This is a genomic window from Caldovatus sediminis (genome assembly GCF_014644455.1).
In the GTDB taxonomy this organism is placed as follows: domain Bacteria; phylum Pseudomonadota; class Alphaproteobacteria; order Acetobacterales; family Acetobacteraceae; genus Caldovatus; species Caldovatus sediminis.
The window spans coordinates 1-46,016 of record NZ_BMKS01000022.1 but is presented as its reverse complement, the minus strand read 5'-3'; the positions used below and the strand labels follow the sequence as shown (position 1 = coordinate 46,016).

At 72.5% G+C, this 46,016-nt stretch carries 51 protein-coding genes and 1 tRNA gene; 37 read left to right on the top strand and 15 right to left on the bottom strand.

Features of this window, described 5'->3' with window-relative positions:
- Positions 1-193: 193 nt before the first annotated feature.
- A tRNA-Gly gene (locus IEX99_RS20930) sits at positions 194-268 on the top strand.
- Positions 269-566: 298 nt separating this feature from the next.
- On the opposite strand, the gene IEX99_RS20925 is transcribed toward IEX99_RS20930, so the two are convergent.
- The 6 genes from IEX99_RS20925 to IEX99_RS20900 are packed head-to-tail and all read right to left on the bottom strand — an operon-like array spanning position 567 to position 10,057.
- Entirely contained in the window at positions 567-1,271 is a 705-nt protein-coding gene (locus IEX99_RS20925) for a DNA-processing protein DprA (RefSeq protein ID WP_188903931.1), read from the bottom strand.
- A 49-nt stretch (positions 1,272-1,320) separates the two neighbouring features.
- Positions 1,321-2,184, bottom strand: a complete 864-nt coding sequence (locus IEX99_RS20920; RefSeq protein ID WP_188903929.1) for a hypothetical protein — start codon at positions 2,182-2,184, stop codon at positions 1,321-1,323.
- A 13-nt stretch (positions 2,185-2,197) separates the two neighbouring features.
- Positions 2,198-3,601: a COG3904 family protein gene (locus IEX99_RS20915; RefSeq protein WP_188903927.1), complete on the bottom strand. Its 1,404-nt coding sequence runs from the start codon at positions 3,599-3,601 to the stop codon at positions 2,198-2,200.
- A gap of 58 nt (positions 3,602-3,659) precedes the next feature.
- Positions 3,660-6,554 (bottom strand): site-specific DNA-methyltransferase, encoded by a 2,895-nt coding sequence (locus tag IEX99_RS20910; RefSeq protein ID WP_188903925.1) that lies wholly within the window; start codon positions 6,552-6,554, stop codon positions 3,660-3,662.
- 14 nt (positions 6,555-6,568) lie between these two features.
- Positions 6,569-9,607: a BPTD_3080 family restriction endonuclease gene (locus IEX99_RS20905; RefSeq protein WP_188903923.1), complete on the bottom strand. Its 3,039-nt coding sequence runs from the start codon at positions 9,605-9,607 to the stop codon at positions 6,569-6,571.
- Between the two features lie 57 nt (positions 9,608-9,664).
- Positions 9,665-10,057, bottom strand: a complete 393-nt coding sequence (locus IEX99_RS20900) for a hypothetical protein (protein WP_188903921.1) — start codon at positions 10,055-10,057, stop codon at positions 9,665-9,667.
- Positions 10,058-10,302: 245 nt separating this feature from the next.
- Here IEX99_RS20900 and IEX99_RS20895 point away from each other — a divergent pair, with 245 nt between their 5' ends.
- Entirely contained in the window at positions 10,303-11,484 is a 1,182-nt protein-coding gene (locus IEX99_RS20895; RefSeq protein ID WP_188903919.1) for an IS110 family RNA-guided transposase, read from the top strand.
- An 8-nt stretch (positions 11,485-11,492) separates the two neighbouring features.
- Here IEX99_RS20895 and IEX99_RS20890 read toward each other — a convergent pair whose 3' ends face one another.
- From IEX99_RS20890 to IEX99_RS20880, 3 genes are all read right to left on the bottom strand, one after another.
- On the bottom strand, positions 11,493-12,842 hold the full coding sequence (locus IEX99_RS20890) for a recombinase family protein (RefSeq protein ID WP_188903917.1): 1,350 nt from the start codon (positions 12,840-12,842) through the stop codon (positions 11,493-11,495).
- Positions 12,839-13,357, bottom strand: a complete 519-nt coding sequence (locus tag IEX99_RS20885; protein WP_188903915.1) for a DUF2924 domain-containing protein — start codon at positions 13,355-13,357, stop codon at positions 12,839-12,841. The genes IEX99_RS20890 and IEX99_RS20885 overlap by 4 nt, the downstream gene beginning before the upstream one ends.
- Positions 13,358-13,650: 293 nt before the next feature.
- Positions 13,651-14,310 carry a LexA family transcriptional regulator gene (locus tag IEX99_RS20880; protein WP_188903913.1) on the bottom strand — a complete coding sequence of 220 codons (660 nt, stop codon included), beginning with the start codon at positions 14,308-14,310 and terminating at the stop codon, positions 13,651-13,653.
- 218 nt (positions 14,311-14,528) lie between these two features.
- Here IEX99_RS20880 and IEX99_RS20875 point away from each other — a divergent pair, with 218 nt between their 5' ends.
- The 15 genes from IEX99_RS20875 to IEX99_RS20805 all read left to right on the top strand — a co-directional run bounded on the left by IEX99_RS20875 (position 14,529) and on the right by IEX99_RS20805 (position 27,865).
- The gene (locus IEX99_RS20875) at positions 14,529-14,798 is read left to right on the top strand and encodes a hydantoinase/oxoprolinase family protein (protein ID WP_188903911.1); all 270 of its coding nucleotides are present in this window, start codon (positions 14,529-14,531) and stop codon (positions 14,796-14,798) included.
- Positions 14,799-14,862: 64 nt separating this feature from the next.
- On the top strand, positions 14,863-15,294 hold the full coding sequence (locus IEX99_RS20870) for a hypothetical protein (protein ID WP_188903909.1): 432 nt from the start codon (positions 14,863-14,865) through the stop codon (positions 15,292-15,294).
- Complete coding sequence (locus IEX99_RS20865) at positions 15,294-15,836, top strand: hypothetical protein (protein WP_188903907.1); 543 nt, start codon at positions 15,294-15,296, stop codon at positions 15,834-15,836. Before IEX99_RS20870 ends, IEX99_RS20865 begins: the two co-directional genes overlap by 1 nt.
- Positions 15,836-16,675, top strand: coding sequence for an ATP-binding protein (locus tag IEX99_RS20860; RefSeq protein WP_188903905.1), 840 nt, complete (start codon positions 15,836-15,838; stop codon positions 16,673-16,675). The genes IEX99_RS20865 and IEX99_RS20860 overlap by 1 nt, the downstream gene beginning before the upstream one ends.
- Before the next feature lie 17 nt (positions 16,676-16,692).
- Positions 16,693-17,424, top strand: coding sequence for a hypothetical protein (locus IEX99_RS20855; protein WP_188903903.1), 732 nt, complete (start codon positions 16,693-16,695; stop codon positions 17,422-17,424).
- Between the two features lie 7 nt (positions 17,425-17,431).
- Positions 17,432-17,887 (top strand): DUF6511 domain-containing protein, encoded by a 456-nt coding sequence (locus IEX99_RS20850; protein WP_229678192.1) that lies wholly within the window; start codon positions 17,432-17,434, stop codon positions 17,885-17,887.
- A 9-nt stretch (positions 17,888-17,896) separates the two neighbouring features.
- Positions 17,897-18,670 (top strand): hypothetical protein, encoded by a 774-nt coding sequence (locus IEX99_RS20845; RefSeq protein ID WP_188903901.1) that lies wholly within the window; start codon positions 17,897-17,899, stop codon positions 18,668-18,670.
- Positions 18,667-19,950 carry an ATP-dependent DNA helicase gene (locus IEX99_RS20840; protein WP_188903899.1) on the top strand — a complete coding sequence of 428 codons (1,284 nt, stop codon included), beginning with the start codon at positions 18,667-18,669 and terminating at the stop codon, positions 19,948-19,950. Before IEX99_RS20845 ends, IEX99_RS20840 begins: the two co-directional genes overlap by 4 nt.
- Entirely contained in the window at positions 19,943-22,870 is a 2,928-nt protein-coding gene (locus IEX99_RS20835) for a DUF7146 domain-containing protein (RefSeq protein WP_188903897.1), read from the top strand. Before IEX99_RS20840 ends, IEX99_RS20835 begins: the two co-directional genes overlap by 8 nt.
- A 127-nt stretch (positions 22,871-22,997) precedes the next feature.
- Positions 22,998-23,552, top strand: coding sequence for a crossover junction endodeoxyribonuclease RuvC (locus tag IEX99_RS20830; RefSeq protein WP_188903895.1), 555 nt, complete (start codon positions 22,998-23,000; stop codon positions 23,550-23,552).
- 5 nt (positions 23,553-23,557) lie between these two features.
- Positions 23,558-23,785 (top strand): hypothetical protein, encoded by a 228-nt coding sequence (locus IEX99_RS20825; protein ID WP_188903893.1) that lies wholly within the window; start codon positions 23,558-23,560, stop codon positions 23,783-23,785.
- Entirely contained in the window at positions 23,775-24,386 is a 612-nt protein-coding gene (locus IEX99_RS20820) for a hypothetical protein (RefSeq protein WP_188903891.1), read from the top strand. The genes IEX99_RS20825 and IEX99_RS20820 overlap by 11 nt, the downstream gene beginning before the upstream one ends.
- Before the next feature lie 263 nt (positions 24,387-24,649).
- Complete coding sequence (locus IEX99_RS20815; protein WP_188903889.1) at positions 24,650-26,119, top strand: DNA methyltransferase; 1,470 nt, start codon at positions 24,650-24,652, stop codon at positions 26,117-26,119.
- The gene (locus IEX99_RS20810; protein ID WP_188903887.1) at positions 26,109-27,377 is read left to right on the top strand and encodes a site-specific DNA-methyltransferase; all 1,269 of its coding nucleotides are present in this window, start codon (positions 26,109-26,111) and stop codon (positions 27,375-27,377) included. The genes IEX99_RS20815 and IEX99_RS20810 overlap by 11 nt, the downstream gene beginning before the upstream one ends.
- Positions 27,378-27,436: 59 nt before the next feature.
- Entirely contained in the window at positions 27,437-27,865 is a 429-nt protein-coding gene (locus IEX99_RS20805; protein ID WP_188903885.1) for a DUF1810 domain-containing protein, read from the top strand.
- Positions 27,866-27,928: 63 nt separating this feature from the next.
- Here the strand turns inward: IEX99_RS20805 and IEX99_RS22610 are convergent, their stop codons facing one another.
- Together IEX99_RS22610 and IEX99_RS20795 are read right to left on the bottom strand one after the other, a co-directional pair.
- Positions 27,929-28,720: a DUF3489 domain-containing protein gene (locus IEX99_RS22610; protein ID WP_229678191.1), complete on the bottom strand. Its 792-nt coding sequence runs from the start codon at positions 28,718-28,720 to the stop codon at positions 27,929-27,931.
- Positions 28,721-28,817: 97 nt separating this feature from the next.
- Positions 28,818-29,054 carry a hypothetical protein gene (locus tag IEX99_RS20795; RefSeq protein WP_229678190.1) on the bottom strand — a complete coding sequence of 79 codons (237 nt, stop codon included), beginning with the start codon at positions 29,052-29,054 and terminating at the stop codon, positions 28,818-28,820.
- 122 nt (positions 29,055-29,176) lie between these two features.
- Between IEX99_RS20795 and IEX99_RS20790 the strand changes: the two genes are divergently transcribed.
- The 15 genes from IEX99_RS20790 (at position 29,177) to IEX99_RS20720 (ending at position 40,787) form a co-directional block, all read left to right on the top strand.
- Positions 29,177-29,767, top strand: coding sequence for an elements of external origin (locus tag IEX99_RS20790; protein WP_188903883.1), 591 nt, complete (start codon positions 29,177-29,179; stop codon positions 29,765-29,767).
- The gene (locus IEX99_RS20785) at positions 29,767-31,740 is read left to right on the top strand and encodes a phage terminase large subunit family protein (RefSeq protein ID WP_188903881.1); all 1,974 of its coding nucleotides are present in this window, start codon (positions 29,767-29,769) and stop codon (positions 31,738-31,740) included. The genes IEX99_RS20790 and IEX99_RS20785 overlap by 1 nt, the downstream gene beginning before the upstream one ends.
- A gap of 14 nt (positions 31,741-31,754) precedes the next feature.
- Positions 31,755-32,108 carry a hypothetical protein gene (locus tag IEX99_RS20780; RefSeq protein WP_188903879.1) on the top strand — a complete coding sequence of 118 codons (354 nt, stop codon included), beginning with the start codon at positions 31,755-31,757 and terminating at the stop codon, positions 32,106-32,108.
- A complete protein-coding gene (locus tag IEX99_RS20775; protein ID WP_188903877.1) occupies positions 32,105-32,713 on the top strand; it encodes a hypothetical protein in 609 nt (202 codons plus the stop codon). Before IEX99_RS20780 ends, IEX99_RS20775 begins: the two co-directional genes overlap by 4 nt.
- Positions 32,713-32,949: a phage head-tail joining protein gene (locus tag IEX99_RS20770; protein ID WP_188903876.1), complete on the top strand. Its 237-nt coding sequence runs from the start codon at positions 32,713-32,715 to the stop codon at positions 32,947-32,949. Before IEX99_RS20775 ends, IEX99_RS20770 begins: the two co-directional genes overlap by 1 nt.
- Positions 32,946-34,427, top strand: a complete 1,482-nt coding sequence (locus IEX99_RS20765) for a phage portal protein (protein ID WP_188903874.1) — start codon at positions 32,946-32,948, stop codon at positions 34,425-34,427. Before IEX99_RS20770 ends, IEX99_RS20765 begins: the two co-directional genes overlap by 4 nt.
- A 2-nt stretch (positions 34,428-34,429) precedes the next feature.
- A complete protein-coding gene (locus IEX99_RS20760) occupies positions 34,430-36,565 on the top strand; it encodes a prohead protease/major capsid protein fusion protein (RefSeq protein ID WP_188903872.1) in 2,136 nt (711 codons plus the stop codon).
- A 114-nt stretch (positions 36,566-36,679) separates the two neighbouring features.
- Positions 36,680-37,030 (top strand): DUF2190 family protein, encoded by a 351-nt coding sequence (locus IEX99_RS20755; protein ID WP_188903870.1) that lies wholly within the window; start codon positions 36,680-36,682, stop codon positions 37,028-37,030.
- Positions 37,030-37,428, top strand: coding sequence for a M15 family metallopeptidase (locus tag IEX99_RS20750; protein WP_188903868.1), 399 nt, complete (start codon positions 37,030-37,032; stop codon positions 37,426-37,428). Before IEX99_RS20755 ends, IEX99_RS20750 begins: the two co-directional genes overlap by 1 nt.
- Entirely contained in the window at positions 37,425-37,817 is a 393-nt protein-coding gene (locus IEX99_RS20745) for a hypothetical protein (protein ID WP_188903866.1), read from the top strand. Before IEX99_RS20750 ends, IEX99_RS20745 begins: the two co-directional genes overlap by 4 nt.
- A 162-nt stretch (positions 37,818-37,979) precedes the next feature.
- Entirely contained in the window at positions 37,980-38,288 is a 309-nt protein-coding gene (locus tag IEX99_RS20740; protein WP_188903864.1) for a head-tail joining protein, read from the top strand.
- Between the two features lie 10 nt (positions 38,289-38,298).
- On the top strand, positions 38,299-38,619 hold the full coding sequence (locus tag IEX99_RS20735; protein WP_188903862.1) for a phage holin family protein: 321 nt from the start codon (positions 38,299-38,301) through the stop codon (positions 38,617-38,619).
- A complete protein-coding gene (locus tag IEX99_RS20730) occupies positions 38,616-39,356 on the top strand; it encodes a DUF6441 family protein (RefSeq protein WP_188903860.1) in 741 nt (246 codons plus the stop codon). Before IEX99_RS20735 ends, IEX99_RS20730 begins: the two co-directional genes overlap by 4 nt.
- Positions 39,357-39,358: 2 nt before the next feature.
- Positions 39,359-39,799 (top strand): hypothetical protein, encoded by a 441-nt coding sequence (locus tag IEX99_RS20725; protein ID WP_229678193.1) that lies wholly within the window; start codon positions 39,359-39,361, stop codon positions 39,797-39,799.
- 31 nt (positions 39,800-39,830) lie between these two features.
- Positions 39,831-40,787, top strand: a complete 957-nt coding sequence (locus IEX99_RS20720; RefSeq protein WP_188903857.1) for a phage tail tube protein — start codon at positions 39,831-39,833, stop codon at positions 40,785-40,787.
- A gap of 58 nt (positions 40,788-40,845) precedes the next feature.
- Here the strand turns inward: IEX99_RS20720 and IEX99_RS20715 are convergent, their stop codons facing one another.
- On the bottom strand, positions 40,846-41,130 hold the full coding sequence (locus tag IEX99_RS20715; protein ID WP_188903855.1) for a hypothetical protein: 285 nt from the start codon (positions 41,128-41,130) through the stop codon (positions 40,846-40,848).
- A gap of 18 nt (positions 41,131-41,148) precedes the next feature.
- Positions 41,149-41,568, bottom strand: a complete 420-nt coding sequence (locus tag IEX99_RS20710; protein WP_188903853.1) for a GIY-YIG nuclease family protein — start codon at positions 41,566-41,568, stop codon at positions 41,149-41,151.
- 119 nt (positions 41,569-41,687) lie between these two features.
- On the opposite strand from IEX99_RS20710, the gene IEX99_RS20705 reads away from it, so the two are divergent.
- The 4 genes from IEX99_RS20705 to IEX99_RS20685 all read left to right on the top strand — a co-directional run bounded on the left by IEX99_RS20705 (position 41,688) and on the right by IEX99_RS20685 (position 44,381).
- Entirely contained in the window at positions 41,688-42,788 is a 1,101-nt protein-coding gene (locus IEX99_RS20705; protein WP_188903851.1) for a helix-turn-helix domain-containing protein, read from the top strand.
- Positions 42,769-43,275 (top strand): PIN domain-containing protein, encoded by a 507-nt coding sequence (locus tag IEX99_RS20700; RefSeq protein WP_188903849.1) that lies wholly within the window; start codon positions 42,769-42,771, stop codon positions 43,273-43,275. The genes IEX99_RS20705 and IEX99_RS20700 overlap by 20 nt, the downstream gene beginning before the upstream one ends.
- Positions 43,276-43,686: 411 nt before the next feature.
- The gene (locus tag IEX99_RS20690) at positions 43,687-44,064 is read left to right on the top strand and encodes a hypothetical protein (protein WP_188903847.1); all 378 of its coding nucleotides are present in this window, start codon (positions 43,687-43,689) and stop codon (positions 44,062-44,064) included.
- 164 nt (positions 44,065-44,228) lie between these two features.
- Positions 44,229-44,381: a hypothetical protein gene (locus tag IEX99_RS20685; RefSeq protein WP_176559885.1), complete on the top strand. Its 153-nt coding sequence runs from the start codon at positions 44,229-44,231 to the stop codon at positions 44,379-44,381.
- Here IEX99_RS20685 and IEX99_RS20680 read toward each other — a convergent pair.
- On the bottom strand, positions 44,378-44,980 hold the full coding sequence (locus tag IEX99_RS20680) for a PIN domain-containing protein (RefSeq protein WP_229678189.1): 603 nt from the start codon (positions 44,978-44,980) through the stop codon (positions 44,378-44,380). The genes IEX99_RS20685 and IEX99_RS20680 overlap by 4 nt on opposite strands.
- A 3-nt stretch (positions 44,981-44,983) precedes the next feature.
- Complete coding sequence (locus IEX99_RS20675; protein ID WP_188903845.1) at positions 44,984-45,439, bottom strand: helix-turn-helix domain-containing protein; 456 nt, start codon at positions 45,437-45,439, stop codon at positions 44,984-44,986.
- A gap of 90 nt (positions 45,440-45,529) precedes the next feature.
- Here IEX99_RS20675 and IEX99_RS20670 point away from each other — a divergent pair.
- On the top strand, positions 45,530-46,016 hold a 487-nt coding region (locus IEX99_RS20670; RefSeq protein WP_229678188.1), incomplete at its 3' end, for a tape measure protein.

Sequence of the window (46,016 nt, the reverse complement as noted above, 5' to 3'; positions counted from 1 at the left end):
TCTCGCCTTCTTCGTCCTCGCCGCCGCCACCGTCCTCCTCAGGCAATTGGCAAAGCCGTTATGAAGCCGGCTCTTAAGGTTTGAAGCCTCCGGCAAGCCCGCCGCGGTTCAAACCCGGCGCGGCTCATGGTCACCGGGGCACATGGCTTGCGTTCGAGGGCAACACATGCCAAAACCTGCCGTGCCGTGGAGCGCGGGCGTAGCTCAGGGGTAGAGCACAACCTTGCCAAGGTTGGGGTCGAGGGTTCGATTCCCTTCGCCCGCTCCAGTCGCCGCTTCCCTCAACTCTCTCCGCCAGGGTTGCCGCCGCGCTGAGGCGCAGGTTTGGCCGAGGTTGGCGCGGCGGGGTTGATGGTTCGAAGCCGAACCGACCGGCGTTTTAGCGCCGGAGAGAGCCAAAACTCTCCGAACCTTGAGGGTAGGCCGATTTTTTCCAACAACCATCAGGTGATTGATATAGGTGGAATTTTTGGCGCCCTGATCCTGCAACGGTTCGCCAAGCCTTCGCCCGTCCGGACGCAACCAACAGCGAATGGACCGCTCATCACCCCCAGGCCGCCAGGCGTTCAGAACAGGACCGATTGCACAGGCGTCTGCCGGGCCGCGATCTCCCGGAGAGAGGCGACATTCGCGCGTCCGGTCTCCCGGCTTCGTCGCAGCCGCATGGCGCCTCGGGCCAGCAGCTGTGCATTACCGGGCGCGACCTCTTCGATGTTCTCATAGTCGGCGACGAAAAGCGGCTTGCCGACCTGGAGCGTCCGCAGCCCGGCGGCCAGGGTGCCCCCCGTCTCGCCTGCCTCGACGACGATCATCGCCCGGCTCAGCGCGATGATCACAGCGTTGCGCTCCATCGCCCGATAGGCTTGCCAAGTGGCCGCTGGCGGGAACTGGCTGATCACCAGCACGCGGCTCCAGTCCCAGACAGGCCGGAGATCCTGCCGGATCCGGAAGCGGTCGATCCCCTCCGCCAGCACCAGGATCGTCGCTCCGCCCTGGGCGAGCGCTGTCCGATGGGCTGCCAGATCAACCCCGGCGGCGTTGCCAGAGATCACGGTGAACCCGGCCTGAACCGCCTGTTCCGCACAGTCGACGGTCACCGCGATCCCCTTCTCGCTCGCCTTCCGGGACCCGCAGAAGCCGAGCCCCGGCGTGTCGAGAAGGGCAAGATTGCCGAGCGCGGAGAGGATCGGGGCCTTCCCGCCCCGGCTCATGCCGAGGGGATAGCCCGGCCGACCTGGCTCCAATCGCGCGGCCGATGGCATATCGGGCATCGCGCCGGTTCTCCCTGTCCTGGCATGCCTTCTACCAGTCTCCCCGACGTCATGCATTATCGGTGTCGCGCCAGGTCTTCACGGCGCAGAGGCCGTAGATCTCGCCTGCCCCGGCTGCTCGCAGGACCGACGCCACGAACTGGATGCTGATGCCGGACTGGTATTTGTCGTCGATCAGGATCACCGCCAGGCGTTCCGAGAGCGGAGGGTCGAAGCCGAGGCCGGATTGCTCCCAGGCGGCCCACTTCTCCTCGAGGCGCGCCGCCTTGACCGTGCCCTTGGGGGCGGCGAAGCGGAAGCGCGGGGTGAGATCCTCGATGCCCAGAGCGGCGGCGATACGCCCGGCGAGCAGGGATGGCAGGTCATGCGCCTTGCCCGGGCGTGGCGGCACCGCAGCGATCAGCCTCGCCTCGCGATAGCCGGGCACCGCGCGGATCGTGGCGATGAACGCCGCCTGAAGCTGGCTGATCGCCTCCTCGTCCGGGCCAGCCTTGGCGCGTGCTTCCAGCGCGCCGAGCGGGGTATGCCCGGCCGGCTGTCCGTCCGGCCCCTTCTCCAGATTGATGCCGAGGGCGAGGGACATGTCGAGGCAATCCCGGAGGAAGACGCGGGTACCCTGCTGCTTCACCCACGTCTCGATCCGTGCGTATTCCTCCTCGGTCTGGATGGACCGCCAGTAGCCCGGCCGATTCGGGTTCTGGAAGAGACGCAGGCCGAGATCACTCTCGAATATCCGCCCGATGGTCTCGCAGAACGGCACGTTCAGCGTGCCTGCGTAGGGCGGCTGGCTGCGCTTCGGTTCATGCGCATGGGTCGTACGGAAGCAGATGCGCCGAGGATGGTTGTCGGCCAGCAAGGCTACGACGCGTTGCTGCGTGATCGGAGGAGGGATCGCCTGGTCGAAATCTGTCATCCGCGCCACATCCTCACCAGCGCCTTCTCTCCACGGCGACGCCGCTGAAGGTGAGTTGTTCGATGCAGTCAGCGCTTCCGAAACGGCCGCACGCGATGCCGGACTTCACAAGTCGCAGCGCCGGCCGCGGTCCAGCAATCACCCGCCATTCCCGCGCATTCTCGAAAAAGACCCGCTGATGGCCGCTGGGTGTCGAGAGGAAAACGCCGATGGTGCAGCCCGATGTGCCACAGAACGGCATGCCGGCGCCTCGGCTGGCTTCGCAGGCGAAGGACCTGTAGTCGATGATGTAGTCGGCTTCGCCATCGCCGTTCAGATCCAGAGCCGTCTCGAAGCCCTGCCGACGGACCGGGCGTCCGCCTTCGCGCACGCAGGCTGTCATCGCATCCAGAACTTCGCGCCGGTAGGCGGGCTGCAGGAAGCTGTTCCAACCCCGTCGATATTCCGGATCTTCCCGACGCCGCTGATCGGATGGGGTCAGACGACGCTGCGCCTCCTGGCATGCTTCGAGAAACGCTGGGTCATCCGCCGGGCATGGGGGCGGTCTCGGCAGGCTGCGATTGCGGGCCCAGAACAACGCGCCGTCCCGCCGCAGCCCTTCAAGACGGACGAACCACGCCTCATAGGCGTCGCGATCGCGAAGCCCGTCGCGGAACGCCTGAGGTTCATGCGCGACAAGGCGTGCCGGCGTGTTCTCGCCCTCGGCATCATCACCGCGCGGGGCTGGCGCCGATTGTCTTGGAGCAGGCGTCTCTGCCCGAGGCGTCCGGGCGGGAGGTGGCGGGATCATGGCCGCAGGAGGAGCCGGCGACGGGGCCCGTGGACGCGGCGAGACTGCTGATGCCATGGCTTCCAGCGAGACGACACCCATGCTGCGAAGTTCGGCTGCGGACAGCCAAGCCATGTCACCCGGTCTCGTCCGGACCGTGCGGCCGATAATGGCATCGGGTACGCCGAACCGCGCCAGTTCTCTGGCCAGCGCCGTCGTCATCGCCAACGTGCCGCTTGTCTCCTCCCCGGCGATATGGGCGCTGTGCACGCCGATCCGCGCCGTATCGGACGCGATCCGCTCCGTGGCTGCGGCAAGGATCAGGAAGCAGGCCGATGCACACAGGCCGTGAGGCGGCACGCCGACCGTCATCCGCCAGCGCGCCACCATGTCGGCGATCTCGGCGGCGCCGACCAGATTGCCCCCCGGACTGTCGATCATTACGACCACCTCCCGCCCGGGCCGAGAACGGACCATGGCGCGGAAGCGTTCCGGGTCCTGGCGCTGGATCGGTCCGCTGAGCAGCAGAATCGAGATCTCCTCGCCCGGCGTTTCAGGAAGGAACGCCATGTCGAGCGCCCGCGCGCCGGACGCGATGCACGCCATGAGGGTTGCTGCGACGGCGCCCGCGAGGATCCTGCACCTCATCGCCCCTACCTCATCGGCTGGCGCCGCCGGCGCGGCTGTCCAGGGCGCACCGCCATGATCACCCCACCCCGAACACCCGCATCGCCTCATCCCCGTAGTGGTTGATCACCTTCACCGCGATGCGGCCGGACTTCGGCGGCGGGAAGGGGCGGCTTTCGCTGGCGCGGAGGGTGGACCAGGCGGCCTCGTCCACCTCGGCCTTCAGCGCCGCCTTCAGCTTCTCGAACGGGTCCTTGCCGCCGAGGAAATAGGCCTGGCGGACGAAGAAGCTGTCCCCGTCATAGTCGGTGTCCACGAACCAGCAGGCGACATCCTCCTCCAGATTCCGGGAGGAGCGCACCTCGCCCGTCGTCGGGTCGAAGATGTCCACGCCCTTGAGGCGCACCACGCAGGCGCCGTCCGGCCTCCGCTCCAGCGCGATGTCGGGCTCGCCGAACACCACGAAGAGGTTGCCGCCGCCGGCCTTGTAGGCCTCGGCCGCGTGCAGCTCCTGGCTCATGCGCGCCTTGAGCACGGTCAGGCGGCCGAGATTCATCGTCGTCTCGCCCACCTGCGGGTCGAAGGCGAAGCCGCAGACCACCAAGGCATCGGCCCAGTCGCGGCATTCGCGCGCGGCCTCGCGCACCAGATCGGCGCCCACCGTGCCGTATTCGGGGCCGATGACGATGGCCGCGCGGCGCGGCTGGTCGCCTTCCATCCAGGTCGCCTCGGCCGCCACATGGCCCTTGCCGGGCCAGGGGCGGATGGTGGCGAACATCAGCCGCTCGTTCTTCTTCGTGTTCTGCACCCCGGCCTTGGCGAGGTTGTCGAGCACGGCGGTGACGAAATCCTCCGCCCCCGCCGGGGCGGCGCGCAGGCGGCGGCGGGGCGGCGGGGCCTCGCCGGCCTCGGCGGCCAGCGCCTCGACCACCGCCGCCTCCTCCTCGTCGGCGGGCAGGACGCGGTGGGGGGAGAGGCTTTCGACCGTGAAGGGGCCGGTGACGCGCAGCGCATTGCGCTTCGTGTAGGGGCGGTCGTGCAGCAGCTCGACCTCGGCGTTGCGGGCGATGGAGGCGTCCATCTCCGCCTGGCGCTCGCGCTTCGCCTGCCAGAAGGCGGCGTGGGACGCGCGGGCGGCCTCGGGCGCGCCCTCGGGCAGGCTGCGCGGCACCTGCCATTCCTCATGGGCCGTGCCGAGGGCGGCGTTCAGCGCGGCGCGGGCGGCGTCGAGCGCGGGCTGCCATCTGGCGTGGATGACGTCGATCTCGGCGTTGTTGGCCACCACCGAGGAGGTGATGCGCGCCGCGCGCTCCAGCACAAAGCCCTGGCGGATGTCGCCGGCGAAGGGGCCTGGCTCCGGGGGCCGGCCGGTAAGATCGGCCTCCTTCGCCGCGCCTTCGCGGCTGTCGCGCAGCAGGAAGGCCGCGTGGCGCGCCGCCATCAGCCGGGTGCGGGCCAGCGCCAGCGCGACGCGGGAGGTGTCGATGGTGATCCAGCGCCGGCCCCAGGCCTCTGCCACCGCCGCGGTGGTGCCGGAGCCGCAGGTCGGGTCCAGCACCAGATCGCCGGGGTCAGTGGTCATCAGCACGCAGCGCTTCACCACCTCCTCGTTGGTCTGCACCACGTAGATCGGCCGGCTGGCCCCGCCGAGCCCGTCCCACCAGTTGGAGAGGGTCTTGAAGGCGAAGTCGTCGAGGTAGCGCTTGAAGCCGGGGGCGGACGTGGTTCCGGTCAGTCGGCCGGCCATCACCACCCGCTGCATCGGCGCCACCTCGCCCTCCGCCGCGCGGCTCGGGTGCCGCCAGCATTGGCCGCGGGGCGGCGGCACGAGCACGCCGCGATAGGGCACCGGGTCCATCTGGTTCGGGCGCTCGCCGCCATTGGTGATCGGCCAGGAGCGGAAGAGCCGCGCGCCCGGCCAGTCGCGGAAGAGCCGCTGCGGGCGCAGGCGGTAGTCGGTCGGCGTGCCGTCGGGCGCGGCGAGATCGGCGAGCTTCACCTCCTGCCCGTCCGGCAGTTCGACAAGGGTGAACTCGTCCAGCGTCTCGGCATCCAGTTCGCGGGGTTCGAAGAGCGGGCGGAACTTCAGCCGCCCCTCGGTGCGCGGCGTGCGCCCGTACCAGAGGATGTAGTCGTTGACCGGATCGATCAGCGTGCTGCGCTGGCTGCCCTTCTTCTTGACCAGCAGCGTCACCACCGCGCAGTCCGGGCCGAACACCTCGTCCAGCAGCGCGCGCATGCGGTGCGCGTTCTCCTCGCCGATCTGCACGAAGATGCTGCCCGACTCCGCCAGCAGTTCCCGGGCGACGACGAGCCTGTCGCGCCAGAAGGCGAGGTAGCTGTGGATGCCGTCCCTCCAGGTGTCGCGGAAGGCCTTGATCTGCTCGGGCTCGCGGCTGAGATCGCGCGCCGTCTCGCCCACCGTGCGGCTGCGCGTGGTGGGCTGCCAGTTGCTGGCGAAGCTGATGCCGAAGGGCGGGTCCAGGTAGATCATCTGTACCTGGCCGCGCAGCCCCTCCTTCTCGGCCAGGCTGTTCATCACCAGCAGGCTGTCGCCCAGGATCATGCGGTTCGACCAGTTCTCCGCATGGCGGTAGAACTCGAGCCGCGTCTCGGGGTCGGCGATGCGGTCGAAGCCGCCGAACAGGTCGGCCTGCGGCTCCGCCCCCTCGCGGCTGACGCGCAGCAGGTCGCGGATCAGCGCCTCGGGCAGCACCTTCTCCTGGATGTAGATCGGCACCGTCGGCACGGCCAGCGGCTCGGCATCCAGCGCGTCCTTGCCGCGCCAGACGAGCTGCGGGTCGAGATCGGGGTTGCGCGGGTAGAGCATCGGCTTCGCCCGCGCCTCCTCCTCGGCCATCAGCGCCGAGGTCTCGGCGGTGGGGATGTTGCGGCGGGTGACGTCGGCGGGGTGGCGCAGCGTCTCCACCTCAGTCGCGGCCTCGGGCTTCGGGGTCTTCTTCGCGGGGGGCATCGGCGGGTCCGGTCTCAGGCGGTCAGCGCGAAGGGCGCGGGGCGGGGCGGGCGGCGGGCGAGACGGGCGCGGATCGCCTCCGCCACATCATGCGGGCCATCGAGCCGCAGGAAATCCCAGCGGCCGTAGCGGCCGGCGGCGTTCACTGCCGGCACCCAGAGGCGGGCCATGGTGTCGTGCTTGGCGTCGTCCTGCGCGTCGCGCGCGCCCTTCACCTCCAGCACCAGGTGCAGCGGATCCTCGGGCCCGGCGCCATCGTCCAGCACGGCGATGAAGTCGGGGCGGTAGAGGTGGTCGGCTCCGCCATGCTCGTAGGGGATCTCGAAGCCGAGGCGGTCGTTCTTCGCGTAGCGCAGCACCTCGGGCATGGCTTCCAGCGCCTGGGCGGCCGCCGCCTCCCAGTCGCTGTCGCAGACGACGAGGTTGATCTGGCATTTCGCCGGATCGGTCTGCCAGAAACTGGTCTTGGTGGTGGTGAAGGCGAGGTGGCGCGTGCTGCCCGTCTCGTTGTAGGGGTCCATGATCGGGCGGAGGCTCGCGGTCGCGTCCTGCTGCTCGATGCAGGCGCGGTAGATGCGCTCCGCCGCCTTGTCGCCGACGTCGCGCCAGAGCAGGTAGGCGGGGAAGGTGCCGCCCGCGCAGGCGAGGCATTCCTCCATCCAGCGCCGGGTGATGGCGAGCAGCGAGGGGAAGAGCCAGGGCTTGCGGTTGCCCTCCGCGTCCTTGAACCAGCGTTCCAGCGTGTAGCCGGCCAGGTGGAAGGCGATGGCGGCCGGGCGCGTGGCCTTCAGCTCCTCGAGCGAAAGGCGGATGTTCTCGCCGACGAAGGGGGCGTTGATGGCGTCCGGCGGCGCCATGTCGGGCGTCAGCGTCAGCCGGCTTTCCGGCGTGAAGGTGGCGCGCAGGCGCCCCGGCGGCAGCACGACGCGGTAGCCGAGCACGCGGGGGAAGCGGATCTCCTGCGCCTCGCGCTCCGGCAGCACGGCGTGCACGCGGGTGGTGGGCTTGGGCGGGCGGTAGTCGGCCGCCGAGTTGGCCGGGACGAAGGTGAAGGGAATGCCGAGGACATCGGCGTATTCCGCGTCGAACATCGGGTTGCCGGCCTCGTCCGTGCGCACCGGGTCGTAGGAGACCCGGCGCAGCGCGCGGCCAATCACCTGTTCGCAGAGAAGCTGCGTGCCGAAGGCGCGCACGCCGAGCACATGGGTGACGGTGCGCGCATCCCAGCCTTCGGTCAGCATGGAGACGGAGACGACGCAGCGGATCTGCTCGCCGAGCCGGCCCTGCTGGCCGACGGTGTTCATCACCTCGCGCAGCAGGTCTGCATCCGAGAGCGACTCGGCTTCGGCGTGGCGGCCGCGGGCGCGCAGTTCCCGCTTGAAGGCCTCGATCTCGGGCGCGGCGAGCTTGCGGAAGGCGTCGGAAAGCGCCTCGCCGCTCTCCAGCTCCTCGCTGTCGATCAGGATGGTGCGGGCGCGGTCGGCCATGCGACGCTGGCCGGCCCCCCCATCCTCGACATTCGAGAGCAGCGGCAGCTTGCCGGGTACCAGCACCGTCCGCTCGGTCCCGTCGGGCAGGCGTTCCGTGCGCTCGTAGCCGGCGATCCAGTCGTAGACGAGCTTGGAGGTCGCGGTGTTGTTGCAGACCACGATGAAGACCGGGGGCGTCGGACCGCCCTTGCCCTGCCAGTTGGCGAAGACCTTGGCGTAGTGGCCGTAGAGCGCCTGGAGCGCGCCGACGAGCTGGCTCGGCAGATCCTCGGGGTCGAGCGCCTTGGCCTGCTTGCCGCGGCCTGCCTTGGGCAGCCGGTCGCGGATATGGCGGTAGACATGGCGGTAGATCGGCTCGTCCGCGCCGGGCACGTCCTGCACCGGCACGCGCGGCACCTTCACGATGCCGCATTCGATGGCGTCGATCAGCGAGAAGTCGGAGACCACCCAGGGGAAGAGCATTCCTTCCGGGTAGCCCGAGCCGCGCAAGAAGAAGGGCGTGGCCGAGAGGTCGTAGACGGTGACCGGGTGCTTGACCGCTCGCTGCAGCGCCTCGATGCCGCTGATCCAGAGACGCGCGGCGGCGTTGTTCTTCTTCGCCTCGGCCTTGCCTTCCGCGTCCAGCTTGTCGTCGCCGCCGGGCTTCTCGCGGTAGCAGTGGTGCGCCTCGTCGTTCAGCACCAGGATGCGCTTGCGGCCGAGCAAGGGGCCGCAGACGCGCTGGATCATCTGGCCCTCGGTCTCCAGCGTCTCCACAGGGCCGTCGCGGCCGCCGAGGATGGCCTTGGCGAGCTTCGGCGCCTCCATCGTCTCGCGCCTTTGGAAGGCGTGGTAGTTGGTGATGACGAGGCGTGCACGCTGGAGATCGTCCCGCATCTCGCGCGGGACGAGATCCATCGCCGCATAAACGTTGTGCGGATCGGAGGGGTGCAGCACGCGCAGCCGGTCGCGGACGGTCAGGCCCGGGGCGACGACCAGGAAGGCATCGGTGAAGCGGGTGGAGTTGCGGGCGCGGGCGGCGTTCAGCGTGTGCCAGGCGATCAGCATTGCCATCACCGTCGTCTTGCCGGCGCCGGTGGCGAGCTTGAAGGCAATGCGCAGCAGGTCGGGGTTCGCTTCGGCGCTGAGCACGCGCAGCCGGTCGAGCTCCTGCTTCGGGGCGACCTCCGTCAGCCAGATGGCGGTCTCGACCGCCTCGACCTGGCAGAAAAACAGGCGGCGTTGCCGCGCAGGGTCGCGCCAGTGCTGCAGCAGGCGGGCGGTGACGGGGGTGACGGTGGCGCGCAGCCCAGAATCGCCGAGGGCGCGCCAGGCACCGACCTTGGCGCGGATCTCGTTAACGTAGTCGTTGGGCTTGCGCTGGCCGAGATTGTCCTCGAGGGCGAGGCTGCCCTGGTCCTTCACCTTGTGCTTGGGCGGCGGGACCGGGACCACGAACTCGCTGCGGCGGCGGCCCTCGGCGGGGAAGCCCGTGGGGATGCCGTTCTCGTCGAGCACCCAGTGGCGGGTCGGCTCGGCGAAGGGGCTGTTGAGAATCGGGTTGTCGATGACGGCGGGTGGCACATGAAAATGCTGCCACGATTGTCGCCGGCGTGCACGCCCCGAAGCGGGACCGGGAGATCAGCCCTGCCCGAGGGATGTGCGCTGCTCCTGCCACGCGGTGGGAAGCCCGGCCAGCAGGGGGGCGAGGGCGGCGCCCTCCGGCTGCCGCCCGTCAAGGATCGCTTCGACCAGATCGGGCGCGAGGAGGGTCAGGCGCAGCAGACAGCCGAGATATCCCCGCTCGATGCGCTCCCCCTCCGCCATCTCGCTGATCGAGGCGTAGCGCCCCTGGTCGAGCAGCTTCTGGTACCGGAATGCCCTGGCCAGCGCCTTCACCAGCGCCGGGTCGGCGCGGGTGGGGATGGCGGTCTCGGCGCCGGCCGGGGGGACAGGCTGGACCACGGTCTTGCGGCCCGGCCGCCGCCGGATCTTCAGCGGCACTCGCACGGTGATGCTGGTGGCGCCGGTCATGCCGCCCTACCCTTTGTCTGCTGCTTCGGCAGTGCCTGACGCCGTGATCCTGGCATGCCAGGATCACGGCGCGGCGGCGGCGCCGGGATGGTTGTCATGCTGGCTGCCTTGCATGGCTCGGAGGGCAGATCCCCCGGCGCCGCCATACCGCCTCGACCGCTGATTGGGCTCTGCGATCCATCGCTGTGTAGGGCGACGACGGCGCGGGCGGGATGCCGGACTACCCTCGAACTCGAGGAGGCGTCATGCGGAGGATCAGCGTCGGCATCGACATCGCCAAGGACATCCACTGGGCCTGCGCCACCGACGCCGACGGCGCGGTGCTGCTCGACCGCAGGCTCGACAACACGCCGGAGGCCATCGCGGCCCTCGCCGGGGACCTGGCCGCGCTCGGGGGCGAGATCCGCATCGGCCTCGACGTGCTGGGCGGCATCGCCGGCCTCCTCGAGGCCATGTTGGCTGACCGGGGCTTCCAGCTCGTCCACGTTCCCGGCCTCGCCGTCAACCGCGCCCGCCAGGGCATGGTGGGAGGCGAGAACAAGTCGGACCCGCGCGACGCGCGGGCCATCGCCGAGCAGGTCCGCACCCGCGCCGACCTGCGGCCGATCGAGCCCGCCACCGAGCTCGACCTGGAGATCCGGTTGCTGGTCGGTCGCCGCCGCGACCTGGTCGCCGGGCAAACCCAGCGCATCAGCCGCCTGCGCGACCTGCTCGCCGGCATCTTCCCAGGCCTCGAGCGCGGCCTGGATCTCACCACCAAGGGGCCACTGCACCTGCTGACGAAGTTCGTCACCCCCGGCGAGCTGCGCGCCGCCGGCAGGAAGCGCTTGGTCCGTCACCTCCAGGCCGCCGGCAGTCTCCCTAACATCGAGAGCCTCGCCGACCGGGCCCTTGCCGCCGCGGCCGAGCAGACCATCGCCGTGCCGGCCGAGCGCATGACCGCCCGCCTCATCCGCGAACTGGCCTCCGAGGCGCTGGCGACCCGCACCCGCCTCCTCGAACTCGACCGCGAACTTGAGGCACTGCTCCAGCGCCACCCTGACGCGGCCCTCATCCGCAGCCTGCCCGACATGGGGGCCGTGCTGACCACCGAGTTCATCGCCGAGGCGGGCAACCTGTCGCGCTTCCGCTCGGCCGATGCCCTCGCCTCCGCCGCGGGCATGGCGCCCGTCCTCCGACAATCCGGCCGCGCCCGCTTCCTCCGCAGGCCCGCCGGCGGCAACAAGAGCCTCAAGCGGATCTTCTACCAGTCGGCCTTCTGCTCGCTCGGCCACGACGACAGCCGCGCCTTCTACAGCCGCAAGCGACGCGAGGGAAAACAGCACCACCAGGCCGTCATCGCCCTCGCCCGACGCCGCGTGGACGTGCTCTGGGCCATCCTCCACTCGAGGAAACCCTTCCAGACCGCCTTCAAAACAGCCGCTTGACGGGCGCATTAGGCTGCCCTCCGCGTGGCCGGCGCCATGGCACCGAGGTCGTGCACCAGCCCGGCCAGCCCCTCGACGCGCAGGCGGATGTCGGCATCGTCCGGCCCTATCACCACCCGCTCGACCAGCGCGTGCACGATCCGCGCCTGCTCGGCGGGGAACAGCTCGTCCCAGAGCGGATCGAGCCGATACAGCGCGTCGCGCACGTCCCGCTCGGTGAGGTCTGGCGCCTCCCGCCGCGCCGCGAGCCAGGTGCCGACCACGATCTCGGGCTGCCGCAGCAGCGCACGGACCTGGGCGATCACCGCACCCTCGATCTCCGCCGCCGGGACGCGCCGGACAATGCCGCTGTCGCCATTGGCGTCGCCCTTCAGCACGCGCTGCGCGACGTAGTAGCGGTAGTGCCGCCCCTTCTTCACGCAATGCGTCGGCGACAGCGCGCGGCCATCGACGCCATAGATCAGCCCCTTCAGCAGCGCGGGCGCGAGCTGCCGGTTCTGCGCGGCGCGCTTGCGCGGGCTGACCTGCAGGATGGCATGCGCACGGTCCCAGAGATCGCGGGGCACGACGGCTTGGTGCTCGCCGCGGTAGATGTTCCCCCTGTGCGTGACCTCGCCGTTGTAGGTCCGCAGGTTCAGGATCTTGTAGACATCCCCCTTGTCGAGCGGCCGACCCGACTTGGCGGTCACACCCTCGGCCTGCAGGCGGCGGACGGTCTCGACACCCGAACCGGTCTCGACGAACAGCTCGAAAACCCGCCGGACCCGCGCCGCCTCGGCCTCGTTCACCACCAGCTTGCGGTTGGCGACGTCGTAACCGAGCGGCACCTTCCCGCCCATCCACATGCCGCGCGCCTTCGACGCCGCGAACTTGTCGCGGATCCGCTCGCCGATCACCTCGCGCTCGAACTGCGCGAAGCTCAGCAGGATGTTCAGCGTCAGCCGCCCCATGCTGGTCGTCGTGTTGAAGCTCTGCGTCACCGAGACGAAGGTCACCCGGTGCGCCTCGAACGTCTCGACCAGCTTGGCGAAATCCATCAGCGACCGGCTGAGCCTGTCGATCTTGTAGACCACGATGACGTCGATCAGGCCCGCCTCGATATCGGCCAGGAGCCGCTTCAGTGCGGGCCGCTCCAGCGTGCCACCGGAGAATCCGCCGTCGTCGTAGCGGTCGCGCACCAGCCCCCAGCGCTCGGCGCGCTGGCTGGCGACGTACGCCTCGCAGGCCTCGCGCTGGGCGTCGAGGGTGTTGAACTCCTTGTCCAAACCTTCGTCCGTGCTCTTGCGGGTGTAGACCGCGCAGCGGAGCTTCTTCGTGGTGGCCAGCATCACCGCGCCGGCGGCGGCGCGCGTCCTCATGCCGAGGTTCCAGGCTGCCGCAGCCCGAAGAACACCCAGCCATTCCAGCGCGTGCCGGTGATGTGCCGAGCGATGGCGGAAAGCGACTGATAGGGTCGGCCCTCGTACTCGAAGTCGTCCGCGCGCACGGTGACAACATGCTGCACGCCGTCATACTCGCGCAGCAGCCGCGTCCCCGGCAGCGGCCTGCTGTCGGCGCGGACCCGGCGCAGCACCACGTTGCCGCCGTCGAGCTGCTCGCCGAGTGCCTCGAGCCGGGCCCGCGTCCCCGGCTTCAGCCCGCCATAGGCCAGTTCCTGCATGCGGTAGGCCAGCCGGCTGACCAAGTAGGGCCGATTGAACGGCGGCGGCTCCTTGCCGAAGAGGACCCGCCACTGCTCCTTCAGCTCCGCCGCCGTCGCGGTCTGCAGCGCTGCGAGGCGCGGCAGGACCTGGGCGGGCGGGATCTTCGGGACGGTGGGCGCGGGCGGCGGCGCGTCCTGCCGCTTGGCCACCCTGGTCGATCGTCGGGTCATGCGACTCCCTCTCTCCTGGGGTTCGCATGACGGCGCTGGCGGGCGGTGGAGTGTAGGCGAACGTCTTCCGACCCCCGGGCCTCCTCCGCGTCGCGGGCGAGATCCTCGGCAGCGCGGCTCCGCAGCCGCAGCAGGCCCGCGGCGAGGATGGCGCAGACCTCGCGGAGGTGGGGTGGGAGATGGGAGTTGGCGGGGGAGGACGATGGTCTCGGCACGCGCCGCTGATGGCAGACGCGCCGCACCATCCGCAATGCACTGAATTGCGCCCGCGAGGTGGTCCCGCGGCGGCCCGGCTACATCCCGATCTGGCGCCCGAGCCAGATGACCCGGCCGACCACGGCGATGCCCTCGGGCGGCAGGTCGGCGAAGGTCGGGTAGTGCTCCTTGTTGTCGGAGATGATGGTGACGCGGCCCGTGGTGGGGTGCACCACCACGCGCTTGACCTGCAGGCCGCCGTCCGTCCTCAGCACGTAGATGCCGTCCTTGCGGCCGGGGCGGGTCTGCGAGAGGTCGACCAGCACGTTGTCGCCCTGGCGCAGGGTGGGCTCCATCGAGTCGCCGTCCACCGCGATCACCGCGAGCTGCGACAGGTCGGCCCGCGTCACCCGGCGCAGCCAGTCTGCCCGGAAGGCGACCCGGTGGATCGGCGCCCCGTCCTCCGCCTCCAGCCCCGGCCCGGCCGAGGCGGCCGCGTCGTAGACGGGGAGCATGGCGAAGCGGTCGCCGCCGATCTGCACCAGCTCCGGCCCGGCGGTCCTGCCACGGCCGGCGGGAGGCGCGCCGTCCGATTCGAGGTAGGCGAGGATCAGCGGCACCTCGTGGGCGCGCAGCGCGCGCTTGCCGGTCAGCAGCCGGCTGACCTGGCTGTTGTCCACCCCGAGCGCGGCGGCGAGGCCCTTCTGCGTCTTGCCCGGCCGCGTCAGCCCCTCCCGGATCTCCTCGATCGTCAGCACGGCGCCGTCGCCCGATTCGTTCGCCGATTCGCGGCGGGGCTCGCCGGTGGCTGGGTCATGGTCGTGTCTCCGAGGGAACCGTCGCGAGCCTCTCTAGACGACGGATCCCCCGGCGCCAAGCGTCCGCATTGCGTGATCCGCAACACGACGATCTGATTCGCAATCTCCCGAAGATAGTGCATTGCGCCGGTGATGCGGCGCGGCCTACCCATCCGGCCATGCCGCTCGTCGACCCCGCCGCCACCGTCCTCGCCCGCTTCGGCGGCTCGGGCCCGCTCGCGCGCCGCCTCGGCCTCGACCGCAGCGCCGTCCACCGCTGGGCGCTGCCGAAGGCCCGCGGCGGCAGCGACGGGCTGATCCCCGCCCGCCACCACCGCCGCGTCCTGGAGCTCGCCGCCGCGGAGGGCATCGCGCTCACCGCCGCCGACCTGGTCGGCGCGCCGCCCGCGGCCGACGCACCGCCCGAGCCCGGGGCCGACGACGGATAGCCGTCGCTTCCCTCTCTCCTCTCCCGACAACCCGCCGTCATCGCCCGTCCCGGAGCATCGCCCCGTGCTGTCCGCTCGTCCGCCGATTCCCGAAGTCGATCTCGCCGCCGCGGTCATCCACCGCGCCATCGAGGACGCCCTCACCCCCGACGACCGCCTCGCCCGCCCGCGCGTCATCGCGACGCCCACCGGGCCGCACCGCGGCTTCACGGTCGGGCTCAAGCCGCGCGAGCGCGAGGAGGCGGTGCGCTTCCTGCTGGACACGGCGCCGGGCTGGGCGGGCGCGCGGGAGGCCTGGTGCGACGCCGCGGGCGTCGACCCGGACGCGATCCGCCGGCACGTGCTGCGCCACATCGCGCCGGGCTCCATCCCGGCCGACATCCGCCGGGCGCTTCGCCTTCCGGTGCTCGCGACCGCCGTCGCGGCGGAACCCCGGAGCCTCCCCGCCGTGCCCGCCCCCGTGCAGGCCGTGGCCCCGATGGCGGAGGCGGCCTGATGCGCCCGCTGCCGACCAACCGCCCGACGCTCGACGCCGCGCGCCGCATGCCGGTGTCCGAGCTCCTCGCGCTGCCGGCCGAGCACCTGGCGCTGCTGCAGGAGGAGGCGCGCGCCGGCCTCGACGCCGCGAAGCGCGCGCAGGACTGGATCGAGGGCGCCATCGCGCTCCGCTACGAGCAGCGCGCCATCGCCGCCCGCACCCAGGCCGGCAAGGACACCGGCACGGTCCGTTTCCAGGACGGCGGTGTCGAGGTCACCACCGAACTGCCGAAGCGCGTGGAGTGGGACCAGCGGCGGCTCGCCGCGCTGGCCGAGCAGATCCGCGCCGGCGGCGAGGAGCCGGGCGAGTACCTGGAGGTCAGCTTCAAGGTCTCCGAGCGCGCCTACACCGCCTGGCCCGAGCGCATCCGCAAGGCCTTCGAGCCGGCGCGCACGGTCCGGACTGGGCGGCCGGCCTATCGGCTCACCATCCTGTCCGAGGCGGAGCGGCGCGACAGCCCGCATGCCGGCGCTCAGTCCATGTTCGGGGGGATCGGCTGATGGCGCTGCGCATCGTCACCGCCGACGACCGCCTCTCCGCCGCCGCGAACAAGACCACGCTCGTCATCGTCGGCGAGAGCGGCGCCGGCAAGACCACGCTGGTCAAGGCGCTGCCCGAGGCCGAGACGCTGTTTCTCGACCTCGAGGCCGGCATGAAGTCGGTCCAGGACTGGCGCGGCGACAGCATCCCGATCCGCTGCTTCGAGGACATGGTCGTCATCGCCTCGCTGATCGGCGGGCCGAACCCGGCCATGCCGCCGACGGCGTTCTTCTCGCACGAGCACTACGCGCACTACGCCGCGCAGCATCCCGAGCTCGTCGCAATGCTGGCGCGGAAGTCGATCATCTTCGTCGACAGCATCACCGACCTGACGCGCCAGGCGATGGTCTGGGCCAAGAAGCAGCCCGAGGCCTTCTCGGAGAAATCCGGCAAGCCCGACACCCGCGGCGCCTACGGCCTGCTCGGGCGCGAGGTGATCGGGCTGCTCAAGCACCTGCAGCACGCGCCCGGCAAGACCGTGATCCTGGTCGGCATCCTCGAGAAGCACACCGATGAGTTCGGGCGCACGGCCTGGCAGCCGCAGATGGAGGGCGGCAAGGCCGGGCGCGAGCTGCCCGGCATCGTCGACCAGGTCATCACCCTCGCGTTGTTCTCCCGCGATGGCGACGGCGCGCTGGTGTTCGACCCGCAGCGCGGCACCGAGCGCCGCCTCGTCTGCACCGCCGGGAACCGCTTTGGGCTGCCGGCCAAGGATCGCTCCGGCCGCCTCGACGAGACCGAGCCGCCGGACCTCCGCGCCCTCCTCCAGAAGATCAACTCCCGACCGACCAAGGCCTGAGACCAGGAGATCCCTCGATGTACGACATGAACGATGCCGAGCTGCCGCGCAGCTCCGACCTCATCCCGGACGGCACCTTCGCCAAGGTGACGATGGTGATCCGCCCCGGCGGCCTCGACGGCCAGGGCGAGGTGGATCGCGGTCTGCTCAAGGCGGCCCGCAATGGCGGCGACGTCAAGATGATCGACGCCGAGTTCACCGTCCTCGTCGGGCCGCATGCCAAGCGGAAGTTCTGGCAGACCTTCACCGTCGCCGGCGGCAAGGTCGACGAGCAGGGCGTCTCGATTGGCTGGAAGATCTCGAAGGGAACCTTCCGCGCGATGATCGACAGCGCGCTTGGCCTCGATCCGCAGGACACGGGCGAAGCCGCCAAGGCCAAGCGGGTGCTGCGCGGCCTCGCCGACCTCTCCGGCATCACCTTCGCCGCCAAGATCAAGGTCGAGCCGCCTTCGGATCCCCGCTATGGCGACAGCAATCGGCTCGATCGTGTGGTGCTGCCCGGCGAGCCGGAGTACCGGCGCATCATGGCGGGCGAGACGGTGCCGCCGTCGCCCTCCACGCACCGGGCTCCGCGACAAGCGCCCGCACCGACGCCGACGACGCCAGCCTGGGCGAACACGGGCGCGACCCAGGCGCCGGCGGCCACCGCCCCCGCATGGGCAGCCCCCGCCTCCCCGCCGCCCGCCCAGCCCCTGCCGCCTCCCGCCCAGGCGCCGCTCGCGGGCGGCCCGGCTTGGCTGAACGGCTGATGGCGGCATGGCGCGACGACGCTGGAGCGGCCGGCCGCGGGAGGTGCGGCCGCCTCCGGGCCGGCAGCCGCCGCGCGGCTGCACGCCGGAGGACCAGGTGCGCCGCCTGGTCTGCGCCCTCTGCGGCCGCGAGGCGAAGGGCTTCGGCTACGTGCACGAGATGCGGCTCGACGAGGTCCCGCACCACCGCTTCTGCAGCATGGCCTGCTGCGACGCCGGCGGCGCCCTGGCGCGGAGGTCGAACGGCGTGATCGACAGGACGCCGATGGAGAGCCGCGCGGTGAAGGAGGCGCGCCGCCCCTTCGCCGAGGTGCTGCAGGAGCTCGGCCTGCTGGCCCCTTTCGCCGACCGCAGCGCGGCCGAGATCGACCGTCTGATCGAGGCCTGCGTGGACGGCTTCCAGGCGTCGATGCGGCGCCAGGCCGTCGAGCGCGACCCGCTCGACGACCCGATTCCATTCTAGGAGCGGAGCGTGCTCGACCTGAACCACGGCTCCGGCGCGGTCTACGGGCGCGGCGACGCGCCGGCCGGCGACACGGAGGCGGTCACCGCCCGCGTCAACGCCGCGATCGATGCGGCGCTGCTCGCGCGGCAGCGCCGCCAGTTGCCGCGCGACTATCTCGGCGGCAGCCGCATCGGCGAGTCCTGCGCGCGGAAGCTGGTCTATGAGATCACGCACGCCCCGAAGGATCGCGACTTCGACGCCGGCATCCTCCGCGTGTTCGACGCCGGTCACCAGTTCGAGGCGCTGTCCATCCGATGGCTCCGCCAGGCCGGCTTCGACCTGCGCGACCGCGGCGCCGACGGCGAGCAGTTCGGCTTCGCGGCGGCCGGTGGCCGGCTGCGGGGGCACGCGGACGGCGTGATCGTCGCGGGGCCGGACATCGGCCTCCGCTGGCCCGCCCTCTGGGAGCACAAGGCGCTCGGCCAGAAGTCGTGGACCGACCTGGCCAATCGCGGGCTGCGGCTGTCGAAGCCGATCTACTTCGCCCAGGTGCAGCTCTACATGGCCTATCTCGGCCTGGACGTCGCGCTGCTCACCGCGCTGAACCGCGACACGCTGGCGCTCCGGCACGAGGCCGTCCCGTTCGACGCCGCCGAGGCGCAGCGTCTGTCTGACCACGCCGTCGACATTCTGCGTGCCGTCGAAGCTGGCGAGCTGCCGCCGCGCATCGCACAGGCGCCTGACTTCTACCTCTGCCGCTTCTGTCAGTATGCCACTCGGTGCTGGGAGCCGAACTCATGAGCATCACGCCCTCGCCCCAGCAGGCGGACGCAATCGCGGCAATCGTGCATTGGTACCGCCAATGCCGCAGCCAGCAGCAGGTGTTCCGGTTGTTCGGCTATGCCGGTACGGGAAAGAGCACCATCACGGCGCTGGCGATCCAGGCGCTGGGGCTCGATCCCATGCCGCGCATCGGTGCGATCACCGGCGGCGCGCTCTTCGCGGCGTTCACCGGCAAGGCCGCGCTGGTGATGACGCGCAAGGGCACGCCGGCGTCCACCATCCACTCGCTGATCTACCGCGTCTCCGAGGCGACGCCGGAGGAGATCGCGCGGGTCGAGAAGGAGCTGTTCGATCTGCAGCGCGACCTCGGCAGGATGGGGCCAGCGGAGCGGACCTTCGCCGAGACGCAGATCCGCCGGCTCGAGCTCAGGCTCGCTGACATCCACCGCCCGACGTTCCTACTGAACGACCAGTCGCGCGTTCGCGACGCAGACCTCATCGTGCTCGACGAGGTTTCGATGGTCGGGCCCGAGATGGCGGCCGACCTGCTGGCCTTCGGCAAGCCGGTCCTGGTGCTCGGCGACCCGGGCCAGCTTCCCCCGATCAAGGCAACCGGCGCCTTCACCGAGGCGAAGCCCGACGTGATGCTGACCGAGATCCATCGGCAGGCCGGCGAGAGCGCCATCATCCGCCTCGCCACCCTGGCGCGGCAGGGGATCGCGATCCCGCCGGGACCGCACGACGAGCACGTCTGGAAGCTGCCGCGCGACGCCGTCAGCGCCGCACAGATGCTCCGCGGTGGCCAGGTCATCTGCGGCCGCAACAACACACGGCTCTGGTTGAACAGCGCCATGAAGGCCGCGGCCGGCTTCCCCGCGCCCTATCCTGCTGGGCAGAGCGAGAAGATCATCTGCCTGAAGAACCGCCACGACCTCGGCCTGGTCAACGGCATGTTCGTGTCGCTGGCCGACATCCGCGACGAGGGCGGGCTCGCCTTCAGCGCGACGGTGACCACGGAGGATGGCACCGCGATCAGCGGTCGGCACCGCTTCTACAAGGGCCACTACGACGATCACGTCCAGCGCGACCCCGATCGCGAGCGGCGCGACTGGCGTGAGCTGCGCGGCCTGATCGAGACCTCCTGGGGCTACGCTATCACCTGCCACAAGGCGCAGGGCAGCCAGTGGGAGAACGTGATCGTCTACGACGACCGCCTCTCACGGACAGCCGAGGAGCGCGCGCGCTGGCTCTACACCGCGATCACGCGCGCGGAGCGCGGGCTGGTGATCCTTGATTGACCTGAACGACGCCGGCGCCGCGCCCACACGCTACAACCTTGAGGAGATCGTCCGCCGGCTTCGGGACACCGCTCACGCCTGGGTGCCGGGCCTGTTCCCGAACGGGCGGCGGCAGGGTGACGAGTGGCGGCTGGCCAACATCGGTGGCGCCCCGCCGCGCCGCTCCGGCTCCTGCGTCATCATGCTGCGTGGCGAACATGCAGGGAACTGGCACGACTTCGATGGTGGCGAGGGCGGCGGGCCGCTCTCAACGCTGGCGCACGGCACCGGCTTGGCCGACCGGGCGCTGTTCGCGCACGCGGCGGGGATGACCGGCTGGACCGGCGAAGGTCCCGTCCGCCAGGAGCCGCCGCCGGCGCCGAAGCCGGAGCGCGACGCGACGCACGAGATCGCCTTCATCCGCGAGTACGCCCTGCCGATCCGGGACTCGGCGGCGGAGCGCTACCTCCGCGGGCGCGGCCTCGCCGTGCCGGAGGGCGCCGACCTGCGCTTCCACCCGGACCTCGCGAACTTCGAGACCCGCACCGGCTACCCCGCGCTGATCGGCCTCGTGCGCAACCTCGCCGGCGAGGTGGTGGCGGTGCACCGGACCTACCTCCGGGAGGACGGCGAGGCGGTCCGCAAGGCCGACATCCCGAAGCCGCGCATGGTGCTCGGCCGGAGCGGCGGTGGCACGGTCCGCCTCGCGCCATTCGGCCAGCACGGCGTGCTCGGGCTGTGCGAGGGCATCGAGACGGGCTTGGCCGCCATGCTGGCCTGTCCCGGGCTGCCGGTCTGGGCCGCGCTATCCACCGCCGGTCTGGAGCAGGTCCTGGTGCCGGCCGAGGCGCGGCGGGTCGTCATCCTCGCCGACCACGACGCATCCGGCGCCGGTCTCCGCGCCGCCGAGGCAGCCGCCGCGAAGCTCCGCCTCGAGGGGCGCCAGGTCAGCATCGCGCTACCGCCACGCGAGGGCGACGACTTCAACGACATGCTGCTGCGTGAGGGCCCGGAGGCGATCGCCGCCCTGGTGAACGGGGCGATGCGCGGCTCCGCCTCCAGGCCTCCGCCCCAGGAGCCCGAGACGGGTCGGCACCTGCCCATCGGCTTCGTGGAGCCGGCACACCCGCTCCCCACCGCCCGGGCCGACGAGGGCAACCTGGACCGCGCCACCGCCCGCGCCTGGGGCCTCGTCCTCGGCGCGAACCGCTCGCCCTGGCTGTTCCGGCTTGGTGGAGAGCCATCCTGGGTCGTGCCCGACGACGAGGGCCGACCGGTGCCGGTGACGGTCCGTGAGGAGCGCCTGCGGCACATGCTGGCGAAGCTCGCCGACTGGCGGAAGCTCAACGCCAAGGGCGACCTGGTGCCCGCACCGCCGCCGACCGGCGTGGTGAAGTCGATGGTGGCAACGCCCGATCCGGCGCTGCCTGTCCTCGCTGGCATCGTCACCGCGCCGGTGCTCGGACGCGGGGGCGTCCTCCTCACCGACCCCGGCTACCATCCCGACGCGCGGCTGCTGTACCGGCCACCGCCGGGCTTCGCGCTGCCGCCAGTGCCCGAGCGCCCCTCCGCGGCGGACATCGCCGCCGCCAGGTCGCTGCTGCTCGACGATCTGCTGGGCGACTTCCCCTTCACCTCGGAGGCGGAGCGGGCCCATGCGCTCTGCCTGCTGCTGCTCGGCTTCGTGCGGGCGATGATCGACGGGCCGACGCCGCTGCACCTCATCGAGAAGCCCACGCCCGGCACCGGCGCCACGCTGATGGTCGACGCGATCGCCACCATCCATACGGGCTGCGGCGCGTCGGTAATGACGGAGGGGCGCGACGACGAGGAGTGGCGGAAGCGCATCACCGCGAAGCTGCGGCAGATCCCCTCGCTCGTGCTCATCGACAACCTGCGAGGAGAACTCGACAGCGCAGCTCTCGCCGCCGCGCTCACCGCGCCGTTCTGGGAGGACCGCATCCTCGGCGCCTCGGAGATGGCGCGGCTGCCCATCCGCTGCACCTGGGTCGCCACCGGCAACAACCCGAGCTCCTCGCATGAGATCGCCCGGCGGCTCGTGCGCATCCGCCTCGACGCGCGCACCGACCAGCCGTGGCGCCGCGGCGGGTTCCGCCACCCCGACCTGATGGCGTGGGTGCGGGCCAACCGCGCGAGGCTGGTCGCGGCCTGCCTCACGCTCTGCCGCGCCTGGGTCGCGGCGGGCCGTCCGCGCGGCGAGCGGAGCATCGGCAGCTACGAGGCCTGGTCGCAGGCCATGGGCGGCATCCTCGCCGTCGCCGGCGTGCCCGGCTTCCTCGGCAACCTCGAGGAGCTGATGGAGGCGTCGGACGCCGAGGGCGGTGCTTGGCGCGGCTTCGTGCAGACTTGGTGGGACCGCTTCGGCACGGCCGAGGTGAGCGTCAGCGACCTCTTCGGCCACGCGAAGCTCGCCGATCCGCCGCTGCCGATCAGCGCCAAGGACGAGAACGGACAGCGCGTGCGCCTCGGACTCGCCCTCCGGAAGATCCGCGACCGCGCCTTCCGAGTCAGCGATCGGCTTGTTCACGTCCGGCCGGGCGCGTCGCTGCACAACGCGCAGCGCTGGCGTCTCGTCCCAGCCGCAGCGGAAGCCCCCGGAGGACCCTATCAACCCTCACCGGCGGAGGCTCCGGCGGTGAGGGTTGGGCCTCTCCGGGGAGGGTTGGCGCCCAACCCTAACACCGAAACAAGCCAGGATTTTCCTGGGCTCGGTGAGGGTTGTGAGGGTTGGGAGGGTTTTTCCACCCCCCACACACGCGCGCACGCGCACGCGCGCATGATGCGGCAGGGGCCGGGAGAACCCTCCCAACCCTATCAACCCTCACAAGGCCCTTGTGCCACCGGGCTTTCCGCAGGGGAGGGTTCAGAAGCAACCCTCCCAACCCTCCCATCGCCCCTTTGGCGCGAGGGCGTGCCGTGACGCGCCGACCGCACAGCACGGGGCCGCCGATCCGGCCGCTTCCACCCAAGCCGGGCAGCGACGGCGAGCTCCGCCAAGAACCGCGCCGTCGCCGCCCTCACCACGATCGTCCCCTCTCGGAGACCCCATGGCTCCCCTGACTCTCCCCATGCCTGCCGCCGGCGCAAGCGGCCCGCCCGTCGCGGCCCCGCTGCCGACGGCCCTCGGCCGTCCCGCCGTCCTGGCGCTCGACCTCGGCACCACCACCGGCTGGGCGCTGCGCGGCCGCGACGGCGCTATCACCTCCGGCACGGTGACCTTCCGCCCCAGCCGCTTCGAGGGCGGCGGCATGCGCTATCTGCGCTTCCGCGGCTGGCTCGGCGAGCTGGCCGGGTTCACCGGCGGCCTCGCGCGCATCGCCTTCGAGGAGGTGCGCTCCCACGCCGGCACCGACGCCGCGCATCTCTACGGCGGCTTCCTCGCCCATCTCTCCGCCTGGTGCGAGGAACGCGGCGTGGCCTACGAGGGCGTGCCGGTCGGCACCATCAAGCGCTTCGCGACCGGCCGCGGCAACGCCGACAAGGCGGCGATGATCGCGGCGGTGCGGGCGCGCGGCTTCGCGCCGGCCGACGACAACGAGGCCGACGCCATCGCCCTGCTGCTGTGGGCGACCGATCCGCAGGGGTCAAACGCATGCGTTTGACGGGCATGAGGCTGCCCGGTGCGCCGCAGCCGCCCCGGTCGAGTCTGGACCTGACACGCAGCCCGACTACCGCGGTGGACCTCGACGCGATGCGCGCCGCCGCCTGGCACCGGCACGGCGTCGCCGCCCTGGCCGTGGAGGACATCACCGACCCCTGGCTCCGCCAGGCCGTCATCAACGAAGCGAACCGGCGCTGGGGGCGCCGGCACGGAGGGGACCAGCATGGCCGGTAAGCGCAAGGCGAAGCGCGCCACGATGCGGCACGAAGACCTCTCCAAGCCGTCGAAGTGGCGGCTGCAGCACGGCGGCTTCGAGGAGGGCGTCCGCGGCACGGACCCCGACACCGGTTGCCCGGTGCAGCACCGCCGCGCCGTGGACAGTCTCGGCGTGCTGCTCGCCAACGGCAGCATCACGCCGCAGATGCACGAGGCCGGCGTGGTGTTCCGGACGCTGTTCCAGCGTGCGGCGCTCGACCGCGTGCGGACCATGCCGCTGATCCGCATCCCGGGCGGGTCGCCCGACCTGCTCACCGAGAGCCAGTCGGTGGCGCGGGAGCGGGTCGTGCAGGCGATCGACGCGCTCGGCGGCTTCGGCAGCCCGTCCGGCAGCGTGGCGTGGTACGTCGTCGGCCTCGAGCATTCGATCCGCGATTGGTCGCTGCGGCAGGGCTGGAACGCCAGGCCGATGAACCCGGCCCATGCGCAGGGCGCGCTGGTGGGCGCGCTGGGCGTGCTGAGCGTGCACTTCGGCCTCGTCCGACGCTCGCGTGCTGCGGCGTCCGCAACGCCGTTCCTGATGCTGCCCGCCTTCGAAGAAAAATCTGCGCGGGCATGAACGAGTGCATGGACGCACGTGAATTCGGCGTGCTTCCTTGCGATCACTGGCGAGGCGTGGGTCTCGCCGCCGGGTGGCTCGCCAGCCACCCGGCATGATCATCGGCAGCGTGGCTCGTGAGCCGCAGGGTCCTTCCTTCGCCCGCCGTATGCGGGGGGCAAGCGCGCGCGAGGCCCCTAGCGTCTGCCCCGTTTTCCAGGTTGCCAGCGCCCCCGGTTGCCGCCCGGCGCAGGGCGTAGCCGCTCCTCACCAGCAGGTCCCGCATGCCCCAGCCGCCCTGGCAGGCGAGCGCCGTCGAGGCGCGCGCCGTCGCCTCCCTGCTGCCCTACGCCGGCAACGCGCGCACGCACTCCGCCGAGCAGGTGGCGCAGATCGCGGCCAGCATCCTCGAGTTCGGCTTCGTGGCGCCCGTCCTGGTGGACGAACGCGGCGAGCTCATCGCCGGCCACGGCCGGCTGCTGGCCGCGAAGTCCCTCGGCCTCGACGCGGTGCCGACCATCGTCCGCGCCGGCCTGAGCGAGGCGCAGAAGGCGGCCTACCGGCTCGCCGACAACCGCATCGCGCTCAACGCCGGCTGGGACGAGGCGCTGCTCGCGGCCGAGGTCGCCAAGCTGCAGGAGACCGGCGGCATCGACCTCGCGCTGACCGGCTTCGACCCGGGCGAGATCGATCGCCTCCTTGCCGGCCTGGACGCGGCGGCAACCGAGCCCGGCAACGCCCCCGTTGCCAGTCCCGGCGTGCCGGCAACGGCCTCCCCTGGTGGCGCGGCGGCTGGCAACGCGGACGAGGACCCCGCCGACGCCGAGCCGGACGCGCCGCGCCAGGCCGTCACCCGCCCCGGCGACCTGTGGCTCCTCGGCGAGCACCGCCTGCTCTGCGGCGACAGTACCGACGCCGCGGCGGTGGCCCGTGTCGTGGGCGCGGACCGCGCGGCGCTGCTCTTCACCAGCCCGCCCTACGGCAACCAGCGCGACTACACCACCGGCGGGGTCTCCGATTGGGACGCGCTGATGCAGGGCGTGTTCCGCCACCTGCCGCTCGCGCTGCGCGACGACGGCCAGGTGCTGGTGAACCTCGGCCTGATCCACCGCGAGAACGAGTGGCTGCCCTACTGGTCCGGCTGGCTCGACTGGATGCGCGCCCAGGGCTGGCGGCGCTTCGGGCTCTACGCCTGGGACCAGGGGCCCGGCCTGCCGGGCGACTGGAACGGCCGTCTCGCGCCCGCCTTCGAGCTGATCTTCCACTTCAACCGCCAGGCCCGCCGGCCGAACAAGATCATCCCCTGCCGCTGGGCGGGGCACGTCAATAGCAGCCACGGCGGCATGCGCGCGAAGGACGGCACGGTCGGCGAATGGCAGCACGCCGGCCAGGGCGTGCAGGAGACCCGGATCCCCGACAACGTGCTCCGCATCACCCGCCACAAGGCACGCGGCATCGAGACCGAGCACCCGGCCGTCTTTCCGGTCGCGCTGCCGGAGTTCCTGATGCGCGCCTATGCCGACGAGGGCGACGTCGTCTTCGAGCCCTTCGCCGGCTCCGGCACCACGCTCCTCGCCGGCCAGCGGACCGGGCGGCGGGTGCGCGCGATCGAGCTAGCGCCCTCCTACGTGGACCTCGCCATCGCGCGCTGGCGACGGCTGCATCCCGATCTGGCGGTCACGCTCGCCGACGACGGGCGGGACTTCGACGCGGTGGCGGCCGCGCGGGCGGAGGCGCTGTCCGATGCGGCCTGACCTCCAGCTCGAGACGATGCCGGTCGCCTCGCTCGCGCCCTACGCGGCGAACGCCCGGCTGCACCCGGCCGAGCAGGTGGCGCAGCTCGCCGCCTCGATCGCCGAGTTCGGCTTCAACGTCCCGGTGCTGGTGGACGACGCCGGTGTGCTGATCGCCGGGCACGGCCGCGTCCTCGCCGCGAAGGCGCTCGGCCTCGAGGAGGTGCCGGCGATCCGGCTCGGACACCTGACGGAGGCGCAGGCGCGCGCCTTCCGGCTCGCCGACAACCAACTGGCGCTGAACTCGGCCTGGGACGAGAGCCTGCTCGCGGCCGAGCTCCGCGCGCTGCGCACCGACGAGTTCGACCTCGGGCTGATCGGCTTCGACGGCGCGACGCTCGACCGGCTGCTGGCCGACGTGGCGCCGGGCGTGCCGGCCGCGCCCGCCGGGGATCCCGACGCGCCGGCGCCGGAGCCGCCGGCCGCGCCGGTCACCCGGCCCGGCGACCTCTGGGCCCTCGGCCCGCACCGGCTGCTCTGCGGCGACAGCACCAGCGCCGGCGATGTCGCGCGGCTGCTCGGCGGCGCGCGACCGCACCTCATGATCACGGATCCACCGTACGGCGTGAACTACGACCCGGAATGGCGCAACGAGGCCGGCGTCTCGGCCACGATGCGCACCGGCAGGGTGGCGAACGACGACCGCGCCGACTGGCGCGCGGCCTGGGCGCTGTTCCCGGGTGATGTCGCCTACGTCTGGCACGCCGGCGTGCACGCGCGCACGGTGATCGAGAGCCTGGAGGCGGCGGGCTTCGCGGTGCGCAGCCAGATCGTCTGGGCCAAGCCGCGCTTCGTGCTGGGCCGCGGCGACTACCACTGGCAGCACGAGCCCTGCCTCTACGCGGTGCGCAGGGGCGCGACCGGGCACTGGCAGGGGGCGCGGGACCAGGCGACGCTCTGGGCCATCGCGGCCGGCGGCGACGAGGACGCGGCGACGGTGCACGGCACCCAGAAGCCGGTCGAGTGCATGCGCCGGCCGATGCTGAACAACAGCGCGCCGGGCGACGCGGTCTACGAGCCGTTCTGCGGCAGCGGCAGCGCCATCGTCGCGGCGGAGACCACCGGCCGGGTCTGCCTCGCGATGGAGCTCGACCCCCGCTACGTGGACGTCGCGGTGCGGCGCTGGCAGGCCTTCACCGGCCGGCCTGCGGTGCTGGCCGGGGAGGATCGGGTCTTCGGGGACGTCGCCGCCGCGCGCGGCGTTCCGGTGCCGACCTGAGTCCGGCGCGGCCGCGGGAGGCCTTCGGAATGCGGACGGTGCGGGTGTAGCCTGCCGCCATGGCAGATCCCTTCGACCTCGAGCGCTTCGTGCGGGCGCAGGAGCCCGTGATCGCCGACGTGCGCCGCGAGCTCCGGGCGGGGCGGAAGCGCACGCACTGGATGTGGTTCGTGTTCCCGCAGCTCCGCGCCCTCGGGCGGAGCCCGACCGCCCAGCGCTACGGCATCGCCTCGCTGGCCGAGGCGCAGGCCTACATGGCGCACCCGGTGCTCGGGCCGCGGCTGATCGAGTGCGCCGAGCTGGTCCGCGCGGTCCAGGGCCGGTCCGCGCACGAGATCTTCGGCAACCCGGACGACCTGAAGCTCCGATCGTCCATGACCCTGTTCGCGGCGGCCCGCCCCGAGGCGGCGGTGTTCGCCGAGGTGCTGCGGCGGTACTTCGGGGGCGAGCCGGATCCGCTGACGACCGAACTGCTGGCGAAGGGCTGACAGGCCGACGCCGCCGCCCGCGATCGGCGGGCGGCGGCGCCAGGGTGCCGGCTCGCCTTGGCGTCAGCCGGCGATGCGGTAAATGGTGAAGGACCCCTTCGCGCCCTCCTTGCCCGGCCCGACCTGGCGCACCCGCTCCGCGGCCTCGACCGCGATGCCCTGGCGCTTCTTCAGGCCGGCGAAGAACCCCCGCACGGTGTGCGGCGCCCAGCCGGTGGCCTCGGCGATCTGCGCCACCGTCGCGCCCTCCGGGCGGCGGAGCATGGCCAGCACCGCCTCCTGCTTCGTGCCCTCGCGCGGCTTGCGCGGCGCGCCAAGCTCGCGCGTCCTGGGAGCGGGCTTCGCCAGCACCCGGCGGAGCGCGTCCATCGCGTCGGCCAGGTCGTAGCGCCCGTTCGCCTCGTCGTCCCAGGCGTCCAGCACCCGCCGCGCGGCGTCGCGCAGGCCGGCGCGCGGGGCCGCCGGGCGGGGCGCCGCGAGGGCGGCGTCGAGCAGGGCGAGGTCCTCCGCGCGGGTGGCGTCGTCCGGCGCCCCGGGCGCGCCCTGGGCGGGCTCGACTGCGCCGGCGGAGTTGTCCTGCGTGGGCGCCTCCGGCGCGGCGGCGACCGGCTCGACGCCGATCGCGCGGAGCCCCGCGTCGGTGATGCGCAGCAGCAGGCTCTCGCCGTCGATCGTCCAGAGCGCCCGGGCGTCGTAGTCGGGGCGGTGCACCGCGACGACCAGGTCGGCCTTGAGCAGCGCCTTGCCGACCGTCTGCCGCGCGGCGGCGGGCAGTCGCTCGGGCGGCACCGCCAGGTGCTGCGGGTGCTGCGCGGCGGCCGTCAGGATCGCGCGCTGGGTGTCGGTGAGCTTCATCGTCGGGGTCCTCGGTCACGCACCCGACCAGCCGGGTGCTACCGCCCCGAGCCCCGCCGGGCGGACCCGGTCGGGGCGGTGCGGCAGGGGCGCCGCGTCAGCCGGCGTATTCGCCCCGCCTGAAGTGCTGGTCGGCGATGTCCTTCAGCTTCGCGGTGGCGTCGGCGAGCCAGGCGGTTTCGCCCCAGAGCACCGCCTCGGGATCCGCCCCGAAGTGGTCGTCGCTGGCCTGTCGCAGCTCGGCGAGCAGGGCGTCGAACTCCGCCTTCTTCGCCAGGAAGGCCGCCAGGCTGCGTTCCTGGTTGCGGGCGGCGCGGGCTGCGCGGTCGGTCATCGTGGTCTCCGTCTGCGGCGCGGTGCTCCGCGCGTGACGGACCATTCGCGCTGCGGCGGGGGCTGAGCCAAGCGCCATCGGCGCTCCGTTGATTGCTTTCTCCGAGGGGTTCCGATCAGATCATGATCGCCGCCGCGCCGCCGGGCCGCGTGGCCTCGCAGCGCGAGGTGGCGCGCCGCCTCGGCGTCTCCCACACGGCGCTGCAGAAGGCGCAGCGCGCCGGCCGCATCGCGCCCGAGCCGGACGGCGCCTGGGACGTCGAGAAGGTCCGCGCGCGGCTGGCCGAGAGCAGCGACCCGGCCCGCAGGACGGGGGCCATGGCCGCGCCCGCGGCGCCGCCGCTGCTCCCGCCGGCCCGGCCCGTTGCGCCTCCCGCTCCTGCGCCGCCGCCCGCCGCGCCCGATCCGCTGCCCCGCGCGGCCGGCAGCACCTTCCACGACGCCCGCACGGCGAACGAGGTGCTGAAGGCGCAGGAGCGCCGGCTGCGGCTCGACGAGCGCAAGGGCAAGCTGGTCGACAAGGCCCGCGCGCTCCTGCTGGTGCACCGCCTCGCCAAGGAGGAGCGCGACGCCATCCTCGCCTGGCCCGCCCGGGTCGCGGCCGAGATGGCGGCCGAGCTCGGCGTCGACGCGCACCGGCTGCAGACCATGATGGATGCACGCCTGCGCCAGCACCTGGCCGAGCGGCACGACGTGCGGGTGAGCGTCGGCTGATGGCGACGGGCACGGACATACTGGCCGAGCTCGGCGGCTTCGACGGCGCGGCCGAGATCCTGCAGGCCTGGCGCGACGGCATGGCGCCGGAGCCGGCGCTGCTGGTCTCGGAATGGGCCGACCGGCATCGCGTGCTCGGCAGCCGCGGCTCCGCCGAGCCCGGTCCCTGGCGCACGGCGCGGACGCCCTATCTGCGCGAGATCATGGATGCGCTGTCGCCGGCGCATCCGGCGCGGCGCGTCGTGTTCATGAAGGGGGCGCAGGTCGGCGGCACCGAGTGTGGCAACAACTGGATCGGCTACGTCATCCACCACGCGCCCGGGCCGATGCTGGCGGTGCAGCCGACCACCGAGCTCGCCAAGCGCTTCTCCGACCAGCGCATCGACCCGCTGGTCGAGGAGACGCCGGCGATCCGCGAGCGGGTGGCGCCGGCGCGCTCCCGCGACAGCGGCAACCGCCAGCTCTCGAAGGAGTTCCCCGGGGGGCAGCTGGTGATGACCGGCGCCAACAGCGCGGTCGGCCTGCGCTCGATGTCGGCGCGCTTCCTGTTCCTCGACGAGATCGACGCCTATCCCGGCGACGTCGAGGGGGAGGGCGACCCGATCGCGCTGGCCGAGGCCCGGGCGCGCACCTTCGGCTGGCGCCGCAAGATGCTGCTGGTCTCGACGCCTACCATTGCCGGCCTGTCGCGCATCGAGCGGGAGTACCTCGCGACCGACCAGCGCCGCTACTTCGTGCCGTGCCCGCACTGCGGGGCGATGCAATGGCTGCGCTTCGAGCGGCTGGTCTGGGACGAGGGGGCGCCCGACACCGCGCGCTATCTCTGCGAGGCCTGCGACGCCCCGATCGGCGAGCAGCACAAGGCGGCGATGCTGGCCGCGGGCGAGTGGCGGGCCACCGCCATGGCGGCGGACCCGCACGCGATCGGCTTCCACATCTCGGCGCTCTACTCCCCGCCGGGCTGGATGCCCTGGTCGGAGATCGCCCGGCTGTGGCTGGCGGCGCAGGGGGACGACCGCGCGATCAAGACCTTCCGCAACACCGTGCTCGGCGAGACCTGGCAGGAGGCGGGCGAGGCGCCGGACTGGCAGCGGCTCTACGACCGCCGCGAGCATTGGCCGATCGGTACCGTGCCGGCGGGCGGGCTGCTGCTGACGGCGGGCGTGGACGTGCAGCGCGACCGTCTCGAGGCCTCGGTCTGGGCCTGGGGGCAGGATCGCCAGTCCTGGCTGGTCGAGCACCGCGTGCTGGCCGGCAATCCGTTCGAGGCGGCGGTGTGGGAGGAGTTGCGGCGGCTGCTCGGCGAGACCTGGCGGCACGCCAGCGGCCACCGCCTGCCGGTGGCCATGGCGGCGATCGACAGCGGCGACGGCATGACCACGGCGGAGGTCTACGCCTTCGTGCGGCGAGCCGGCGCCGGCCGCGCCATCGCCGTGAAGGGCCAGGATGGACTGCGCGCCGCGGTCGGCCAGCCGGCGGCCACCGAGGTCCGCCGCAATGGCCGGAAGCTCGGGGGCCTCAAGCTCTGGCCGGTGGGCTCCTCCTTCCTGAAGGGCGAGACCTATGGCTGGCTGAAGCTGGAGCGGCCGACGGCGGAGAGCGGTGACCCGTTCCCGCCCGGCTACGTCCACCTGCCGTTGCACGCGGCGGGCGAGGAGTTCTGCCGCCAGCTCACCGCCGAGCAGCTGGTCGCCCGCGCCGGCCGGAACGGCTTCCGGCGACTGGAGTGGGTGAAGACGAGGGAGCGCAACGAGGCGCTGGACTGCCGGGTCTACGCCCGCGCCGCCGCCGCCGCGCTCGGCATGGATGGCTGGGGCGAGGGCCGCTGGGCGCGGATGGCCGATGCGCTGTCGCTGCCGGCGCAGGAACCCGCGCTGGCGACACCGAACGCCCTAGCGCCCGCACCATCGCCCGCCGCAGCCGATCTGCGCCCTCGCGGCTGGCTCGCCCCGCGGGGCGGCTGGCTGCGCTGACCCTGGAGACCCTCATGGCCGCCATCGTCCCGGTCCGCACCAGCATCGCCGCCGGCCAGGCGCTGAGCGCGCCGGTCGCCAGCGTCGGCTACGGCGTCTGCCTGCTGCTGCTCCCCGCCGCCTGGACCGACGCCCCGCTCACCCTGCAGGGCTCGCTCGACGAGGGCGAGCCCGCGGCCTGGGCCGACCTCCACGACCACCTCGGCAACGAGGTGGTGCTGACCGTCGCCGCCGGCCGGGCGCTCACCCTGCCGCCCACCCTGCTGCTCGGCTGGCGCTGGTTGCGGCTGCGCTCCGGCCTCGCCGCCGCGCCGGTGGACCAGGCGGCGGAGCGTCTGATCACCCTCGGCATCCGGCCGCTCGCATGACCGCGCTGTTCCAGCACTACCTGCCGCCCGCCCCGGCGATGCTGCCCTATGTCCCGGGGCGCTTCTACGCCTCGCAGCATGCGCGCGCCGCCGGCGGCGCGGTGGCGATGACGGCGAACCGACTCTATTGCGTGCCCTACGTGCTCGCCCGGCCCGGGCTGTTCTCGGCCATGGCGGTGAGCGTGACCACCGGCGCCGCCGGTTTCCTGCGCATGGCGCTGGCCGCCGACAATGGCGCCGGGCGGCCCGGCGCGGTGATCGAGGAGCCGGTGACGGACGCCGACACCGCCGCCGCCGGCGGTGCGGTCTGCCCCTTCGGGCAGCCGCGCTGGATCTCGGCCGGGGTCTGGTGGCTGCTGCTGTGCTTCTCGGGCGCGCCCTCGGTGCGCGGCACCAGCACGCAGGCGTTCAGCGGCGGCAACACGCTGCTGCTCGGCTCGGCCGCGGCGGACGGCGGCGCCGGTGGCGGCACGACGGGCAGCGAGAACGGGTTCTTCGCGGCGCTGACGCACCAGGCCGGCGTGCCGATCATGCCGAACCCGCCGAGCGGCCTGTCCTACCTCGTCAACGCGGCGGCGCCGCTGCCGACGCTCCGGGCCGCGTGATGGATCCCGCTGTCCTGGCCTGGGCGCTGGCGCAGCCGGCCGGCAGCCGTGCGGCCGCGCTCGCTGCCGCCTACACCGGGGGCACCACGCGGGTGAGCTTCGAGGGGCGCACCGTGGAGTACCGCAGCCTCGACGAGCTCGGCCGGGCGCTGGCCACGCTGCATGGGGCAGAGAACGGCGCGGCGCGGCGGCCCTCGGTCACACTGGCGAGCTTCGCGCGCGGAGGCGGTGCATGATCGATCGCGTGACCCGCCGCCTCCGCGATGCCTGGGCAGTTCTCCGCGGCTACGCCGCGGCGCAGGACCACCGTGCCTCGGCCTGGGCGCCCGCCGGCGGCAGCGCCAATGCCGAGGTCGGCATGGCCGCCGCCACGGTGGCGCGCCGTGCCCGCGACGCCGTGCGCAACGACCCCTACGCCAGCCGCATCGTCGACCTCTGGACCGGCAACGCGGTCGGCGCCGGGATCACCACGCGCTGGCCGGACGCCGCGCACGGCCGGGCGTGGCAGCGCTGGGCGGAGGGCACGTCCTGCGACGCCGAGGGCCGCCTCGACCTCTACGGCCTGCAGGCGCTGGTGATGCGTGCCGTCGTCGAGAGCGGGGAATGCTTCGTTCGCTTCCTGCTGGCGCCGCCTTCGCCCGTCAACCCGATCGGCCTGCGGCTGCAGGTGCTGGAGTCGGACCTCCTCGACACGGCGCGCAACGGCATGCTGGACGGCGCGCCGACCATCCAAGGCATCGCTCTCGGCGACGCCGGCGAACCGATCGGCTACTGGCTGTTCCCGGTCCACCCGGGCGCCTGGATGCTGCCCGGCGCCGGCATGGCGAGCGTGCGCATCCCGGCGGGCGACGTGCTGCACATCTACCGCAAGCGCCGGCCCGGCCAGCTGCGCGACGTCTCCTGGCTGGCGCCGGTGCTGCTGCGGCTGCGCGACCTCGGCGACTACGAGGCCGCCCTGCTGATGAAGGCCAAGATCGAGGCCTGCCTCGCCGCCGTGGTCACCGAGGAGGGCGACGAGGCGCTGACCGGCGCCGCCGCCGGCCTGCTCCGCGACGCCCAGGGCCGCGCCGTGGAGAGCTTCGAGCCGGGGATGATCCTCTACCGGCGGGGGATGGGCTCGGTGGAGGTGGTGAACCCCTCCGGCGGCGGCAGTCACGCCGCCTTCGCCCGCCGTGCCCTCGAGGCGGCCGCGGTCGGCGCCGGGCTGACCTACGACCAGGTCTCGGGCGACCTCACCCAGGCGAACTACTCCAGCCTCCGCGCCGGCAAGATCGAGTTCCGCCGCCTCTGCGAGCAGGTGCAGTACGGCATGCTGATCCCGATGCTGGTGCGGCCGATCGCCGAGCGCTTCCACGCCCAGGGCGCGCTGCTCGGGCTGTGGGGGGCGGACATGCCAAACGGCGTCAGCCACGTTCCGCCCGCGCACGAGATGATCGACCCGCTGAAGGACACCACCGCGCTGATCGCCCAGGTGCGCGCCGGCTTCGTGCCGCAGCCCGAGGCGGCCGGGGCCTTCGGCTACGACTTCCGCGCCGCGGTGGAGATGATCCGCGAGGCCAATGCCTTGCTCGACGAGGCCGGGATCTCGCTCGACACCGATCCGCGCCGGGTCGCGAAGTCCGGTGCGGCGCAGGACGCCGCGCAGATGGCCGCGGTCGAGATCGCCGCCACCGGCGCCGCAGCGCCGCCCCGAGACATAGCACCCCAGGGCTGAGCATGACCGAACCTATCGAACCGGGCGGCAGCGATGCCGCGCCGGAGCCTGCTGCTGCGCCCACCGCGGCGGACGTTCCGCTCGTGGCGCAGCGCGCCATCACCGCGCCGGCCACCGTCGATCGCGCCGCGCGCACCGTGGAGGTGGTCTGGAGCACCGGCGCGCGGGCCCGCAACTTCGTCCCCGCCCTCGGCCTGATCACCGAGGAGCTGGAGATGTCGCCGAATGCGGTGCGCATGGAGGCGCTGCGCTCCGGCCGCGCCCCGGTGCTCGACACCCACCGCCGCGGCGGCGCCCGCGACGTGCTCGGTCGCGTCACCGCCGCCCGCCTCGAGCGCGGCCGCGGCTACGCCACGCTGCAGTTCTCCGCCGCCGCCGATGTCGAGCCCGTCTGGCAGCGCATCGCCGACGGCACGCTGCGCGCGGTGAGCGTCGGTTATCGCGTGCACCGCTACGAGCCGCGGCCCGACGCCGCCACCGGCGAAACCGTCCACCGCGCGGTGGATTGGGAGCCCTTCGAGATCTCCGTCGTGCCGGTCCCGGTGGACCGCGACGCGGCGGTCCGGGCTCCCACGACGATTGCGGAGCAATCGCCGTGGGGACCCGTCCGGGCGCAGGGGGACCAGGGCCTCCCCGCACCGGCGATCGAACCCGCCCTGCCTGACGAGGACTCACCCATGCCCGAGACGACGCCGGAAGCCCCGGCCACGCCGGCGCCGTCTGCGCCGCCCGCTATGCCGCCCCAGGAGCCGACCGTGACCACCACGCCCCCCGCTGCGGCCGCCGCCCCGGCGCCCGAGCCGACCCGCGCCGCACCGGACCTCGATGCAGTCCGTGCCGAGGCGCAGCGCGCCGAGCGCGAGCGCATCGCCGGCATCGACGCCGCCGTGGAGGCCGCCCGCGCCTTGCTGCCGGCGGAACGCATCACCCCGATCCGCGCTGAGGCCATCGCCCAGGGCTGGACCGGCGACCAGGCCCGGCGCGCCCTGTTCGACGCCCTGGTGGCGCAGGGGCCGCGGCCGTCCATCCCCGCCCGCCCCGAAACCGGCCCGAGCCACGACGACCCGGCGCAGATCCTCGATGCCATGGCCGAGGCGCTCGCCGCCCGCGCCATGCCCGGCTACCAGCCCCAGGGTTCCGGGCGCCACGCCGAGTTCATGGGCTGGCGTCCCTCCGACATGATCGGCGAGCTGCTGCGCGCCCGCGGCGAGCGGAGCGTGCCCCGCAACCCCACGCTGCTCGCCGAGCGCGCCTTCCACACCAGCTCGGACTTCCCGCTGCTGCTCGCCGCGGCGGCCAACAAGATGCTGCTCGCCGCCTACCAGCCGGCGCAGCCGACCTATCGGCAGGTCTTCCTCCGGCGCGACTTCCGCGACTTCAAGCCGCACCGGCATCTCCGGATCGGCGACTTCCCGACCCTGCTGCCGCTCGCCGAGAACGGCGAGATCCAGGTCGGCACCATGTCCGAGAGCCAGGAGATCGTGCTGCTGCAGACCTTCGCGCGGCGCCTCCGCGTCACGCGGCCGATGCTGGTCAACGACGACCTCGGCGCCTTCACCGACTTCGCCGCCGCGATCGGCCGCCGCGTCGCCGAGTTCGAGAACGCCACCGCCTACAACCTGATGAACAGCGCCAATGGCGACGGCCCGACGCTGACCACCGGCAGCGCCCCCGTCTTCGCCACCGGCGCCGCGCGGGCCAACAAGGCCAGCACCGGCACGGTGCTCGACACCACCACCATCGGCGCCGGCCGCACCGCGATCATGAAACAGCGCACGCTCGACGGCCTGCCGATCTCGATGGGCCAGACCATGCGCTTGCTGGTCGGCCCGAACCTCGAACTCGCCGCCCGCCAGGCGACGGTGGTCGTGCAGGCGAGCGAGATCGGCAAGGCGAACGTCTTCGCCGGCTTCGTGCAGCCGGTGATCGAGCCGCTGATCCCGGCCAACCGCTGGTACCTGTTCTCCGACCCGCTCGCGGCGCCGGTCTATGTCTACGGCTACCTCAACGGCGCCGAGGGGCCGCAGGTCACCACCGGCCCGGTGCAGGGCGCCGACGGGGTTGAGGTCAGCGTGATCTTCGACTTCGGCGTCGGCGCCATCGACTGGCGCGGCGCCTGGTTCAACCCGGGCACCTGATCCTTCCCACCACCACAGCAGCTTCGCCGAGGGCGTCCGTCCCCCGGGTCCCTAGCCAAGCATCCGCTCGGCTGGGCGGGGTGGGACGCCTTCGGCGTTTCAGGAGACCCTCCCATGCGCAACTGCCTCCGTCCCGACGCGCGTTCCATCCCGATGGTGGTGCCCTACGCGGGAGGCATCCTCGCCGGCCAGGGTCTGCTGGTCGGCGCCTTCTTCGGCGTCGCCGCATCGGACGCCGCCCAGAACGCCACCGTCGAGTGCGAGACCCGCGGCGAGTTCGAGCTGCCCAAGGAGCCCGCGCTCGCCATCAGCCCGGGCGCGCGGGTGTTCTGGGACGACACCAACCGCCGCATCACCACCACCGCCACCGGCAACTTCCAGGTCGGGCTCTGCACCGTCGCTGCGCTCGCCGCCGACGCCACGGTGCGGGTGATGCTGGCGCGCGTGCCGGCCTCGGGGACGTGATGGCCGCGCTCCTGGCGCGCGACCACGCGCGCCTCGCGGGCGTGCACCGCGACCTGGTGCGCGTCGTCGAACGGGCCCGCCTGGCGGTGCCCTTCATCGTCACGGAAGGGCTGCGCTCCCGCGAGCGCCAGGCCCGGCTGGTCGCGATCGGCGCCTCGCGCACGATGGACAGCCGGCACGTAACCGGCCACGCCGTCGATCTGGCCTACTGGCTCGACGACGGCGACGGCGCGGTGGAGCAGGGCGAGATCCGCTGGGATTGGATGCTGTATGAGCAGATCGGCGCGGCGATGAAGGCCGCGGCGAAGGAGCTCGGCGTGCCGATCGTCTGGGGCGGCGACTGGGCGTCCTTCCGCGACGGGCCGCACTTCGAGCTCGACCGCAGGGCGTACCCGTGACCGGTGCGACCATCCTCGCCGTGCTCGGGCGCCATGCGCTGCCGATTGGGCTCGCGGCAGCAATCCTGCTGTCCGTCACGGCTGCCTGGCACTTCCGGTCGCAGCGCGACGCCGCCCGCCTGGATGCCGCGACGGCCACGCGCACCGCTGAGGCCAATGCGGCGGCGCTGGCCCGCGCCACCGCCGAGCACGCGCGCCAGATCGCCGCCCTAATCGGCGAGGCCGAGCGCGCCCGTGCCCAGGCCGCCCGCCTCGGCGCCAACCTGGAGGCCCTCCGCCGTGACCCGAGCCACGCTGCCGGCGCTGCCCCTGTGCTGCGCGATGCTGTCGAGCGCCTGCGCGCCGGCCGCGCCGCCGGAGATCCGGCTGCTGCCGCTCCGCCTCCCTGACGCGCTGCTGGTCTGCGCCCCGGCGCCGGCGCTTCCGGCCACGGATCACCTCACGCAGGGCCAGGTGGCGGAGCTGCTGCTGGCCTACGACGCCGCCCACGCCGACTGCGCGGGGCGGCTCGCCGCGGTGCGGCGGCTCAACCCCGCCGACGGGGGCGAGCGGTGAACGCCTTCGCGGAGGCGATGGCCGTGCTGGTCGCCGATCCGAACCTCGGGGCGGAGGCGGTCTACCGGCAGGGCGGTGTTGGCGCACCGATAAGTCTCCGCGTCCTGCAGTCGTCGCCCGACCGCGTGGCGGATGCTTTCGGGACCGAGATCCTCTCGGCGACGGACATCCTCTCGGTTCCCATCGCCGTCCTGCCCGACCTCGCCGCCGGCGACAGCTTCGCCCTCGGCCCCGAGCTGCTCACCGTCACGCACGCCGAGCGCGACGCCTCCGGCACCGCCTGGCGCGTGTTCTGCCAGCGATAGGAGCCCCGCCATGCCACAGACCACCCTCAGCCTGCTGGAGATGCTGCGCGACCTGCTGCTCGGCGCCGCCGCCGGCCTCGCTGGCGGCTTCGTGCGGTGGAACAACCCCGAGCGCCGGCGCTTCGGCTGGTGCCTCGCCTGGGAGGTGCCCTCCGCCGCCCTGGTCGGCAGCGCCGGCTATGCGCTCGGGGGCTTCCTCGAGTTCAACGAGTACGGCCGGTTCCTCTTCGCCTTCGTGTTCGGCTACCTCGGCCAGGCGGCGCTGCATGACCTCGCGGTGGCGATCATCCGGCACCGCACCGGCCTGCCGCCGGGCGGCGGCACGCCATGAGGCTGACCGCCACCATCCTCGGCGACCTGCGCCGGCAGCTCGCCGCCGAGGTCCGTGCCGGCGAGCGCGCGGCCATGCAGGCGATCCGCGCCGAGACCGAGCAGGTCAAGCAAGAGCTGCGGCGGCAAGTCACCAGCAGCTTCGGCGGCAACGCGCGGGGGATCGCCAATGCCTGGCGCTCGCAGGTGTTTCCCCGCTCCGGGCAGTCGCTCCGCCCCGCCGGCCTGGTCTGGACCAAGGTGCCGAACGTCATCGACGCCTTCGAGCGCGGGGCGCTGATCCGCGCCCGGAGCGGGACGTACCTCGCCATCCCGACCGGCTTCAACGCAGCGCGCGGGCGCCGCGGCCGCGGCGGTCGAACGCATGCGTTCGACGGCCTGCGGGTCACCCCGGCGCAGATGGTCGCCTCCGGCCAGGGCTTCCTCCGCCCCTTCCGCTCCGGCCGCGGCTTCGTCTGGTGCCTCCCTCTCCGCCAGGGCGAGCAGACCGGCCGGCGCCGCCGCACCCGCCTCATCGCCGGCGGGCTCGCCGAGATCGGCACCGGCAACCGCAAGGGCCGCGAGGCCTGGGCGCGCGGCATGCTGGAACGGGGGATGGTGCCGATGTTCCTGCTGCTGCCGCAGGTGAAGCTCGCCAAGCGGCTGGACGTGAAGGGCGCCGCCGAACGGGGGCTGCGCCGGCTGCCGGGACGCTTCGTGGCGGCCTGGGAGCGCGAGAGCGGGAGGCCGGCACCGTGAGCATGCGCGAGACCGCGATCGCCGCGCTGCACGGCCGGCTGCAGACAGCGCTCGCCACCCGCAACCCCGCCCCACTGGTCCTTCGCGGCGAGACCGTGCCGCAGCGCCTGCCGCCGGGCGGGCTGGTCGTCATCCGCGACGGCGAGACCGTCGAGGAGACGGCGATCCTGTCGCCGCTCGCCTGGGCCATCGAGCATCGCGCCGCGATCGAGGTCACCGTCACGGGTGCGACGCCCGCGGCCCGCACCGCGCTCCTCGACGCGCTGCTGGTGGATATCGCTGTCGCCGTCACCACCGACCGCACCCTCGGCGGTGCGGTGGAATGGGCCCAGCCCGGCGCGCCCGAGTTCGAGGATGTCGAGGTCGAGGGCGCCGCCGCCGCGCGTGCCGCGTCGGTCCCCGTCACGCTGTTCTTCACCGTCGCCGGCTCGCCGCTGGCCTGACGCCTCCTCTCGCTGATCCCGGAGATCTCCGATGCCCCGTGCCATCGGCGCCAATTGCCGCCTGCTCATGAGCCCCGAGGCGACCTACGGCACCGCGCCCGCGGGCGACTGGATGCGCCTGCCCTTCCTCTCCTGCGACCTCGGCGCCGAGCAGCCGCTGCTCGACGCCGACGTCATCGGCGTCGGCGGCAGCCGCGATCCGGCCGCGCCCTTCCTCGACACCGTCACCGTGCAGGGCCAGGCGGTGGTGCCGGTGGACCTCATCAACATCGGCCACTGGCTCCGCCTGCTGCTTGGGGCCCCCACCACCACCGGCACCAGCCCGGACTTCGTCCACAGCTTCGGCTCGGGCGCCGCCGCGCTGCCGTCGAACAGCCTCGAGATCGGCTACCCCGACGTGCCGAACTACGACCTCTGCACCGGCGTGCGCGCCGACACGCTGGAGCTCGACTTCTCGCCGACCGGCCCCGCCACCGCGACCTTCGGGCTGATGGGGCAGGGCTCGACGCGCGGCGCCGCGAGCGCGGGCGGCACGCCGACCAGCGCCGCCTACACCGCCTTCCACAAGGCGCAGGGGGCGATCAGCCGCAACGGCGCCGCGCTCGCCCAGGTGACCGGCGCGCGGCTGACCTACGCCAACGGCATGGAGATGGTGCGCACCATCCGTGCCGACCGGAAGGTGGAGGGGGTGGATCCCGGAATTGCGCGCTGCACGGGTCAGGTCACGGTGCGCTTCGCCGACACCACGCTGCTGACCCAGGCGCAGGACAACGCCCCCGCGGAGTTCACCTTTTCCTACACGATCGACGCCAACCGCAGCCTCACCGTCACGCTGCACGAGGTCTACCTGGCGCTGGCCAAGACCCCGATCGAGGGCCCGGCCGGCGTCGAGGCGAGCTTCGAGTTCCGCGCGGCCTACAACGCGACTGCGACGCGCATGATGACCGTGACGCTGAAGAACCAGCAGCAGGCGAGCGAGTACGCCTGAGGTCCGCTCGCGGCGTGCGAGCGTAGCTCTGGGCGGAATCCAAACGTCAAGTCGTGTCCTACCAGCGCAGCTCGCGATTCACACAGGCACGGACGGTCCCGAGGTCGAGGGAGCTGAAGAAGGGGTGCCATGGCCGCGGCGCGATGAACGCCATGCGCCCCCCGCCGCCATCCCACACGGGGACGACCGTGCCGGCGAGGCCAGCGCTGCGCGAGCGCAGCTGGATCTCCGCGATCACGGCGCGCTGCGTCCCAGGATCCTTGTGGCCGAAATCGGCGGCGAGCGGCGCGATGATGAGATCGACGCCTTGCTCGCGGACATGGGCGACGGCCAGGCTGGGCATGGCGCGGGTCTCCTCGGCTCAGCGCGCAAGCAGCGCGGCAAGAGGGTTGTGCTGCTCGTTGAGCGTCGGCGCGTAGTGCCGGATCAGGCGCCGCTCGGCTTCGGCGTAGCCGACCGGGTCGCTGACACCCGGAACGTGCACGAGCAGATAGCGGGCGCCTCGACGGATCGCCTCGTCGCGTCGTTCATGGTCGGAAAGGCGCCGGCTGAGCGCTTCGGCGCGGCCGACGTAGAGCGGGACGTAGGTGAGCCCCTGAAGCGCCGCGAAGATGTAAACCGCGTTCGGTGCCGACGGGCAGGCGTGGATGTCGTAGACCGCAAAGCGGTAGCGATAGCCGGCTCCGTCGTCGCCCCAGACGTGGCCCAGCGGGGCTGGCGGTGGCGGCAGGCCGGCGAGGATCGAGGCGAGGGGGCTGCGCTGGGGGGACGGGAAAGCCATTGACATTGCTCCTGCGAACGTGCGTGGCCTGCCACCGTCGAAGCGGTTGACGGAGTCGCAGCCGATGGTTTACAAGACATACAACTAATCAGAGTTTGTCAACCAAAAAGGAGGATGCCATGCTCGGTGACCGCTTGCGCCTCGCACGGAAGCGGACCGGCATGTCGCTGCGCGCGCTCGAGGATGCCGTCTCCGGAAAGGTCACCGCGCAAGCGCTCAGCAAGTACGAGCGCGGCGAGATGACCCCGAGCTCAGATGTGCTGCTTGCGCTGAGCCGAGCACTCAAAGTGTCGGTGCCCTATCTGCTGGCCGTCGAGGAAGCGAAGCTCGGTGAGGTGGACTTCCGCACCCGCGCGAGCACCTCGGCGAAGGACCGCGCGCGCGTCGAGGCCGCGGTGCTGGAGTGGGTGGAGCGCTACCTGCAGCTCGAACGCATCCTCGGTCTCGACAGCGCGTCCTGGTCGGCGCCGTTCGGCGTGCTACGTGGCCTGAAGTCGCTCGACGAGGCCGAGGAGCTCGCGGACGAGGTGCGGGTGCAGTGGAAGCTGGGCCTCGACCCGATCCCGAATCTGACCGAGCTTCTCGAAGAGAAGGGCCTCAAGGTCCTGCTTGAGGACCTACCGGATTCCGTCTCGGGCTTCACCTGCCTGGTGCAGCGGCCAGGCGGGCTGGCGCCAGTGCCCGTCATCGTGGCGAACCGCAGAAAGTCGCTTGAGCGGCGGCGCCTGACCCTGGCACACGAACTCGCGCATCGCGTCATCGATCCGGCAGGCCTTTCCGAAAAGGAGGAGGAGCAGGCGATGACCCGTTTCGCCAGCGCGCTGCTGATGCCGCGCGACCACCTCGTGTGCGAGGTCGGCGCGCGGCGTCACCTGCTGAGCTACCGCGAGCTCATCGACTTGAAGCGCATTTACCGCGTGAGCGGCGCAGCACTGCTCGTGCGCCTCCGCGACATCGGCGTCATCGATCAGGCGGGCCTGACCTACGCCTTCCAGAGCGTGGCGCGCAGCTGGCGTTCGCAGGAGCCCGAGGAGCTCGAGCCGGCGAGCGAGCGCGGCGAGCGCGAGAAGCCGCGCCGGCTGCGACGGCTCTGCATGCGGGCGGTGGCGGAGAAGCTGATTTCGCTGCCGAAGGCGGCCGATCTGCTACGCGAGCCGGTGGCCCATGTCGAGGCGGAGCTGAAGGGGCCGCAGGCGGTCGATGCGGATCATCATCAGTGACACGAGCGCGCTGATCGACCTGCGCAAGGCGGTGCTTCTCGAGGCGCTGCTGCGGCTGCCCTACGAGGTCCAGGTGCCCGACCTGCTCTATGAGGACGAGCTACTCAGCATCCCCACGATCGAGAAGCGGGCGCTGCGTCGGCAAGGCCTGCGCGTGATCGGGCTGAGCGGCGCGCTGATCGACCGCGCGGTCGCCCTCGGACGTGAGAACCCGGCGCTCCGGCTCTACGACTGCTCCGCCTGGGCCCTGGCGGAGGTGACGGAGGACTGCATCCTACTCACCGGCGACGGCCGCTTGCGCGCGGCGGCCGGCAGCGCGATCGAGGTTCACGGCGTGCTCTGGGCATTCGACGAGATCCAGCGCCATCGCACAGCCAGCGTTGCCGCATTGCGCGCGGCGCTTGTGGTCTGGAGCGAGGACGCGACCGTCTGGCTTCCCGAGGGCGAAATCAGGGCGCGGCAGCGCCGACTTGGTGGACGCGGATAGCCAGACCCTACCCGCTCCGATGAATGCGCGGACGGTGACCGGCGCCGCACCATACATCCCGACCGGGAGGGCGCCCGGAGGGCGTCGACATGCTGGCCCTGCCGCAAGGATTAGGTAATGGCAGCGCCGGCTACACGCCGATCCGCTCCACCTCGTCGAGGGAGGTCTCGTCGCGCCGGCAGTCGTAGAACTGCGTCGCGCGGACGCTAGCGTGGTCGGCCACCCGCCCGCAACGGCCCACGCCAGCGTTCCTCGAGGCGGTCCAAGTGCCGGCTACGAGGTCGAATCCAGATCGGACTTCGCGGTTCTCGCCGCGCATTGGCTCCCTGAACGAGTCCCACCATCGCCCGAGTGTCAGTCGCCGCTTCGCCACCAGGCTGACGCGGAACAACCTCAATGACGGAGTAGCGCATGCTCACCCTCGACCTCCCGGCCGAGCCGTACTGGCTCGACCTGCCGCGCGGCGTGCGCGTCGAGATCCGACCGGTGACCACCGCGGTCATGGCAGCCGCGCAGGCCGCCGCCGCGCGCCGGCTCGCCGCGATCCGCGTCGCCGACCCGGACCTCGACCCCGACATGGCGCGCGGCCTGTCCTTCGCCTTCCTGGTCAAGGCGCTCGCCCGCCACGCCGTCACCGGCTGGGAGGGCGTGGGCGACGCCGCCGGCCAGCCGCTGCCGCTCTCGCCCGAGGCGGTCGAGCGCCTGATGGACCTCGACGACATCGCCGCCGCCTTCTGGGACCGGGCCACCGCACCCGTCGCCGCGGTGGCCGCCGAGGGAAACGGCTGAGGGCCCGCGCCGCCTGGCACTTCGGCCGCGGGCCCGACTACTGCCGCGGCTGCGCCGCCCTCGGCCGCGACTGCGCCGACGCCTGCCCCTACGCGGCGCACGCCCCGACCAGCGTCGAGGGCCACGCCTGCTGGGCCGCCGGCACGGCCTGCGCCGAGGCGAGCATGGCCGGCCTGACGCTCGACACCGCCGGCGCGCTGTCCGCCGCGCGCGAGCTCGGTGCGACCGGATGGATGGCCGCCGACCTCCTGCTCGCCATCCGCATCGGCATGGCCGAGGGCGGTGCTGAGCGGAGCGCGTCGGCGCCCGCGGCCTAATCCCCGGGCCGGTCGCTCGGCCGCAGCTCCAGGATCGGGGCGAGCTTGCCGATCTGCTCGGCGATGCGCGGAACGCCGGCCTTGCGGAGCGCGACGACATACTCGGGGAGGTCGAGCGGCGGGGCGCGGTAGTGGCCCAGATCCTCCCGCACCGCATCGGCGAAGGCCGTCGGATCCATACTCTCGATATCCAGCAGGAAATCGTCCGGGTGCACGACGTGCAGGCCGTAGGGCGCCAGGCGCGCCGGCGGGAAGTCGGCGACGTTGAACGTCACGATGCAGCTCGCCTTGCAGACCACGGCCGCGGCGAGCACGTGCCGATCGCCGGGATCCGGCAGGACCATCGCGTCGATGAGCGGCTCGTAGCCCGTCACCAGCGCGTCCAGCACCGACGCGTCCATGAGCTCGCGGGTCCGCGCCAGATCGGCCGCCTTCAGGTCGGGCCGCCTCTCCAGCAGGGTGCGGATCCACTCCTCGTGCACCCTGTCGCTCCACCGCGCCCGGAACAGCTTCGTCTGGGCGAGGAAGAGGATCAGGCTGCGCAGGCGCGCCCCGTAGAAGACGTTCGCGTCGAAGAACGCCGTGAAGGTCGAGATCACACCTCAGTCCAGTTCCAGCCGGCGCGCCTCCGCGGCCATCTCCGCCAGCGCCCGCTTCCGCTTCTCGGCGGCGGCGCGCTCGTAGGCCAGCAGGTCGGCGAAGCGCACGCGGCGGTGCCGGCCGACCATGCGGTGCGGGATCTCGCCCCGGTCGATAAGGCCGATGAGGAAGGGCCGCGACACGTTGAGGTAGTCGGCGGCCTGCTGCGTGGTGAGCTCGGCCTCGTGCGGGATGACCGAGATCGGCCGCCGCTCGGCCATGGCGCTGAGCACGGTGAGCACGACCTCGACCGCGCGGGCCGGCAGCGGGACGACCACGTTGGGCTGCTCGCGCAGCACCAACTGCACGCCCTGCCCGGCCCTTGCGGCGGGGGCCAGGCTGGCGGCGGCGGTCTTGGCGATGGCGGCCTCGGCCTCGTCGGCGACGATGGGCTCGGCCTGGTCGAGCAGAGCGAGCATGGGGCCCTCCGGTGCCTTCTGGTTGCCCGCCCTTATACGCAGCAAACGCATTAAACGCAACTGACGAAACCGCTAGCCGGAGGGGGCTGCATGGCCGACGCCACCCGCCGCGTCTCGGTCCGCCTCTCGCTGGACGACGCCGCCCGGGTCAAGGCGGAGCTGCGCAAAGTCGGCGAGACCGGCCAGCGCTCGCTCGACCGGATCAAGGGCGGCGCCGAGCGGGCGTCGCGCTCGCTCGAGCTGCTCGACCTCGCCGTGCGCGGCCTGCAGGTGGCCGGCGTGGCCGCGGCGGCCCGCGCCCTGGTGCAGGCCGGCGACGCGCTCACGCAGGGCCTGTCGCGCCTGCAGAACGCGACGGGCTCGGTCGAGCGGGCCGGCCAAGTCTACGAGGCGCTCTACCGCAACGCGCTCTCGACCGGCGTCGCGGTGTCCGAGAGCGTCGACGCGTTCCAGCGCTTCGCGATCGCCGCCCGCGAGATCGGCGCCACCTCCGACCAGGTGGTGCGCCTCGTCGGCGGCCTGCAGCGCGTCGCCATCGTCTCCGGCGCCTCGACGGGGGAGATCTCCAGCGCCACCC

Bases quoted from the DNA above. Each gene is read 5' to 3' on its own strand.
- IEX99_RS20915 (WP_188903927.1), bottom strand. From the start codon at position 3,601: ATGAGGTGCAGGATCCTCGCGGGCGCCGTCGCAGCAACCCTCATGGCG.
- IEX99_RS22610 (WP_229678191.1), bottom strand. From the start codon at position 28,720: ATGAAGCTCACCGACACCCAGCGCGCGATCCTGACGGCCGCCGCGCAG.
- IEX99_RS20715 (WP_188903855.1), bottom strand. From the start codon at position 41,130: ATGCCCAGCCTGGCCGTCGCCCATGTCCGCGAGCAAGGCGTCGATCTC.
- IEX99_RS20875 (WP_188903911.1), top strand. From the start codon at position 14,529: ATGCCGCTCGTCGACCCCGCCGCCACCGTCCTCGCCCGCTTCGGCGGC.
- IEX99_RS20890 (WP_188903917.1), bottom strand. From the start codon at position 12,842: ATGAGGACGCGCGCCGCCGCCGGCGCGGTGATGCTGGCCACCACGAAG.
- IEX99_RS20830 (WP_188903895.1), top strand. From the start codon at position 22,998: ATGGCTCCCCTGACTCTCCCCATGCCTGCCGCCGGCGCAAGCGGCCCG.
- IEX99_RS20825 (WP_188903893.1), top strand. From the start codon at position 23,558: ATGAGGCTGCCCGGTGCGCCGCAGCCGCCCCGGTCGAGTCTGGACCTG.
- IEX99_RS20840 (WP_188903899.1), top strand. From the start codon at position 18,667: ATGAGCATCACGCCCTCGCCCCAGCAGGCGGACGCAATCGCGGCAATC.
- IEX99_RS20775 (WP_188903877.1), top strand. From the start codon at position 32,105: ATGACCGCGCTGTTCCAGCACTACCTGCCGCCCGCCCCGGCGATGCTG.
- IEX99_RS20820 (WP_188903891.1), top strand. From the start codon at position 23,775: ATGGCCGGTAAGCGCAAGGCGAAGCGCGCCACGATGCGGCACGAAGAC.
- IEX99_RS20685 (WP_176559885.1), top strand. From the start codon at position 44,229: ATGGCCGGCCTGACGCTCGACACCGCCGGCGCGCTGTCCGCCGCGCGC.
- IEX99_RS20795 (WP_229678190.1), bottom strand. From the start codon at position 29,054: ATGACCGACCGCGCAGCCCGCGCCGCCCGCAACCAGGAACGCAGCCTG.
- IEX99_RS20920 (WP_188903929.1), bottom strand. From the start codon at position 2,184: ATGACAGATTTCGACCAGGCGATCCCTCCTCCGATCACGCAGCAACGC.
- IEX99_RS20700 (WP_188903849.1), top strand. From the start codon at position 42,769: ATGCGGATCATCATCAGTGACACGAGCGCGCTGATCGACCTGCGCAAG.
- IEX99_RS20900 (WP_188903921.1), bottom strand. From the start codon at position 10,057: ATGACCGGCGCCACCAGCATCACCGTGCGAGTGCCGCTGAAGATCCGG.
- IEX99_RS20895 (WP_188903919.1), top strand. From the start codon at position 10,303: ATGCGGAGGATCAGCGTCGGCATCGACATCGCCAAGGACATCCACTGG.
- IEX99_RS20925 (WP_188903931.1), bottom strand. From the start codon at position 1,271: ATGCCCGATATGCCATCGGCCGCGCGATTGGAGCCAGGTCGGCCGGGC.
- IEX99_RS20765 (WP_188903874.1), top strand. From the start codon at position 32,946: ATGATCGATCGCGTGACCCGCCGCCTCCGCGATGCCTGGGCAGTTCTC.
- IEX99_RS20865 (WP_188903907.1), top strand. From the start codon at position 15,294: ATGCGCCCGCTGCCGACCAACCGCCCGACGCTCGACGCCGCGCGCCGC.
- IEX99_RS20860 (WP_188903905.1), top strand. From the start codon at position 15,836: ATGGCGCTGCGCATCGTCACCGCCGACGACCGCCTCTCCGCCGCCGCG.
- IEX99_RS20810 (WP_188903887.1), top strand. From the start codon at position 26,109: ATGCGGCCTGACCTCCAGCTCGAGACGATGCCGGTCGCCTCGCTCGCG.
- IEX99_RS20790 (WP_188903883.1), top strand. From the start codon at position 29,177: ATGATCGCCGCCGCGCCGCCGGGCCGCGTGGCCTCGCAGCGCGAGGTG.
- IEX99_RS20720 (WP_188903857.1), top strand. From the start codon at position 39,831: ATGCCCCGTGCCATCGGCGCCAATTGCCGCCTGCTCATGAGCCCCGAG.
- IEX99_RS20760 (WP_188903872.1), top strand. From the start codon at position 34,430: ATGACCGAACCTATCGAACCGGGCGGCAGCGATGCCGCGCCGGAGCCT.
- IEX99_RS20805 (WP_188903885.1), top strand. From the start codon at position 27,437: ATGGCAGATCCCTTCGACCTCGAGCGCTTCGTGCGGGCGCAGGAGCCC.
- IEX99_RS20675 (WP_188903845.1), bottom strand. From the start codon at position 45,439: ATGCTCGCTCTGCTCGACCAGGCCGAGCCCATCGTCGCCGACGAGGCC.
- IEX99_RS20690 (WP_188903847.1), top strand. From the start codon at position 43,687: ATGCTCACCCTCGACCTCCCGGCCGAGCCGTACTGGCTCGACCTGCCG.
- IEX99_RS20750 (WP_188903868.1), top strand. From the start codon at position 37,030: ATGGCCGCGCTCCTGGCGCGCGACCACGCGCGCCTCGCGGGCGTGCAC.
- IEX99_RS20885 (WP_188903915.1), bottom strand. From the start codon at position 13,357: ATGACCCGACGATCGACCAGGGTGGCCAAGCGGCAGGACGCGCCGCCG.
- IEX99_RS20910 (WP_188903925.1), bottom strand. From the start codon at position 6,554: ATGCCCCCCGCGAAGAAGACCCCGAAGCCCGAGGCCGCGACTGAGGTG.
- IEX99_RS20705 (WP_188903851.1), top strand. From the start codon at position 41,688: ATGCTCGGTGACCGCTTGCGCCTCGCACGGAAGCGGACCGGCATGTCG.
- IEX99_RS20725 (WP_229678193.1), top strand. From the start codon at position 39,359: ATGCGCGAGACCGCGATCGCCGCGCTGCACGGCCGGCTGCAGACAGCG.
- IEX99_RS20855 (WP_188903903.1), top strand. From the start codon at position 16,693: ATGTACGACATGAACGATGCCGAGCTGCCGCGCAGCTCCGACCTCATC.
- IEX99_RS20735 (WP_188903862.1), top strand. From the start codon at position 38,299: ATGCCACAGACCACCCTCAGCCTGCTGGAGATGCTGCGCGACCTGCTG.
- IEX99_RS20785 (WP_188903881.1), top strand. From the start codon at position 29,767: ATGGCGACGGGCACGGACATACTGGCCGAGCTCGGCGGCTTCGACGGC.
- IEX99_RS20710 (WP_188903853.1), bottom strand. From the start codon at position 41,568: ATGGCTTTCCCGTCCCCCCAGCGCAGCCCCCTCGCCTCGATCCTCGCC.
- IEX99_RS20730 (WP_188903860.1), top strand. From the start codon at position 38,616: ATGAGGCTGACCGCCACCATCCTCGGCGACCTGCGCCGGCAGCTCGCC.
- IEX99_RS20815 (WP_188903889.1), top strand. From the start codon at position 24,650: ATGCCCCAGCCGCCCTGGCAGGCGAGCGCCGTCGAGGCGCGCGCCGTC.
- IEX99_RS20850 (WP_229678192.1), top strand. From the start codon at position 17,432: ATGGCGCGACGACGCTGGAGCGGCCGGCCGCGGGAGGTGCGGCCGCCT.
- IEX99_RS20770 (WP_188903876.1), top strand. From the start codon at position 32,713: ATGGATCCCGCTGTCCTGGCCTGGGCGCTGGCGCAGCCGGCCGGCAGC.
- IEX99_RS20780 (WP_188903879.1), top strand. From the start codon at position 31,755: ATGGCCGCCATCGTCCCGGTCCGCACCAGCATCGCCGCCGGCCAGGCG.
- IEX99_RS20755 (WP_188903870.1), top strand. From the start codon at position 36,680: ATGCGCAACTGCCTCCGTCCCGACGCGCGTTCCATCCCGATGGTGGTG.